The sequence below is a fragment of the Pseudomonas sp. p99-361 genome, assembly GCF_003935475.1.
GTDB classification, from domain to species: Bacteria; Pseudomonadota; Gammaproteobacteria; order Pseudomonadales; family Pseudomonadaceae; genus Aquipseudomonas; species Aquipseudomonas juntendi.
Genome location: NZ_RHQO01000038.1, coordinates 1 through 50,580, shown reverse-complemented (window position 1 = coordinate 50,580; position 50,580 = coordinate 1). Strand labels below are relative to the sequence as shown.

Annotated in this window: 49 protein-coding genes, 1 tRNA gene and 1 pseudogene; 23 read left to right on the top strand and 28 right to left on the bottom strand. The window is 63.7% G+C overall.

The features are described from left to right. Positions 1 to 159: 159 nt before the first annotated feature. Positions 160 to 1,080, bottom strand: a complete 921-nt coding sequence (locus EGJ22_RS17115) for an AraC family transcriptional regulator (RefSeq protein WP_029884879.1) — start codon at positions 1,078 to 1,080, stop codon at positions 160 to 162. A 201-nt stretch (positions 1,081 to 1,281) separates the two neighbouring features. Between EGJ22_RS17115 and EGJ22_RS17110 the strand changes: the two genes are divergently transcribed. Both EGJ22_RS17110 and EGJ22_RS17105 read left to right on the top strand, forming a co-directional pair. Next, positions 1,282 to 1,575: a putative quinol monooxygenase gene (locus EGJ22_RS17110; RefSeq protein WP_009683091.1), complete on the top strand. Its 294-nt coding sequence runs from the start codon at positions 1,282 to 1,284 to the stop codon at positions 1,573 to 1,575. 59 nt (positions 1,576 to 1,634) lie between these two features. Continuing rightward, a complete protein-coding gene (locus EGJ22_RS17105; protein WP_009683090.1) occupies positions 1,635 to 1,892 on the top strand; it encodes a hypothetical protein in 258 nt (85 codons plus the stop codon). Here EGJ22_RS17105 and EGJ22_RS17100 read toward each other — a convergent pair whose 3' ends face one another. Together EGJ22_RS17100 and EGJ22_RS17095 are read right to left on the bottom strand one after the other, a co-directional pair. Further along, on the bottom strand, positions 1,893 to 2,498 hold the full coding sequence (locus tag EGJ22_RS17100) for a flavin reductase family protein (RefSeq protein ID WP_029884878.1): 606 nt from the start codon (positions 2,496 to 2,498) through the stop codon (positions 1,893 to 1,895). It lies immediately after the preceding gene. A gap of 117 nt (positions 2,499 to 2,615) precedes the next feature. Further along, a complete protein-coding gene (locus EGJ22_RS17095) occupies positions 2,616 to 2,981 on the bottom strand; it encodes a hypothetical protein (protein WP_054912190.1) in 366 nt (121 codons plus the stop codon). Positions 2,982 to 3,254: 273 nt separating this feature from the next. Here EGJ22_RS17095 and EGJ22_RS17090 point away from each other — a divergent pair. Continuing rightward, positions 3,255 to 3,545 (top strand): annotated as a pseudogene (locus EGJ22_RS17090) (hypothetical protein); the annotation flags it as partial. A gap of 165 nt (positions 3,546 to 3,710) precedes the next feature. On the opposite strand, the gene EGJ22_RS17085 reads toward EGJ22_RS17090, so the two are convergent. From EGJ22_RS17085 to bglX, 4 genes are all read right to left on the bottom strand, one after another. Then, the gene (locus EGJ22_RS17085; protein ID WP_009683086.1) at positions 3,711 to 5,030 is read right to left on the bottom strand and encodes an MFS transporter; all 1,320 of its coding nucleotides are present in this window, start codon (positions 5,028 to 5,030) and stop codon (positions 3,711 to 3,713) included. Between the two features lie 221 nt (positions 5,031 to 5,251). Then, on the bottom strand, positions 5,252 to 6,583 hold the full coding sequence (locus EGJ22_RS17080; protein WP_029884875.1) for a sigma-54 dependent transcriptional regulator: 1,332 nt from the start codon (positions 6,581 to 6,583) through the stop codon (positions 5,252 to 5,254). Beyond that, positions 6,577 to 8,334 carry an ATP-binding protein gene (locus EGJ22_RS17075; RefSeq protein WP_029884874.1) on the bottom strand — a complete coding sequence of 586 codons (1,758 nt, stop codon included), beginning with the start codon at positions 8,332 to 8,334 and terminating at the stop codon, positions 6,577 to 6,579. The genes EGJ22_RS17080 and EGJ22_RS17075 overlap by 7 nt, the downstream gene beginning before the upstream one ends. 122 nt (positions 8,335 to 8,456) lie before the next feature. Further along, a complete protein-coding gene (bglX, locus tag EGJ22_RS17070) occupies positions 8,457 to 10,748 on the bottom strand; it encodes a beta-glucosidase BglX (protein WP_029884873.1) in 2,292 nt (763 codons plus the stop codon). Positions 10,749 to 10,933: 185 nt separating this feature from the next. Between bglX and EGJ22_RS17065 the strand changes: the two genes are divergently transcribed. Both EGJ22_RS17065 and EGJ22_RS17055 read left to right on the top strand, forming a co-directional pair. Next, positions 10,934 to 11,551, top strand: a complete 618-nt coding sequence (locus EGJ22_RS17065; protein WP_029884872.1) for a TPM domain-containing protein — start codon at positions 10,934 to 10,936, stop codon at positions 11,549 to 11,551. Positions 11,552 to 11,892: 341 nt separating this feature from the next. Further along, the gene (locus EGJ22_RS17055) at positions 11,893 to 13,107 is read left to right on the top strand and encodes an SAM-dependent methyltransferase (RefSeq protein ID WP_029886123.1); all 1,215 of its coding nucleotides are present in this window, start codon (positions 11,893 to 11,895) and stop codon (positions 13,105 to 13,107) included. A 39-nt stretch (positions 13,108 to 13,146) separates the two neighbouring features. Here the strand turns inward: EGJ22_RS17055 and EGJ22_RS17050 are convergent, their stop codons facing one another. Next, the gene (locus EGJ22_RS17050) at positions 13,147 to 14,157 is read right to left on the bottom strand and encodes a DUF4917 family protein (RefSeq protein ID WP_029886124.1); all 1,011 of its coding nucleotides are present in this window, start codon (positions 14,155 to 14,157) and stop codon (positions 13,147 to 13,149) included. 63 nt (positions 14,158 to 14,220) lie between these two features. Beyond that, on the bottom strand, positions 14,221 to 15,927 hold the full coding sequence (locus EGJ22_RS17045) for a SulP family inorganic anion transporter (RefSeq protein ID WP_029886125.1): 1,707 nt from the start codon (positions 15,925 to 15,927) through the stop codon (positions 14,221 to 14,223). On the opposite strand from EGJ22_RS17045, the gene EGJ22_RS17040 reads away from it, so the two are divergent. Next, positions 15,926 to 16,108: a hypothetical protein gene (locus EGJ22_RS17040; RefSeq protein WP_009683073.1), complete on the top strand. Its 183-nt coding sequence runs from the start codon at positions 15,926 to 15,928 to the stop codon at positions 16,106 to 16,108. The two genes, EGJ22_RS17045 and EGJ22_RS17040, sit on opposite strands and share 2 nt — an antisense overlap. Positions 16,109 to 16,110: 2 nt before the next feature. Here EGJ22_RS17040 and EGJ22_RS17035 read toward each other — a convergent pair. The 5 genes from EGJ22_RS17035 to EGJ22_RS17015 all read right to left on the bottom strand — a co-directional run bounded on the left by EGJ22_RS17035 (position 16,111) and on the right by EGJ22_RS17015 (position 20,024). Beyond that, positions 16,111 to 16,184 (bottom strand) — tRNA-Gly (locus tag EGJ22_RS17035). 110 nt (positions 16,185 to 16,294) lie between these two features. Next, positions 16,295 to 17,182 (bottom strand): alpha/beta fold hydrolase, encoded by an 888-nt coding sequence (locus EGJ22_RS17030; protein WP_125920318.1) that lies wholly within the window; start codon positions 17,180 to 17,182, stop codon positions 16,295 to 16,297. A gap of 455 nt (positions 17,183 to 17,637) precedes the next feature. Next, the gene (locus EGJ22_RS17025) at positions 17,638 to 18,330 is read right to left on the bottom strand and encodes a pseudouridine synthase (protein ID WP_009683071.1); all 693 of its coding nucleotides are present in this window, start codon (positions 18,328 to 18,330) and stop codon (positions 17,638 to 17,640) included. Positions 18,331 to 18,339: 9 nt separating this feature from the next. After that, complete coding sequence (locus EGJ22_RS17020) at positions 18,340 to 18,552, bottom strand: cysteine-rich CWC family protein (protein ID WP_009683070.1); 213 nt, start codon at positions 18,550 to 18,552, stop codon at positions 18,340 to 18,342. Next, positions 18,549 to 20,024 (bottom strand): sensor domain-containing diguanylate cyclase, encoded by a 1,476-nt coding sequence (locus tag EGJ22_RS17015; RefSeq protein ID WP_029886126.1) that lies wholly within the window; start codon positions 20,022 to 20,024, stop codon positions 18,549 to 18,551. The genes EGJ22_RS17020 and EGJ22_RS17015 overlap by 4 nt, the downstream gene beginning before the upstream one ends. Positions 20,025 to 20,236: 212 nt before the next feature. Here EGJ22_RS17015 and EGJ22_RS17010 point away from each other — a divergent pair, with 212 nt between their 5' ends. Then, the gene (locus EGJ22_RS17010; protein ID WP_029886127.1) at positions 20,237 to 20,695 is read left to right on the top strand and encodes a hypothetical protein; all 459 of its coding nucleotides are present in this window, start codon (positions 20,237 to 20,239) and stop codon (positions 20,693 to 20,695) included. 12 nt (positions 20,696 to 20,707) lie between these two features. Here the strand turns inward: EGJ22_RS17010 and EGJ22_RS17005 are convergent, their stop codons facing one another. Beyond that, positions 20,708 to 21,814 (bottom strand): enoyl-CoA hydratase/isomerase family protein, encoded by a 1,107-nt coding sequence (locus EGJ22_RS17005; RefSeq protein WP_029886128.1) that lies wholly within the window; start codon positions 21,812 to 21,814, stop codon positions 20,708 to 20,710. 126 nt (positions 21,815 to 21,940) lie between these two features. Between EGJ22_RS17005 and ung the strand changes: the two genes are divergently transcribed. Continuing rightward, a complete protein-coding gene (gene ung, locus EGJ22_RS17000) occupies positions 21,941 to 22,633 on the top strand; it encodes a uracil-DNA glycosylase (RefSeq protein ID WP_009683066.1) in 693 nt (230 codons plus the stop codon). Positions 22,634 to 22,690: 57 nt separating this feature from the next. Here the strand turns inward: ung and EGJ22_RS16995 are convergent, their stop codons facing one another. From EGJ22_RS16995 to EGJ22_RS16975, 5 genes are all read right to left on the bottom strand, one after another. Further along, positions 22,691 to 23,722 (bottom strand): AbrB family transcriptional regulator, encoded by a 1,032-nt coding sequence (locus EGJ22_RS16995; protein WP_064314585.1) that lies wholly within the window; start codon positions 23,720 to 23,722, stop codon positions 22,691 to 22,693. Continuing rightward, the gene (locus tag EGJ22_RS16990; RefSeq protein ID WP_009683064.1) at positions 23,715 to 25,229 is read right to left on the bottom strand and encodes a tripartite tricarboxylate transporter permease; all 1,515 of its coding nucleotides are present in this window, start codon (positions 25,227 to 25,229) and stop codon (positions 23,715 to 23,717) included. The genes EGJ22_RS16995 and EGJ22_RS16990 overlap by 8 nt, the downstream gene beginning before the upstream one ends. A 3-nt stretch (positions 25,230 to 25,232) precedes the next feature. After that, positions 25,233 to 25,691 (bottom strand): tripartite tricarboxylate transporter TctB family protein, encoded by a 459-nt coding sequence (locus tag EGJ22_RS16985; protein ID WP_029886130.1) that lies wholly within the window; start codon positions 25,689 to 25,691, stop codon positions 25,233 to 25,235. 182 nt (positions 25,692 to 25,873) lie between these two features. Beyond that, complete coding sequence (locus EGJ22_RS16980; RefSeq protein ID WP_029886131.1) at positions 25,874 to 26,854, bottom strand: tripartite tricarboxylate transporter substrate binding protein; 981 nt, start codon at positions 26,852 to 26,854, stop codon at positions 25,874 to 25,876. A 45-nt stretch (positions 26,855 to 26,899) separates the two neighbouring features. After that, positions 26,900 to 28,189, bottom strand: coding sequence for an OprD family porin (locus EGJ22_RS16975; RefSeq protein WP_009684775.1), 1,290 nt, complete (start codon positions 28,187 to 28,189; stop codon positions 26,900 to 26,902). Positions 28,190 to 28,387: 198 nt separating this feature from the next. On the opposite strand from EGJ22_RS16975, the gene EGJ22_RS16970 reads away from it, so the two are divergent. Continuing rightward, on the top strand, positions 28,388 to 29,059 hold the full coding sequence (locus tag EGJ22_RS16970; RefSeq protein ID WP_009684774.1) for a response regulator: 672 nt from the start codon (positions 28,388 to 28,390) through the stop codon (positions 29,057 to 29,059). Continuing rightward, positions 29,052 to 30,431 carry a sensor histidine kinase gene (locus EGJ22_RS16965; RefSeq protein WP_009684773.1) on the top strand — a complete coding sequence of 460 codons (1,380 nt, stop codon included), beginning with the start codon at positions 29,052 to 29,054 and terminating at the stop codon, positions 30,429 to 30,431. The genes EGJ22_RS16970 and EGJ22_RS16965 overlap by 8 nt, the downstream gene beginning before the upstream one ends. Positions 30,432 to 30,479: 48 nt before the next feature. Here EGJ22_RS16965 and EGJ22_RS16960 read toward each other — a convergent pair whose 3' ends face one another. Both EGJ22_RS16960 and EGJ22_RS16955 read right to left on the bottom strand, forming a co-directional pair. After that, positions 30,480 to 31,286 (bottom strand): HDOD domain-containing protein, encoded by an 807-nt coding sequence (locus tag EGJ22_RS16960; RefSeq protein ID WP_029886132.1) that lies wholly within the window; start codon positions 31,284 to 31,286, stop codon positions 30,480 to 30,482. A gap of 55 nt (positions 31,287 to 31,341) precedes the next feature. Continuing rightward, positions 31,342 to 32,283: a folate-binding protein YgfZ gene (locus EGJ22_RS16955; protein WP_029886133.1), complete on the bottom strand. Its 942-nt coding sequence runs from the start codon at positions 32,281 to 32,283 to the stop codon at positions 31,342 to 31,344. A 133-nt stretch (positions 32,284 to 32,416) separates the two neighbouring features. Between EGJ22_RS16955 and EGJ22_RS16950 the strand changes: the two genes are divergently transcribed. Beyond that, a complete protein-coding gene (locus tag EGJ22_RS16950; protein WP_009684770.1) occupies positions 32,417 to 32,671 on the top strand; it encodes a succinate dehydrogenase assembly factor 2 in 255 nt (84 codons plus the stop codon). Continuing rightward, positions 32,655 to 33,119 carry a protein YgfX gene (locus EGJ22_RS16945; protein ID WP_064314584.1) on the top strand — a complete coding sequence of 155 codons (465 nt, stop codon included), beginning with the start codon at positions 32,655 to 32,657 and terminating at the stop codon, positions 33,117 to 33,119. The genes EGJ22_RS16950 and EGJ22_RS16945 overlap by 17 nt, the downstream gene beginning before the upstream one ends. A gap of 275 nt (positions 33,120 to 33,394) precedes the next feature. Here the strand turns inward: EGJ22_RS16945 and nadB are convergent, their stop codons facing one another. Continuing rightward, positions 33,395 to 34,999, bottom strand: a complete 1,605-nt coding sequence (nadB, locus tag EGJ22_RS16940; protein ID WP_029886112.1) for an L-aspartate oxidase — start codon at positions 34,997 to 34,999, stop codon at positions 33,395 to 33,397. Between the two features lie 432 nt (positions 35,000 to 35,431). On the opposite strand from nadB, the gene rpoE reads away from it, so the two are divergent. From rpoE to pdxJ, 10 genes are all read left to right on the top strand, one after another. After that, on the top strand, positions 35,432 to 36,013 hold the full coding sequence (gene rpoE, locus EGJ22_RS16935) for an RNA polymerase sigma factor RpoE (RefSeq protein WP_003252049.1): 582 nt from the start codon (positions 35,432 to 35,434) through the stop codon (positions 36,011 to 36,013). 31 nt (positions 36,014 to 36,044) lie between these two features. Beyond that, positions 36,045 to 36,635, top strand: a complete 591-nt coding sequence (locus EGJ22_RS16930) for a sigma-E factor negative regulatory protein (protein ID WP_029886111.1) — start codon at positions 36,045 to 36,047, stop codon at positions 36,633 to 36,635. Positions 36,636 to 36,647: 12 nt separating this feature from the next. After that, positions 36,648 to 37,613, top strand: a complete 966-nt coding sequence (locus EGJ22_RS16925) for a MucB/RseB C-terminal domain-containing protein (RefSeq protein WP_029886110.1) — start codon at positions 36,648 to 36,650, stop codon at positions 37,611 to 37,613. Between the two features lie 176 nt (positions 37,614 to 37,789). Then, positions 37,790 to 39,223 carry a DegQ family serine endoprotease gene (locus EGJ22_RS16920; RefSeq protein ID WP_029886109.1) on the top strand — a complete coding sequence of 478 codons (1,434 nt, stop codon included), beginning with the start codon at positions 37,790 to 37,792 and terminating at the stop codon, positions 39,221 to 39,223. A gap of 181 nt (positions 39,224 to 39,404) precedes the next feature. Next, a complete protein-coding gene (lepA, locus tag EGJ22_RS16915) occupies positions 39,405 to 41,204 on the top strand; it encodes a translation elongation factor 4 (protein ID WP_029886108.1) in 1,800 nt (599 codons plus the stop codon). A gap of 5 nt (positions 41,205 to 41,209) precedes the next feature. Then, the gene (lepB, locus tag EGJ22_RS16910) at positions 41,210 to 42,064 is read left to right on the top strand and encodes a signal peptidase I (RefSeq protein ID WP_009684762.1); all 855 of its coding nucleotides are present in this window, start codon (positions 41,210 to 41,212) and stop codon (positions 42,062 to 42,064) included. A 163-nt stretch (positions 42,065 to 42,227) separates the two neighbouring features. Continuing rightward, positions 42,228 to 42,917 (top strand): ribonuclease III, encoded by a 690-nt coding sequence (gene rnc / locus EGJ22_RS16905; protein ID WP_009684761.1) that lies wholly within the window; start codon positions 42,228 to 42,230, stop codon positions 42,915 to 42,917. Then, positions 42,910 to 43,812 (top strand): GTPase Era, encoded by a 903-nt coding sequence (gene era / locus EGJ22_RS16900; RefSeq protein ID WP_029886107.1) that lies wholly within the window; start codon positions 42,910 to 42,912, stop codon positions 43,810 to 43,812. Before rnc ends, era begins: the two co-directional genes overlap by 8 nt. Positions 43,813 to 43,981: 169 nt before the next feature. After that, the gene (gene recO, locus EGJ22_RS16895) at positions 43,982 to 44,665 is read left to right on the top strand and encodes a DNA repair protein RecO (protein ID WP_029886106.1); all 684 of its coding nucleotides are present in this window, start codon (positions 43,982 to 43,984) and stop codon (positions 44,663 to 44,665) included. A 61-nt stretch (positions 44,666 to 44,726) separates the two neighbouring features. Continuing rightward, entirely contained in the window at positions 44,727 to 45,449 is a 723-nt protein-coding gene (pdxJ, locus tag EGJ22_RS16890) for a pyridoxine 5'-phosphate synthase (RefSeq protein ID WP_220464566.1), read from the top strand. 46 nt (positions 45,450 to 45,495) lie between these two features. Here the strand turns inward: pdxJ and EGJ22_RS16885 are convergent, their stop codons facing one another. Beyond that, positions 45,496 to 46,878 (bottom strand): heavy metal sensor histidine kinase, encoded by a 1,383-nt coding sequence (locus EGJ22_RS16885; RefSeq protein WP_029886104.1) that lies wholly within the window; start codon positions 46,876 to 46,878, stop codon positions 45,496 to 45,498. Beyond that, positions 46,875 to 47,549, bottom strand: a complete 675-nt coding sequence (locus tag EGJ22_RS16880; protein WP_009684757.1) for a heavy metal response regulator transcription factor — start codon at positions 47,547 to 47,549, stop codon at positions 46,875 to 46,877. Before EGJ22_RS16880 ends, EGJ22_RS16885 begins: the two co-directional genes overlap by 4 nt. Positions 47,550 to 47,793: 244 nt before the next feature. On the opposite strand from EGJ22_RS16880, the gene EGJ22_RS16875 reads away from it, so the two are divergent. Beyond that, a complete protein-coding gene (locus tag EGJ22_RS16875) occupies positions 47,794 to 47,997 on the top strand; it encodes a hypothetical protein (RefSeq protein WP_009684756.1) in 204 nt (67 codons plus the stop codon). Between the two features lie 183 nt (positions 47,998 to 48,180). On the opposite strand, the gene cmoB is transcribed toward EGJ22_RS16875, so the two are convergent. The 3 genes from cmoB to EGJ22_RS16860 form a co-directional block, all read right to left on the bottom strand. Continuing rightward, complete coding sequence (gene cmoB / locus EGJ22_RS16870; protein ID WP_029886103.1) at positions 48,181 to 49,137, bottom strand: tRNA 5-methoxyuridine(34)/uridine 5-oxyacetic acid(34) synthase CmoB; 957 nt, start codon at positions 49,135 to 49,137, stop codon at positions 48,181 to 48,183. Next, the gene (cmoA, locus tag EGJ22_RS16865; RefSeq protein WP_009684753.1) at positions 49,134 to 49,877 is read right to left on the bottom strand and encodes a carboxy-S-adenosyl-L-methionine synthase CmoA; all 744 of its coding nucleotides are present in this window, start codon (positions 49,875 to 49,877) and stop codon (positions 49,134 to 49,136) included. The genes cmoB and cmoA overlap by 4 nt, the downstream gene beginning before the upstream one ends. An 88-nt stretch (positions 49,878 to 49,965) precedes the next feature. Beyond that, on the bottom strand, positions 49,966 to 50,358 hold the full coding sequence (locus EGJ22_RS16860; RefSeq protein ID WP_029886102.1) for a protease inhibitor I42 family protein: 393 nt from the start codon (positions 50,356 to 50,358) through the stop codon (positions 49,966 to 49,968). Between the last annotated feature and the right edge of the window lie 222 nt (positions 50,359 to 50,580).

Sequence of the window (50,580 nt, the reverse complement as noted above, 5' to 3'; positions counted from 1 at the left end):
AAACAAACGTAGGAGCGAGCGCAGCTCGCGATTGCGCCGCGCGGGCGGCGCTCGCTCTAACAGGCGCTGCATATCTTCTGACAAACACCTGTCAGCCCTAAGGCGATCACTGTGGGAGCTGGCTTGCCAGCGATGGGGCCGGCACAGCCACCCTGAACTTCAGCCAGCATTGGCCCGCAACCGAGCCACATCCCGAATGGGCGGCGCCCCGTACAGCCGGCTGTACTCGCGGCTGAACTGCGAGGGGCTTTCATAGCCCACCCGGTAGGCCGCCACCGCCGCCTCGAGCCCGTCGTTGAGCATCAACCGCCGTGCCTCCTGCAGGCGCAGTTGTTTCTGGTACTGCAACGGGCTCATCGAGGTCACCGCCTTGAAGCGGTGGTGCAAGGTCGAGGTGCTGAGGTTGACCTCACGGGCCAGGTCCTCGATACGCAGTGGCTGTTGGTAGTGGTTGTTGAGCCAGGCGATGGCCTGGCAAACCCGGTGGGTCTGGCTGTTCGCCAAGGCGATTTCGTACAGCCGATAACCCTGCGGCCCACGCAACAGGCGGTAGAGGATCTCACGGCGGACCAGTGGCGCCAGCATGGAGATGTCGCGTGGGCTATCCAGCAGGCGCAGCAACCGCAACAGGGCGTCGAGCAACGCTGCATCGGTTTTATCCACGTACAGGCCACGGCCCGATGGCTTGTTGGGCACCAGCATCGGGCCGCTTTCGGCGATCAACTGGCTGATCTCGGCCGGGTCCAGGTCCATGCGCAAACCCAGGCTGGGGTGCTCGGGGCTGGCATCGAGCCGCACGCCGCTCAACGGCAGGGTGACCGAAACCACCATGTAGTGCAGTGGATCGTAGGCATACTGCTCGTCACCCAGAAACAGGCTTTTGCTGCCTTGTGCAAGGATGCACAAGGCCGGTTGCGCCAGGGTAGGGACCGAGCGCACATTCTCGGTGTAGCGCACCAGGTACAGATCCGCGATGGCCGACGCCGGGCCGTGGGGCTCGCCGGCATGGCGGGTAATCAGCTCGGCCAGCTCCAGGCGCTGCAGTTCCAGGGTCGGGTCGGTGGGCGTGGCGATGGTCATGATGCTTTCCTCTGCTGACGGTCGCAGCATAGGTTTGGGCAACGGCCGACGCTAGTCGAAAGCTGCACGTCGCTTGCCTGATCCTGCCGCGCCGCAGGATCAGGCAAGCGGCGAGCAGTAATGGCCTAACGGGTTGCGCGGGCGAACCCCTAACCTTGGCAGCCTGGCTTTTTCGTCCGCTTGCTTCAAGGAGATAGTGCAATGGCCCTAAAACAACCGGTCACCCATCTTGCGTTCATTCGTGCCAGCAGCGGGCGTTCTGCGGAGCTTGGCGCGCGCCTGCGTGACCTGCTTGAGCCGTCGCTGCGTGCGCCGGGTTGCCTGAGTTTCAGCGTACAGCGTTCGCAGGCCGACGCTGACCTGTGGCTGCTCAGCGGCAGTTGGCAGGACCAACAGGCCATGAGTGGCTATTTTGCGTCGCCCACGCTGGAGATGTTCGGTGAGCTGGTGCAGGCGCAGGTGGTCAGCAGCCTCGACTTGCATACATTCGACTGACGGCATGGCCCCTCCCACAGCGCGCGCGCTGGCTGGGGTTTGGGTTAACATGCCGGGCCATGATCAAGCAGGCAGAGAGCAACATGGCACGTAGGGAATTCCCGCAGTTCGAAGCGGTGTCGGCGATGGTGCCGGCCGAAGGTGGTGGCTATCACGCGGCCATCGCAGTCAAAGCCCTGGGTATGGGCGGCGCGCCGCGTTTTCACAAGGTGCTCGACGGCCAGGTGTTCAAGGGCGCCGTGGCCGCCGACGAAGCGGCCACGGCCGAACTGCAGCGCCTGCAAGGCGTTAGCGCTGAGGGTGAGCTGGTCTGGTGATCAGGCCGGCGGGCGGGCCATCTTGAACAGGTTGCCCAGCTCGAAATAGTCCGCCGGGCCACCACCGCGCAAGATAGGTTCGGCTGCCGCGGTATCGTAAATACCGTTCTTCAGCAGGTGGTCGGCAATGTGCACGGCCACCACTTCCCCAAGAATCAGCCAGCTGGGTACCAGCGCCTGGTCGGCCCGCTTGAGCTGGACGATCTGGCTGACCTTGCACTCGAACGCGACCGGGGTTTCGCCCACGCGCGGCACCTTGACCAGGCTTGACGGTGCGGCGGTGAGGCCGCTCAACTCGAATTCACTGACCTCGGCAGCCACCGGCGCACAGCTCTGGTTCATCTGCTCGGCCAGCGATCGCGTGGCCAGGTTCCAGACGAATTCACCGGTCTGCTCGATATTGTTCAGGCTGTCTTTGCGCCCGACACTGCAGAAACCGATGATTGGCGGGATGTAGTTGAAGGCATTGAAGAAGCTGTAGGGCGCCAGGTTCAAGCGTCCCTCGCGGTCTTGCGAAGAGATCCAGCCGATAGGACGTGGACCGACGATGGCGTTGAAGGGGTCGTGGGGCAGGCCGTGGCCTTTGGCGGGTTCGTAGTAATACATTGTGCTGGGCTTACTGGCCCTACCTCCTGGTAGACAAGAAGCCTAGTGTGCCAAGCCTTTGCTTGCCTGCAAATGATCAAGCCCGGCAAAAGCCGGGCTGGGCGCTCGCAGCAGGGATCAGCTGATGCGGTTGGCGTTGGTGCGGTCGAAGCCGTCTTCAGCAAAGCGTTGGCCGCCGGTGCGGTCGAAGCCGTCTTCAGCGAAGCGTTGGCCGCCGGTGCGGTCGAAGCCGTCTTCAGCGAAGCGTTGGCCGCCGGTGCGGTCGAAGCCGTCTTCGGCAAAGCGTTGGCCGCCGGTGCGGTCGAAGCCGTCTTCAGCGAAGCGTTGGCCGCCAGTACGATCGAAGCCGTCTTCAGCGTAGCTGGCCGACTGGGTCTGGGCTGCGGCAAAGGTGTGGGCATTGGTCCGGTCGAAACCATCTTCGGCAAAGGCGCCAGTGGCGAAAACCGACAGGGCCAGGGTGAGGATCAGTTTGTTTTTCATGGTCATTGCTCCAGGGATTTGTGGGTTGTTTGTTTCCGTGACTTAAATATTACGCCCAATATGCTGATTAAAAAGCGCAAATATAAGCACTAAATAATCGACTTATTCGATATTTTAAGGTGCTGTAATCGTCGTATAGGCGTTTGCCTGGCCGGGCACGGGTTGGTGCATGCACCCTTCATCAGTCAGCCCGTGAAGGCTGAAGGGTGGCAATTAATAGGGGATTAAGAAGAACACCTGATGCAGATCACCGATGAACGTTTTTTCATCGCTTACCTACCTATTTTTCAGCCCACCAGCACCGTCGGTACCACGATGTCCGACTTCATGGACCCTACCCTGGGCATGGTCTATGCCACCGGTACGGCCCTGCTGATCGGGATCCTGCCGCTGACCTTGGGTACCGCTCTGGGCGACTTCCTGACCAAACCTCATGCGAAGAGCGGGCTGGACTTCGGCACGGTCGGTTCATCGGCCGTGCTGGGTGGCGTGCTGCTGGTACTGGTACTGATGGCCCGCTGGTACCAGCGTCGTGAACCGCGTCAGGCGCTGGACATGTCCTGAATGTTGATGCGGTAACGGGTCAATGCTTTCACGCTTGCCCAGCAAACGGCCTTTCATACCCATCCCATGAGCCGAATAGCTCAGCTAATCGGCTCATGGGGCATTAGGGGGCATAAAAAAAGGCGCCCTGCACGTTGGGCGCCCTTGCAGAACGGCCTTACCGGGTCACTCGGTGGTGATACGTGAGTGCTGTTTGGTGTCCTTCATCGTCGCGTACACCAGCAGCGAGCAGGCGATACAGGCAGTGACGTACCAATAGAAGCCGCTTTCCATGCCCGCGCTCTTGAACCACAGCGCCACGTACTCGGCGGTGCCGCCGAAGATCGAAACGGTCAGTGCGTAGGGCAGGCCCACGCCAAGGGCGCGGATTTCGGTCGGGAACAGTTCAGCTTTGACCACGGCGTTGATCGAGGTATAGCCACTGACGATGATCAGCGCTGCCATGATCAGGAAGAACGCCCCCCACCAGGTCTGGATGGTATGCAGGGTGCTGAGGATCGGCACGGTGAACAGGGTGCCCAGTACACCGAAGGCGATCAGGATCGGGCGCCGGCCGATCTTGTCGGACAGACCGCCGATCACAGGCTGCAGGCACATGAACAGGAACAACGTGGCGGCCGAGATCGTGGTCGAGTCGCTGATGCTCATGCCCACGGTATTGACCAGGTACTTCTGCATGTAGGTGGTGTAGGTGTAGAAGGCCAGGGTACCGCCCATGGTCAGGCCAACCACGGTCATCAGTTCCTTGGGGTGGCGCAGCAGGGTGCGCATCAGGCTTTCCTTGGCTTTTTCCTTCTTGGTGAACGAGGCGGTTTCTTCCATGCCACGGCGCAGGTACAGCGCGACCACGGCGCACAGCGCACCGATCACGAAGGGTACGCGCCAGCCCCAGGCATACAGCTGCTCGGTAGTCAGGGTCTGTTGCAGGACGATCAGCACTGCCAGGGCGATGAGCTGGCCGGAGATGAGGGTCACGTACTGGAAGCTGGAGAAGAAGCCGCGGCGGTCCTTGCTGGCCATTTCGCTGAGGTAGGTCGCCGAGGTGCCGTATTCGCCACCCACCGACAGGCCCTGCATCAGGCGGGCGATGACCAGCAGGACCGGTGCGGCGAAGCCGATGGTTTCATAGCCAGGCGTCAGGGCAATGACCAGCGAGCCGGCGCACATCAGCAGTACCGAGGCCATCAGCGCGGCCTTGCGGCCTTTGCGGTCGGCGTAAAGGCCCATCAGCCAGCCGCCGATCGGGCGCATCAAAAAGCCAACGGCGAAAATCGCGGCGGTGTTGAGCAGTTGTGCAGTGGAGTCGCCGGCCGGGAAGAAGGCCTTGGCGAAATACAGCGAGAATGCGGCGTAGACGTACCAGTCGTACCATTCGACCATGTTGCCGATGGACCCGCTGAAGATCGACTTCAGGCGGCTGGCGGTAGTTTTTTCTGCGGCAGGCGCAGCGGCCGCCCCAGCGGGCAGGGAGGTGGCGTTATCCATCAGGGATACCTTCTCGTTGTTGTTGTGAAGCGCGCCTAGGCGCAGCTGACACGAGCATTTGCAGAAGGTGTGCCAAACCGGGGCGGGCCGACCCAAACCGGGGCAATAGGCCGCTTTGCGGGCACTTCGCCGGCCACGCGCCTGCGAGCCAGGCCCTGAAAGTGCTATGCATGGGCGGAATTCTGCCTATCGCCGGCCAGTGATAGGCGGAATTCCGCTTATCACTGGCCGGTAAAATCGTCCCGCGACAACCCGTGCCGCTGCATCTTTTCGTTCAGCGTTCGCCGCGGCAGTTGCAACGCCTCCATCACCGCACTGATCGCGCCCCCATGCTGGCGCAAAGCCGCACGCAGGCACTGGGCCTCGAACGCCTCCATCTGCTCGCTCAGCGATTGCCCGGCAGGGGCCACCTCGGTACTCGGTGAACCCAGACCCAATGCATGTCGCTCTGCCGCGTTGGCCAGCTCGCGCACGTTACCTGGCCAGTCATGCGCCAGCAGTTGTGCCAGTTGCGCGCCCGACAGCGGCGGCGCAGCGCGGCCAAGCCGGTCGGCAGCAGCGCGGGCGAAGTGGTCGAACAGCAGCGGAATGTCTTCGCGCCGTTCGCGCAAAGGCGCCAGGCGCAACTCGGCAACGTTCAGGCGGTAGGCAAGGTCTTCACGGAAGCGCCCGGCACGGGCCTCCTCCAGCAAGTCGGGCTTGGTTGCGGCGATGATGCGCAGGTCAACGTTGATACTCTGGTTCGCCCCCAGGCGCTCGAGCTTCTGCTCCTGGATCACCCGCAGCAGTTTGGCCTGCTGGGCCAGCGGCATGCTTTCGATTTCATCGAGAAACACCGTGCCGCCGTCGGCATATTCCAGCTTGCCGACGCGCTTGCCTTGGGCACCGGTGAAGGCGCCGCTCTCATGGCCGAACAGCTCGGCCTCGAACAACGCCTCAGGAATGGCCGCGCAATTGAGCGCCACGAATGGCTTTGCCGCGCGTGGCCCGAAATCGTGGAGGCAGCGGGCTACACGTTCTTTGCCGCTGCCTGTCTCACCGCGGATCAGCACATTGACCGGCAGGCTGGCCAGGTCCAGCACCTGCCGCCGCAGCAGTTGCAGGCCCTGGGACATGCCCAGCAGCGTGCCTTCCAGGCGTGACTTGAGGTCGGCCTGCTCGTGCAGGCGGCGGTTCTCAAGCACCAACTGGCGTTTTTCCAGAGCCCGCCGCAGGCTGCCCAGCAGATGTTGCGGGGTGAAGGGTTTTTCCAGGAAGTCGTAGGCCCCGTTGCGCATGGCCTCCACGGCCATGGGGACATCGCCGTGGCCGGTCAGCAGGATCACAGGCAGGTCGGGGTCGTCCGCCTGCAGGCGTTCGAGCAGCTGCAGGCCACCCATGCCGGGCATGCGCACATCGCTGATGATCACACCCGGGAAATGCTTCGGCAGCTGGCTCAGGCAGTCTTCGGCGCGGGCAAACAGCTGCACGTTGAAACCCGACAGGCTCAGCCATTGCTCGACCGCTGTGCGGATACTGGCTTCGTCATCGATAACGATTACTGAATTCAACATGCAGGCTCCAGGTCTTGGGGCAGGGTAAGGCTCAGGCGCGCACCGCCAGACAGGTTCTCGGCCTGCAGCTGGCCGCCGACCTCATGGACGATACCGTAGGAGATCGCCAGGCCAAGGCCCAGCCCTTCGCCCACGGGCTTGGTGGTGAAGAAGGGGTCGAAGACCTTGGCCAGGTCGGCCTCGGCTATGCCGCCACCGGAGTCGAGCACACTCAGGCGCCACCGTGCACCATCGGCTTCGATGCGGATCTCCAGGCGCTTGTAGCGTTTGTCGGCCATGGCATCGAGGGCGTTGCGCAACAGGTTGATCAGCACCTGTTCCAGGCGGATAGCATCGCCCCGTACCCAGGCCGGGCGTGCGAGGTACAGCGCGACCTCGACCTCTTCGCTGCGGATACGCGTTTCCAGCAGGTGCAGTGCCTGATCGACCACGGTGGCCAGGTCCAGGCGCTCGCGCAAGCCCATCGGGCTGTTACGGGCGAAGGTCTTGAGGTGACTGGTGAGCGCGGCCATGCGCGTGAGCATCTGCTCCAGCGGCTCGAGTGCCTGCCGTGCTTCGGCAGGCCGGCCATTGTCGAGCAGCAGGCGCACGGTTTCCAGTTGCATGCGCTGGGTCGTCAGCGGTTGGTTGATTTCGTGGGCCATGGCCGCCGACATCTGGCCCAGCGCGGCCAGCTTGGCGGATTGCACCAGGCCCTCCTGGGCGGTACGCAGCTCGCGGGTACGTTCCTCGACCTGGCGCTTGAGCTCTTCCCGGCTGCGCTGGCGCAGCCGTGCCAGGCGCAGGCGCTGGCTGATGAACAACGCCGCGAACACCAGGCTCAGCCATACGGCAGCAGCGCCGAGTGCGGCATTGCGGCCGTCTGCCGCCACCTGCGGCTTGCGCAGCAGGTGCAAGGTCCAGCCTTCGCCTGCCAGCGGCAGGCTTTCCCACAGGTACTCGGCGCTGCCGTCGGGGCCTTGCACGCGGCTGAGGGTGCTGTTGGCAGCGAAGCGCGTGAGCACCTGATGGTGCAGCGGCACCAGCGGCTGCTTGTCGTACTGGCGTGTTTCGGCGAGTTCGGCACGGTCGGCGCCGCTCAGTGGCTGCAGCTCGCGGTAGCGCCAGCCGTCCTGGTTGGCAATGAAGGTGATGCCGCGGGCATCGCTGACCAGCAGGATATCGCTGCCCTGGCGCCATTCGCGTTCCAGCTCCGGGAACTCCAGCTTGACCACCATGGCGCCGAGAAAACGGCCATGTTCGTCGTTGACTGCGCTGGCCAGAAAGTACCCCGGTACCCCGCTGGTCACGCCAACGGCATAGAAGCGGCCCGTACCCTGGCTGCGGGTTTGCTTGAAGTAGGGGCGAAAGCCGTAGTTGGAGCCGACGTAGGTACTGGGTAGCCGCCAGTTGCTGGCTGCCACGGCCAGGCCGGTGCGGTCGAGCAGTTCGAGGGTCGAAGAGTTGGCCGCACCGTTGATACGTTCGAGCTTGCGGTTCAAGGCGCCTTGCACCGTCTCGCTGACCGGGCCGCGCAGGGCGTCGATCAGTTCTGGGTCGAGCGCCAGCACGGCCGGCAGGGCCCGGTAGCGGTCGATCAGCGTATGCAGGGTATTGGCGTACAAGCCCAGTTGCTGGTGGGAACGTTGTGCGTCGTTTTCCATGGCCTGGCGCTTGGCCTGGTGCATCGCCCAACCGGCACTGAGGGCAGTGCCTAGCAGGATCAGCAGGGTAATCAGCCCCAGCCGCAGGGCGCGAAAGGAAAAGGGCATGGCGCGGATCCGGGTCATTGGGACATCGGGGCTGGCCCTTACCAGGGCTTGCCCGCCCCCACGTGTGAGTACCTGTGGGAGCGGGCAAGCCCGCGAAAGGGCCGGTACAGGCGACCGTTCAGTTACAGCAATTCAAAGCTCTGCTGCTGCACCGCCTGGGAGTCGAGCCCGACCTGGACATTGAATTCCCCGGGCTCGGCAACCCGCTGCAACTGGCCATTGTAGAACTTCAGGTCTTCCTCGCTGATGCGGAAGCTCAAGGTGCGCGTCTCACCGGGCTTGAGCATCAGTTTCTGGAAGTTCTTCAGCTCTTTGACCGGGCGGCTCATCGATGCCGAGACATCCTGCAGGTACAACTGCACCACGGTCTCGCCTGCCAGCTTGCCGGTGTTCTTCACCGTGACCTTGGCTTGCAGCGTATCGCCGCGCTTGAGGTTGTTGGCCGACAGCGTCAGGCCCGACAGCTCGAAGCTGCTGTAGCTCAGGCCGTAGCCGAACGGGTACAGCGGGCCGTTGGGCTCTTCGAAGTACTGCGAGGTGTAGTTGCCGGGTTTGCCTGGCGTGAACGGCCGGCCGATACGGGTGTGGTTGTAGTACATCGGGATCTGCCCGACCGACCTCGGGAAGGTGATGGCCAGCTTGCCGGACGGGTTGTAGTCACCGAACAGCACGTCGGCAATGGCATTGCCGCCTTCGGTACCGGCGAACCAGGTTTCGAGAATGGCATCGGCCTGTTCACGTTCCCAGCTGATCGACAGCGGGCGGCCGTTCATCAGCACCAGTACCAGTGGCTTGCCGGTCGCCTTCAAGGCCTTGATCAGTTCACGCTGGCTGGCAGGAATCTCCAGGGTGGTGCGGCTTGACGACTCGTGGGACATGCCGCGGGACTCGCCAACCACGGCCACTACCACATCGGCTTGTTGCGCTGCCTTGACCGCTTCATCGATGAGCACCGCAGGGGGGCGCGGGTCGTCGACGATTTCCGGGGCATCGAAGTTGAGGAAGTTCAGGTAGTCGAGGATGGCCTTGTCGCCGGTGATGTTGGAGCCTTTGGCGTAGACCAGTTTGGCCTTGCCTTCCACGGCGCGGCGCAGGCCTTCGCGCACGGTGACCGAATGCGCCGGTTTGCCGTCGGCGGCCCAGCTGCCCATCATGTCGATCGGGGCATCGGCCAGGGGCCCGACCAGCGCGAGGGTGCCGGTTTTTTTCAGTGGTAGGGTCTGGTTGTGGTTTTCCAGCAGCACCAGGCTACGACGCGCCACGTCACGGGCGGCTTCGCGGTGCAGACGGTCGCTGCCGTAGTAGTCTTTCAGGTCGGTTTCGGCCTTGCCGATGCGCACGTACGGGTCCTTGAACAGGCCCATGTCGTATTTGGCCCCCAGCACTTCGCGCACGGCCTGGTCCAGTTCGTGCTGGCTCACCTCGCCAGACTTCAGCAGGCCTGGCAGTTCCTGGCCGTACAGGGTGTCGTTCATGCTCATGTCGATGCCGGCCTTGATAGCCAGCTTGGCGGCTTCGCGGCCGTCGCGGGCGACGCCATGGCGGATCAGCTCCTGGATGGCGCCATGGTCGCTGATGGTCACCCCCTTGAAGCCCCACTCCTTGCGCAGCAGGTCGTTCATCAGCCAGGTGTTGGAGGTGGCCGGCACACCGTTGATCGAGTTCAGCGCCACCATGACGCCCCCGGCACCGGCATCGAGTGCGGCGCGGTAGGGCGGCAAGTAATCGTTGTACATTTTCGGCAGGCTCATATCGACCGTGTTGTAGTCGCGCCCGCCCTCTACTGAACCGTACAACGCAAAGTGCTTGACGATGGCCATGATGCTGTCGGGGTTGGCCGGGCTGCTGCCCTGGAACGAGCGCACCATGACCTGGCCGATCTTCGAGGTCAGGTAGGTATCCTCGCCGAAACCTTCACTGGTGCGGCCCCAGCGGGGGTCGCGGGCAATATCGACCATCGGGGCGAAGGTCATGTCCAGGGCGTCGGCCGAGGCTTCGATGGCGGCGGTGCGGCCCACTTTGGCCACCGCGTCCATGTCCCAGGTGGCGGCCATGCCCAGGCCGATCGGGAAGATCGTGCGCTCGCCGTGGACGGTATCGTAGGCGAAGAACATCGGGATCTTCAGGCGGCTGCGCATGGCCGCATCCTGCATCGGCCGGTTTTCCGGCGCGGTGCGGGAATTGAAGGTACCGCCAATGCGGCCAGCGGCGATTTCCTCGCGAATCTTGTCGCGCGGCATTTCCGGGCCGATGCTGATCAGGCGCAGTTGGCCGATTTTCTCGGCTTCGGTCATCTGGCTGACCAGATGGTCGATGAAGGCCTGCTTGTCTTGCAGGGGCGGGGCGGAGGTGGCGGCGAGGGCCGCCTGACTGGCAAGGCCCATGGCCAGGCCCAGCAAAGACAGTTTCATCATCAGTTCCGTTGTGGGGCCTCTGCCGTATCCAGGGTGGTACGCGCGCGGCCGAAGTTTTCAGGCGGCTATTGTTGTACGATTTGCAGGCAATGCTTCCAGCGGCCGATTATGCCTGAATATGTCACCCGCGGACGAAGCCCCGTATGCCGGGACAACAACTATAAGAAAGCTCAGAGACCGACGGCATGACCCCTTTTGACGAGTATGATCAGCGGCAGATTGCCGAAGCCATAGCCCGTGCCGAGCGGCACACCGACGCCGAACTGGTGACGGTACTGGCGCGGCGTGCCGACGACTATGCGTATTGGCCGCTGCTTTGGGCTGCCGTGCTGGCACTGGCCGTGCCGGGCCTGCTGCAGTGGCTGCTGGGCTGGCCGGGCGTGCGTAGCTTGTTGGTGGCCAACATGCTGCTGTTTGTCGGCTTGTGCCTGCTGCTGCGCAGCCCGCGCCTGGCCGGCTGGCTGATCCCCCGGGTGCTGCGCCGCTGGCGTGCTTCGCGCCTGGCGCACCAGCAATTTCGCGAGCTGAACCTGCAGCGCACGGCGGCTGGCACGGGGGTGCTGATTTTCGTCAGCGAGGCGGAGCGGCATGTGGAAATACTGGTTGACCGCGGCATTGAGCACTGCCTGGATGCCAGCGCTCGGGCGGCACTCGTCAGCCGGCTTGCCGAACAGGTGCGCCAGGGGCGGACCCTGCAGGGTTTTGTCGAATGCATCGAGGCCTGCGGCGAGTTACTGAGCGAGCAGGTGCCACCGACCCATGCGCGTAACGAGCTGCCAAACCGCCTGGTGATTCTCGACTGAGGCAGCATGCAGGCGCGCACTTGGATAAGGGCAGGCAGTTAGGGGCTGTTGTGCAGCCCATCGCCAGCTCCTATTGAACAATCCATAACTTGTTGATTTAGCCGGGCCCATGTGGGAGCAGGCGCGCCCGCGAACACCGGCGTAGCCGGTGCCAGCCACTGCGTTGGGCTCTGCGCGGGCTCGCCCGCTCCCACACAGGCCGCGTCGCGCTTGCGGCAGGTGTTTGCCACAAGCTATGCAGCGCCTGGCCTGGGCGTGACGCGGCCGTGGGTGGCCAAGGTATGCCTGGCCGCGCGGCACACGGTAGAATGAGCGTTCCGCTACCCAAGGCCCCTTTGTCCATGCCCGCCAGTCATTCCGCTTCCGCCGCGCCGGACGCACTCGCCCAGTTCCTCGACCTGCTGAACGCTGCCCTGCAGGGCGGCACGTTAAGCAAGCTGGTGCTGGCGCGCCATGTCGGTGCCGACCAGACCCTGCAACGAATCATCGCCAAGCCGCTGCAGGTCAAGGGCCAGCCCTGCCTGTCGCTGGTCTATCGTCACCAGACCCGAGACATCACCCGCAACCTGGCCTTGGACGATGCCTTGACGCTGGTGGCCGAGTTGCTGCCGGGCAGCTTCCGTAACGCCCACCTCTTCGATGCCGACGGCGAAGTACAGCTGACCTTCAGCAAGAAGGGCAAGCCGATGCTTCAGCGCCATGGCGCACAAGCCCCGCGCGAGGCCGCGCCCGCCAGTGGCCATGACCGTGAGAAAAAACGCTACCTGGAGCTGTCGCGCCCATTTCTGCGCGATCTTGGCGTGACCGACTCGCAGGGGGCACTGATCCCGTCCATGTCGCGCAAGTGGAAGCAGATCAACAAGTTCATCGAGGTCTTCGACCACGCCCTGGCCAGCGCCCCGGTGCCGACACAGCAGGTACTGCGGGTGGCCGACTTTGGCTCGGGCAAGGGCTACCTGACCTTCGCCATGCATGATTACCTGCGCAATACGTTGGGCCGCGAAGCGCAGGTGACCGGGGTTGAACTGCGCCAGGACATGGTCGACCTGTGCAACGCCGCCGCGGTGCGGCTGCAGCATGCGGGCCTGGAGTTCCAGTGTGGTGACGTGCGCAGCGTGGTGCCCGACGCCATCGAGGTGATGATCGCCCTGCATGCCTGTGACATCGCCACCGACTATGCCATCCATACCGGTATCCGCAGCAATGCCGCGATCATCATGTGTTCGCCGTGCTGCCACAAGCAGATCCGCCCGCAACTGCACAGCCCGGGCCTGCTGCAGCCAATGCTGCAATACGGCCTGCACCTGGGCCAGCAGGCCGAAATGCTCACGGACAGCTTGCGGGCGCTGTACCTGGAGGCCTGTGGTTATGAGACCAAGGTGTTCGAGTTCATCTCCCTGGAGCACACCAACAAGAACAAGATGATTCTTGCGGTGAAGCGGCGCCAGGCGGGCGACAACCGTGCGCTGCTGGAGAAAATCGCTCAGCTCAAGGCGTTCTATGGGGTGCAGGAGCATTGCCTGGAGACGCTGTTGCGAGTTGACGGGCTGCTTTGAGGCGGCACTGGCCCCTTCAACAGGCGTTTGAAGCTGGCCTCAACCTCGGGTGAACACGGCTTCGATAGACAGCGATACCTGGCCCAGCGGATGCGTCGTGGCATCGAAGAAGTGCAGTGACGTGCCCGGCATGGCGCCCAGGCGATCGACGAAATGCTGCTTCTGGTTGATCACCGACGCTTCACTCAACGGCCGAATGGCGATCGCCAGGTGCTTGGGCCCGGCCATTCGAATGGCGTCGAGCAGGTGCTGGTCAGTGCTGTCCAGGTGCTGCCCGAACAGGCACAGGCCACGGTGTTCCTGGGCCAGCTGCCCCAGGCACCAGCTGAGGTAGTCCGAGTGGCGGATGGCGCGCAGTTTCTCGTCGCTGCGGTCTTCATTGACGAACAGCGGCACCTCACCGGGAATGTTCACGGCAAAACCTTCCAGCAGCTCGGCGCTCTCGGCGCTGCGTTGACGGGTGGTGCCGTCGGGTTGCTTGAGCAGGTGCAAGCCACCGTGCAGGTGCATCACCCGGGTACCCTCGCTGCTGCGCCGGCGCACATCAAAGTAACCCTGCTCGTCGAACAGGTCGGCGAAGCCCTGAGGGGCATGTTGCAGGGCCCAAGGCAGCAGCAGGTCGTAGTTGCTGGTGTAGACGCTGCGATAGCCACGCAAGGCCTGATTGAGCACGGCCAGGGTTGCCGGGGGCATCAGCCGCCAGGGCAGATGCACGGTGCGCACGGCGTGGATCAGCGCTTCCTTGATCGAGTAATAGCGGTTGAGCGGCGCAGTGGAGTTGATGGCGAGCGCAGCATTGGCGCGCACGGTGGTGTTGAGCGCGCTGAGCACCGGTTCGAACAGCTCCGTGCCCAAGGACTTGAACAGGGCCTGGTCGCTGATCGCCAGGCCTTTCTTGCGACCGGCGCGTTGCGCCTCCTCGAACAGCGAGAAATAGCCGAACGGCTTCCACACTGCGCGGCTGGCGCCGTTTCCCAGCAGCAGGGCATCGCAGGGGTGGCGGGCGGCAAGTTCCGGCCAGGGCAGGAGTGGGGCGTCGAGTGCAGGCATGCTGGGTCCATTGGTGGTGCGGGCGCGGGGCGACTTTAGCATGTCAGGCGGGGGCAAGGGGCATCAACCCTGCCTGGCGGCCGGCACGCTGCGCTTGCGGTTACGCCATACCCGGTAGGCCCGGATGCCGGCGCGCACCGAACCGAACAGCAATTTGTCCTCCATCTCGCGCGCCATGCCCGAGCGCACCAGCATGCGCAGAAAGCTGCCGCGGGCACGGGCGATGGCGAAGAAAATGCCCTGCGCGGCCAGGGTGTCGCGCACTTCACGCAATGCGGCCATGCCGCTGACATCGATACTGGTCACGGCCTCGGCATCGAACAACACGGCCTTGGGCTGGGCCTCGCCTTGCACCGCCTCGAGAAGGCGCATCTTGAAGTAGTCGGCATTGAAGAACAGGATTGCGTCGTCAAAACGGTAGACCACCAGGCCGGGCACCGTCCGCGCATCCTTGAACTTGCGAATGTCGACCTGGCCTTCGGTGCCCGGCAGCCAGCCGAGCACGGCGTCGGTAGGCTGGTAGATGCTGTACAGCAGGCGCAGTATCGCCAAGGTCACGGCAAACACGATGCCGGGCAGCACGCCCAGCCCCAGCACCCCCACGGTGGTCAGCAGGCACAGCCAGAATTCGAAACGGCTCAGGCGCCGAATGTGGCCCAGTGACTTGATATCGATCAGCCCCCAGCCAGCCATCAGCAGCACCGCGCCCAGCGCCGCCTGAGGGATCCACGCCATGGGCGCGGTGAAAAACAAAAGGATCAAGGCGATCACCAGGGCGGCGACGATGCCGACCAGCTGGCTTTTGCCCCCGACCATGTCGTTGACGGCGGTGCGCGAATCGGCACCGCTGATGGCAAAACCCTGGGAAACCCCGGCGGCCAGATTGCTCACGCCCAACGCCACGAACTCGTGGTTGGCGTTGATGGCGTAGCCATGCCGGGCAGCGAAACTGCGCGCGGTGAGCATGGCGCTGCAGAAACTGACCGTGGCGATACCCAGGGCGTCGCGCAGCAGGCTTTTCATTTCTGCCAGGTTGCTGTGTGGCCAGGCCAGTTGCGGGATGCCGGCCGGCACCGGGCCGAGTATGGCTACGCCGAAGCGGTCGAGGCCGAACAGACCCGCCAGCAGCATGAACAGCGCCACCACCGTTAGCGCGGCCGGCAGGCGCGGGTAGCGGCGTGGCAGCCAGATCAGCAGGCCTAGGGCGGCCAGGCCGATGCACAACGTCAACCCGTGAATTTCGCCCAGGCGTTGGAGGAAGTTGATCAGGCTGAGGATGAAACCGTCGCCCTCGATGCTGAACCCCACCACCTTGGACAACTGCCCGGCGATCAGGCTCAGGCCGATACCGTTGAGGTAGCCGATCAAAATCGGGCGCGAGAAGAAGCTGGCGATGAACCCGGCCCGCGCCAGGCCAGCGGCAATCAGCATGACCCCGACCAGTACGGTGACGATGACCGACAGCTCGGCAGTGCGTTGCGGGTCGCCCAAGGCCAGCGGCGCCACGGCCCCGGCAATCATGGCGCAGGTAGCCGCGTCGGGGCCGACCATCAACTGGCGCGAGCTCCCGATCAGCGCGTAGACCATCATCGGCAGCACACAGGCGTACAGGCCGTACTGCGGCGGCAAGCCCACGATCTGGGCGTAGGCGATGGCAATCGGGATCTGGATGGCTGCCACCGACAGCCCTGCCTGCAGGTCGGCGTGCAGCCATTCGCGGCGGTAGTGCAGCAGGTTGGCAAGGCCCGGTAGCCAGCGGGAGAGCAACATGCGTCGTCCTTTCGAAATGTTTCACGAAACCCTGGGCGCATTGAAACGGATCGACAGGCAATTGGCCATGCTGCTGATCATCGAAAGCAGCAGATCGAAGCGATTGGCAGAAACGAAAAAAGGAGCGAACGCTCCTTTTGACAGCGATGACGTTGCCGGAACGCCATGCGGGGGAATGTAATGTGGAGCGGGTAGAGGGAATCGAACCCTCAACTAAAGCTTGGGAAGCTTTCGTTTTACCACTAAACTATACCCGCCTTACGCCGCACTTTTTACCAGAACCCTGCGCGAAATAGAAGCCCACGTTATAAAAAAAGCGTGTCGGCGCCTCATGCCGGCGGGTATCCGCACCAAGGCGCCGAGTTGCTCAGATAGCCAGTGCATGCTGCCCCTGTTGCAGCGGCTGGTAACGTTGCCGGGCTTCACGCAGGGTTGGCTTGAGGAAGCCCAGCATGGCATTGCGGGTGTCCTCGCAGGCGGCCTTGGTCTCCATGTCCAGAAAGTGTCCTGCACCGCGGATAACCCCAAACTGGCTGCGCCCCACGTGTTTGCCGAACTGCCGTGCATCTGCGGCCGTGGTGTACTCGTCGCGTTCACCATTGATGAACAACACCGGAATATCGATAGCGCGCGCGCCATCCAGTGCCCGTGCCAGGTCATGTTGCAGCACCTGGTTGATGTGGAAGTGCATCTGCGCGTATTCGTGGCTGTCCAGGCTGCTGACGTGCCGGTAGTTGAACCGCTTGAACAGCGACGGCAGGTACTTGCCGATGGTGTCGTTGATCAGGTTGCCGACTTGATAGCGGTCGCAGGCGGCCAGGTACTGGCAACCGCGCGCCAGGTAGTCGCGCATTGGTTCATTGATCACCGGCGAGAACGAACTCACCACGGCCTTCTTCACATACCGCGGCTGGTGCGCCAGTGCCAGTAGCGTGCTGGCACCGCCCCACGAGAACGACATCACGTGGTCGGCCTGGAAGTGATCGATCAGTTCAAGGAGGATATGCGCCTCGGTCTCCTTGCTGATCAGCCGTTCGTGGCGGTTGTGCGGTTTGGATTTGCCCGCGTAGGGCTGGTCGAACAGGACGACATTGAACTGCGGGTGCAGGTTACGCACCGTCTGGGCGAACGAGGCTGTGGTGGCCAGCGAGCCGTTGATCAGGATGATCGTATTCTCAGCCGCATCCGCGCGATAGAACTCCGTGTAAATCCGATACTGACCTTGAATATCAAGTACAGCGATTTCTGGCCTCATGTCATCGACTCCTGGCGCAAAAAGGGTATTCGCGTCACCTGGTGGCTTGTCGCGGCAACGGGTCGTTCACTTTTGGCGGCGGCTTGGCCGAACACTCAAGCCACTGGCCCAAAGAGAGCGCATTCCCGAAACAGGACATCAGGGTGCACGTTCTTTATGACAGGTAGGCATTCGCCTGAAGAGTAACCGGGGCCCTGTGTCGATCCTTGGCACTTGCGTCGACGGTGTTGTTGTATGGCGGGCAATCTGCCGTGCCCCAAGGCATCTAGGCCCTGGGTGGCCGACAAAAAGTGTCTGGGTCTACGATCGTGACTTAGCGGTCACATGCAGACTGACGATTGGGATTCAAGCAGGGGGGCGGGGATCCTGCAAGTGCCGTTCGGGCTTAATTGTGACGTTTGGCGCTGAGCGGTCGTATGGCGCGCGCTCAGCGGTAGGTTGCGCGAGTTCGCGGGCTAGACGGTGCCTATTTCTTCCGGCGTGAGTTGCCGAAAGGCCCCGGGCGCCAACCCCGGGTCGAGCCGGATCGCCCCCATGCTCTCCCGGTGCAGCCCCACGACCTTGTTGTCGAAAAAACCGAACATGCGTTTGACCTGGTGATAGCGCCCTTCGACAATCGCCAGCCGCGCCTGCCGCGGCCCTAGAATGTCCAGCTGGGCGGGCTGGGTGGTGAGGTTCTCAAAGGCGAAGTAGAAGCCTTCACGGAACTTGGCCACATAGTGCTCGGCAATCTCGTCCTCGGTTTCCACCAGGTACTGCTTGGGCAGCTTGGTCGCTGGCTGGGTCAGGCGTCGTGACCATTGGCCATCGTTGGTCAGGATCATCAGGCCGGTGGTGTTGAAGTCCAGGCGCCCGGCGATGTGCAGGTCTGCACGCAGCGCCGCCGGCAACAGCTCGAGCACAGTGGGGTGCTGTGGGTCGTGGGTCGCGCTCACGCAGCCGGCCGGCTTGTGCAGCATCAGGTAGCGCGCCGGGCGGCCAGCCTGCAGCAACTGCTCGTCCAGTTGCACCCGGCTGAACTCCCGCACCTCGGCCAGCGGGTCGCTGATGACCTGGCCATCCAGGCGCACACGGCGCTGGGCCAGCATCAGCCGGGCTTGCTGACGGTTGCAGTGGGGCAGGTTGGCAAGGAAACGATCGAGGCGCATGGCTTGGCGTCAGCTGGAAGGGCGTGATTGGAGTTGGTCTTCAACGGCGGCGCAGCGCGGGCACAGGCAGGCTTTGTCCCGCAGCGCGGCGGGCAGTGCCTGGAGCACGCTCGGGTCGATGGTGACACCGTAGCACCAGCAGGCCTGGGTGGCGCGGCGTGGGTCGGCCAGGCTGCAGTGGTTGAGCGCGCCGCAAGCGGGGCAGTGTTGCTGATCAGTCATGGGGTTTCGCTACAGACACGGTTGCGGCCAGCCTGTTTGGCACGATAAAGGGAACGGTCGGCGCGGGTCAGCAGGGTGTGCAGGGTATCCCCCGGTCGCAGGCTGCTCAGGCCGATGCTGGTGGTCAGGCGCAGTGGCTGGTCGTCGTAGCTGAAGGTCAGCTGTTCGGTGCGCTGGCGGATCTTTTCGGCCACCTCGATGGCGTGCCGACCCTCGGCTTCACGCAGCAGCACGATGAATTCCTCGCCACCCCAGCGGCACAGTATATCCGACTGGCGCAGGCTGCTTTGCAGCACATTGGCGAACTGGCGCAGCACTTCGTCGCCTGCCAGGTGGCCATGGGTATCGTTCAGCGCCTTGAAGTGGTCCAGGTCGAACAGCAACGCCACCAGTGGGCCACTGTCGCGCTGGGCTTCGCGCAGGGCCTGGGCAGCCAGCAGGTCGAAGCTGCGCCGGTTGAGCAGGCCGGTGAGGCTGTCGAGGGTCGCCAGGGCCTCTGTGCTGGCCTGATGGCGGCGGACCATGGCGTGTACCAGTGCCAGTACCACCAGGGTGATCATGGTGCAGATTGCCAGGTTCAGGTACAGCGAGTGACGAATGCGATCGAGCGCGCCGGTTTCCCGTTTGTCCACCAGCAGGTACCAGTCCAGCTCAGGCAACTGGCGCACGTTGAGGAAGTGGCTGTGCTGGTCGCTGTCACGGTACTCGTGGCTGCCTTCACTGGGTACAGGCCGTTCGGCTAGCAGGTCCTGCAGTTCGGGGTTGGCACTGAGCTGCTGGCCCACCTGTAGGCCATGCGGGCCGCCTGCCGAGCCGGTCAGCAGCACCTTGCCCTTGGCGTCGGTGAATAGCACCGCGCGCTGGTAGCGTTGTTGGTAGCGGTCGATCAGCTTGACCACCGACGATACGCTCAGGCCGACACCGGCGGCGCCGATGAAGCGTTGCTGATAGTCATGCACCTGATAGTTGATGAATACGGTCAGGCTGTCATGGTTGGCCATGTCGAAGTCGACGTTGATCTCATAAGGTGCCTTGAGGTCACGCAGGCGGAAGTACCAGGCGTCGCGCCAGGCACCAGGGTCGACATGCTTGAGCACCCCCTTGGCCTGGTAGTAGGTCAGGGTGCGGTCGGATACGAAAAATGAGGTGAAGGTGTCCTGCTTGCCCATGATCTCGCCCAGGTAGCGGGTCATGCGTGCAGTGTCCTGCTCGCCGGACAGCACCCAGTCGCGCAGGAAGGTGTCCTGGGCCATCATCGAGGCGATCAGTACCGGGCGAATCAGGTCTTTCTGGATTTCCGAGTAGACCGTGTCGGAGGTCAGCGGCAACTCGGTATTGATGATGCCGTCACGGATAGCGCTGCGCGAAGCGAAGTAACTGAGCAGCGAGGTGGCGAGAAAGCCGCAGGCCAGCAGCAACAGTAGGGTGAAGATCAGCGAACGCTGCGAAAACAGGGTGTAACGTAAAGGCATGATCTTCCCATGATGTGTGCCGAGCCGCCCATTCTAGTGAGGTGGCCCTGAAATGACTGCAAGTTTTTCGGTGCCCGGGCAGCTGTATCAAATTATTGCAGGAAGGGCACTGCACCTTGTTCCCGATGTCTTATTCAATGTCGATGAACACATTTCGCATCGACGCCCGACAGCGCCGCTGTGCGGGCACTCCAGCGGTCCAGGAGGCCGCCATGTCCTATCGAATCCTGTTGATCGCCCTGCTGGGGTCGATGACTTCCGCCTGCGCGCCTTACTACGAGAGTGGCAGCTACTACCGCTCCGACTATTACACCAGCGACCGCTATGCAGCGCCCGGGTACTATCGTTATGACCGTTACTACGTGGCGCCGCAGCCACGCTACTACTACCAGCCGGCACCACGCTACTACTACCAGCCCGCCCCGCGTTACCGCTATCAGCCCGCACCCAACTACCGGCCGCAGCCACGCCCGCCGGTGACCCAGTGGCACGGAAACCCGCGCCATGACTATGGCAACCGCCAGCGTGATGACTACCGGGGTGACCGGGACCGGCACGACTACCGCGATGGCAGCCAGCGCTACCCGCGGGGCGGCTGGCAATCCAATGGGCCAGGCAATGGCGGTGGGCCAGGTGATGGGCCGCGCGGGCAGGGGCAATGGCAGCGCTAGGCAGCCACTGCACTAACCCAGGTCCGCCAGCGGGTGACTGCCCTCCCACACCTTGGCGAAGTGCGCCTCAACCACCGCTGCCGGCACCTGCGCCACATCCGGCCAGTGCCAGCGCGGCTGGTTGTCCTTGTCCAGCAGTCGGGCGCGTACCCCTTCACTGAACTCCGGGTGGCGGCAGCAGTTCAGGCTCATGCAGTACTCCATCTGCAACACTTGCGCCAGTGACAGGTGTCGCGCCCGGCGAATCTGCTCCCAAACCAGATGGGCGGTCAGCGGGCAGCCTTGCTGCAGCCGTTGGCCGGCGTCGGCCAGCAATGGGTCGTCATGGTGCTTCAGGTTTTCCAGCGCGCGCCATGCGGCAGCCGCATCGGCAACATCGAGCAACGCGTCGATCACTGCCCGGCGCGGCAACCATTGAGCGGCCGGTAATTCGGCACACACGCGGTGCTGTTCGGCCTTGAGCAGGCTGTTGAGCTGCAACGCGGTGTGTTCCTGCCAGTTCAGTTGCAGCAGCTCATCGACCAGGGTTTCTTGCTGGTGCTCACCCAGGAAGCGGTCGGCCAAACCCAGGTCCAGGGCATCGCGGGCGTTGAGCGGGGCGCCGGTCAGGCCAAGGAACAGCCCCAGTTTGCCTGGCAGCCGGGCCAGGAACCAGCTGGCGCCCACGTCCGGGTACAAGCCGATGCTGACCTCCGGCATGGCCAAACGGCTGCTGGGTGTGACAATGCGCACGTTGGCGCCTTGCAGTAACCCCATGCCGCCGCCCAGAACATGGCCATGCCCCCAGCACAGCAAAGGTTTGGGGTAGGTGTGCAGGCTGTAGTCCAGGCGGTATTCGGCGGCGAAGAAGGTGGCGGCCAGCGGTGGCACGCTGCCAGGTTGATCGCGGCAAGCCTGGGCCAGCGCGCGCACATCACCCCCCGCGCAGAATGCCTTGGCGCCGCTGCCACGCAACAGCACGCAGACCACCCCGGGGTCGCGCGCCCACGCCTGCAGCTGGTCGCCCAGCGCCTCGATCATCGGCAGGGTCAGGGCATTGAGCGCCATGGGCGCATCGAGGGTGGCGATGCCCATGCGGGCGCCATCGGCGCCGGTAAGCACCTCGCAATGAATGGTCATGGACTACCTCGCGCAAGTCATCGCCCAAGTATGGCTTGGATGGCCAATCATGCCGGTCGTCGGTCGGATCGTTTGACAAGCGGGTAGGGCTTACCTAGTGTCGCGCCATTGTTTATGGAAGGCCCCATGACTGACGACGACCGTATCAAACTCGAACCCAGCTGGAAGGCCGCGTTGCGCGGTGAGTTCGACCAGCCCTACATGCATCAGCTGCGCGAGTTCCTGCGTAGCGAGTACGCTGCCGGCAAGCAGATCTACCCGCCAGGGCCGCTGATCTTCAACGCGCTCAACTCGACACCGCTGCAACAGGTGAAAGTGGTGATCCTCGGCCAGGACCCTTACCACGGGCCGGGCCAGGCGCACGGCTTGTGCTTCTCGGTGCAACCCGGGGTGGCCACGCCGCCGTCGCTGGTCAATATCTACAAAGAGTTGCAGCGGGACCTGAACATCCCGATCGCCAGCCACGGCTACCTGCAAAGCTGGGCCGAGCAAGGCGTGCTGCTGCTCAACACCACCATGACGGTCGAGCGCGCGAATGCGGCCTCGCATGCCAAGAAAGGCTGGGAGCACTTTACCGACCGGATCATCCAGGTCGTCAGCGAGCAGTGCCCGCACGTGGTCTTCCTGCTGTGGGGCGCCCATGCGCAGAGCAAGCAGAAGCTGATCGATGGCACCAAGCACCTGGTGCTGAAGTCGGTGCACCCGTCACCGTTGTCGGCTTACCGCGGCTTTCTCGGCTGCGGGCACTTCAGCCGCACCAACAGCTTCCTCGAGCAGCGCGGGCTGGCGCCGATCAACTGGGCGTTGCCGCCGTTGTAGTCATGTGGACTGGCGCAGCGCCTGGCCAGCGGGTTCGCCGCTCGCCGGGCGCCGCGTTCATCGAGGCCTGGCGTTCCACGCGCGGAACAACGGCTCGGCCAGAAACAGCACCAGCAGCAGCCGCATCACCTGCAGTGCCGTCACCAGCGGCACCGACAGCTGCAGTGTCTCTGCGGTCAAGCTCATTTCGGCAATCCCGCCTGGCATCATGCCCAGTGTCAGCGAGCGCAAGTCCAGTGCCGTCAGGACGCTCAGTGCCCAGGCGGCCAGGGCGGCAACGGCCATGCACAATGCCGTGGCCAGCAGGGTGCGGGCGAGAAACGATGGGGCGCGGCGGAAGAATTCGCGGTTGAAGTGGCAGGCCAGGGCGCTGCCAATCAACCATTGGCCGATCTGGCTGGCGCCGTTGGGCAGGGCGATCTGCAGGTTGGTGGCCAGGCTCACCGAGGCCGCCACCAGCAGTGGCCCGAACAGCCATGGGTTGGGCTGGCGCAAGCGCTGCCACAGCAGGGCCACGGCAATGCCCAGCGGGGCAATCAGGGCCAACCAGCTCCAACTTACGCTGCCTGCGTGGTTGAGCGCGACGCCGTCGCCCAGCAGGTACTTGAATACTGCCGGTACGCACAACACCACAGCCAGCACCCGCAGGCTCTGCGCGGCCGCCACCTGGCTGAGCACCGCGCCGTTGCGCGCGCCAAGGTTGACCATCTCTCCCGAACCGCCGGGCATGCTGGCGAAGAACGCAGTGGCGCGGTCCTCGCCGCTGCGCCTGAGCAGCCACACGCTGATCACGCTGGTCACGGTAGTGAACACCGCGCTGAAGAAAATCAGGACGAAGTGGCTGGCGACCTGCTCGATCACCGCCGGGGTGAAGTGCAGGCCAATGCCGATGCCGATGACCCACTGCCCGCATTTGCGGCCATTGGGTATTTCCGGCAATTGCCAGGGCGTCAGGCAGCGCACCAGGATGATCGCCAGCAGCGAGCCGATCATCCACGGCAAAGGCCAGCCGACCTTGCTGGCGGCAAAACCCCCAGCAAGGCCGACCAGCCCGGTTGCAACGTACAGCGGCAGTGGCCGGTCAGGCATCGGCCATGGCCCGACGCTGCTGCGCACGTTTGCGCCAGATGCGCAGCAGCGGCAGGGTCAGCATGCACAGGGTCAGCACCCATACCGACAGGCTGATGGGGCTTGACCAGAGGATGCCCAGTTCACCGTTGGAAATCGACAGCGCGCGGCGCAGGTTCTGTTCCATCAGGCCGCCGAGGATGAAGCCCAGCAGGATCGGCGACAGCGGGAAGTCCAGCTTGCGCAGGATGTAGCCCATGATACCGATGCCGACCATCAGGAACAGGTCGAAGGTGGTGGCGTGCACGGCGTACACGCCGATTGCGGTGATGATGGCGATCACCGGCACCAGCGCCCAGTTTGGTACGGCCAGGATGCGGGTGAAGATGCGGATCATCGGGATGTTGAGGATCACCAGCATGATGTTGGCGATGAACAGCGAGGCGATCAGGCCCCAGACGATGTCTGGCTGCTGCTCGAACAGCAGGGGGCCTGGGGTGATGTTGTACAGGGTCAGTGCACCGATCATCACCGCGGTGGTACCGGAGCCCGGTACGCCCAGCGTCAGCATGGGCACCAGGGCGCCACAGCAGGAAGCACCAATGGCGGTTTCGGGTGCCGCCAGGCCACGGGCGTCGCCCTTGCCGAACTTGCCGCTGGTGCCGGCGAGACGTTTTTCGGTCATGTAGGCCACGGCGCTGGCCAGCGTGGCGCCAGCGCCCGGCAGCACGCCCATGATGAAACCGAGCAGGCCACAGCGGATATTCACCACGAACACCGAAGCCGCTTCCTTGAAGTTGAACAGCATGCGCCCGGTGGCCTTGACCGCCTGGTGGCCATGGTGGGTCTTTTCCAGCAGCAGGAGGATTTCGCTGATCGAGAACAGGCCCAGTACCAACACCACGAACTGGATGCCATCGGCCAGGTGCACGCTGTCGCCGGTGAAGCGGTAGACGCCGCTGTTGGCGTCGATACCGACCGCCGACAGGAACAGCCCGATCAATGCGGCAATGAAGGTTTTCAGCGGTTTGTCACCGGCCATGCCGCCCAGGCAGACGATGGCGAACACCATCAGCACGAAGTACTCGGCGGGGCCGAAGGCAATCGCCCATTTGGCCAGCAGGGGGGCGAACAGCACCATGCCGCAGGTGGCGATGAGCGCACCGATGAACGAACTCCAGGCCGACAGCGACAGGGCAACGCCAGCCAGGCCCTGGCGGGCCATCGGGTAACCGTCGAGGGTGGTCATCACGGTCGAAGCCTCGCCCGGGATGTTCAGCAGAATCGAGCTGATACGCCCGCCGTACTCGCAGCCCAGGTACACCGCTGCCAGCAGGATCAGCGCCGATTCTGGCGGCAGGCCGAGGGCGAAGGCAATCGGGATCAGCAGGGCCACGCCGTTGATCGGGCCCAGGCCCGGCAGCAGGCCGACCACGGTGCCGATCAAGGTGCCGGACAGGGCGGTGACCAGGTTATAGGGGGACAGGGCAACGCCGAAGCCCTGGCCCAGGTAGCTCAAGGTATCCATGTGTCAGTTCTCCAGTACGCTCAGCAGGCCAAGGGGCAGTGGCACGTCCATCACGCGGTCGAACAGCCAGTAGAGGAAGATGCTCATGCCCACCACCACCATGGCGCTGTGCAGCCAGCGGCCGCCATACAGGCGCGCCATGGGCAGGCCCACCAGGATGGCACTGAGAATGAAGCCCAAGGGTTCGAAGGTGGCGGCGAAAACCAGCAGCAGGCCGACACACGCGGCGATCTTGAACAGGGTCGCGCGGTCCAGTTCTGGTTCGTCGTCCTTGCGCACGATCGGGGTCGGGCGGATAGCCAGGTACAGCAGGCCCAGGCCCATCAAGCCGAGCATCAGCAGTGGGTAGGCACGCGGGCCCACCGGCTCATAGGAAAACGCCGCCTGGTAGGGCCAGGCCATTACGGCAAGCACGGCGCACACCGCCAGCAAGACCAGGGCGAAGAGGCGTTGCAGGATCATGAAGGAATCCTCGTTGGGATCGCTGTAGGAGCGGCCTTGTGTCGCGATCGGCCGCGAAGCGGCCGCAAAGCCAGCCTCTGCGATCTGTCTGAAGCATCGCACGGCTGTTCCAGGGGCCGCTTCGCGACCCGATCGCGACGCAAGGCCGCTCCTACACAGGGAGGGTGGTGGATCCGGCAGGCTTACTGGATCAGGCCAAATTCCTTGGCCAGCGTCTTGTAGTCAGCCACTTGCTTCTTCACATAGCCGTCCAGTTCTTCGCCGGTCATGGCGAACGGGAACAGCTCGCGCTGGTCACGCAGTTTGGCGAAGTCTTCCGAAGCCAGCATCGTGTCGAACGACTGCTTCCACCAGGCGTAATCCTCGTCGCTGACCTTTGGCCCCAGGTAGAAACCGCGCACCACCGGCCAGACGATGTCATAGCCCTGCTCCTTGGCAGTCGGGATGTCTTTCATCTCCGGCTCGTCCAGGCGGTTTTCCGAGAACACCGCGAGGATGCGCATGTTGCCGCTCTGAATGTGCGGCATGGAGTCTGAAATATCGGTCGAGCCCACCTGGATGTGGCCGCCCAGCAGGGCCGTGGCAATTTCGCCGCCGCCTTCCAGGGCCACGTAACGCAGGTCGCGCGGGTTGATCCCGGCGGCCTTGGCGATCAGGGCGGTCTGCATCCAGTCCTGGCTGCCGACGGTGCCGCCAGAGCCGATCACCACTTTGCTCGGGTCTTTTTTCAGTGCTGCGACCAGGTCGTCGAGGGTCTTGTAGGGCGAGTCGCTCTTCACCGCGATGGCGCCGTAGCTGGTGCCGACCGCGGCCAGCCATTTCACGGCGTTTTCGTCGAAGCGGCCGAACTTGCCCTGGGCCAGGTTCAGCAACGAACCGCTGGACCAGGCCACCAGTGTGCCGGCGTCAGCCGGGCGCTGGGCGACCACGGCGTTGTACGCCACCGCGCCGACACCGCCGGGCATGTAGGTGACGCGCATGGGCTTGCTGAGGATCTTTTCCTGCACCAGGGCGCTTTGCACCAGCTTGCAGGTCAGGTCGAAACCGCCGCCCGGCGAGGCGGGGGCGATACATTCGGGGCGTTTCGGTTCGGCAGCGAGGGCGTTGCCGGCCAACAGCAGGCAGCCAGTAGCGAGGACGAGGCGGCGCAGTGAAAAGGTCATCGTCGATCTCCGTGAATGTTGTTGTTATCGGGTTAGGCTAGCGGCTTACCACAGCGCCACGCTGTAGCTCACCAGCAGCCGCACTTCGTCGGCATCGCGGGCGAGGTTGGAGCGGAATGTGGCGTTGCGCAAACGCACGGCCACGTTCTTCAACGGGCCGCTTTGTACGACGTACTTCATTTCGGTGTCGCGTTCCCACTCTTTGCCTTCGCCACCGGCGGCGCGGCTGACATTGTCGCCGCTGATGTAGCGGGTCATGAAGGTCAGGCCGGGCACGCCCAGGGCGGCGAAGTTGTAGTCGTAGCGCGCCTGCCAGGACCGCTCGTCCTTGCCTGCGAAGTCGTTGATCTGCACGAAGTTGACCAGGTAGGGGTCGGCGCCATCCACATAAGGGAACGCGCTGTCGCCCGACAATTGCTGCCACGCGCCACTGACCTTGTGCCCACCCAGGGCGTAGCTGAGCATGCCGTTGAACGTGGTGTTGTCGATGTTGCCGGCCTTGGCGGCACCGGCGTCGTCGCTGATGGCCAGGCGCAGGTCGGCACCGAGGGTGCCTGGGCCCCACGGCTGGGTGGCGACCATGCCGATGAAGTGCTGGCGGTAGATATCGTCGAGCTGGGCGAAGTGATAGCTGCCGGTGATACGGTCGGTGAACTGGTAGTCGAGCCCACCCAGGGCCAGGTGATCGGCGCTGAACGAACCACCGAAGCGGCCATTCTTGTTGTTCAGGGCCAGGTCTTCCCAATTGGTGTCGTTACGGTCCTTGGCTTTGTCCAGGCGCCCGCCAGTGAACGTCAGGCCCTTTATTTCCTTCGAGGTGAGCAGGCCGCCTTCGAAGGTTTGCGGCAGGATCCGGCCGTCGTTCGGTTGCAGGGTCGGCAGCTCGGGGATCAGCGTGCCGATCTTCAGTTCGGTCTGGGAGACCTTGACCTTGCCGGTCAGGCCCAGCTTGGAGTATTCGTCGGCAGCCTTGCCGTCATCGTGGGTCGGCAGCAGGCCGGTGTCGGTGCGGTCCGGGCTGGAGTCGAGCTTGATACCGAGCATGCCCAGCGCGTCCACGCCGAAGCCTACGGTGCCATCGGTGTAGCCGGACTCGAAGTTGAGCATGAAGCCCTGGGCCCATTCATCGCGCTTGGATTGTTGCGCGCTGGTGCCGTCGCGGAAATCGCGGTTGAAGTACATGTTGCGGGTTTCGAAGGTGGCCGTGCTGTCTTCGAAGAAGGCGGCCTGGCTCAGCGGGGCGACACCGGCGAGCGCCAGGGCGCTGGCGAGGGTGCTGGGGCGTGAGGCAAAGGAACGGGTAGGCGCAAACGCCTGCGGCTGTGCTGACAGCATCGTCGGTGACTCCGTTTATTGTTCTTATTCGTTGCACCTTGCTGGTGCTTTTTTCGGTGCGAGGCGCGACCGTAGGGCGATGCTAGGCAACGAACCTTTCGCTAACCTTTCAACCTGAAAGGTTGCCACAAGGGGCTTCACAGGCCCGGCGACAGCGGTACACTCCGCGCCATTGCCCCAGCCGAGAGGGAGAAACCGATGCGTGTGCTGCTGGTCGAAGACCACCTGCAACTGGCCGAAAGCGTGGCCTTGGCCTTGAAAAGCCTGGGCCTGACCGTGGATGTGCTGCATGACGGCGTGGCCGCCGACCTGGCCCTGGCCAGCGAAGAATACGCAGTGGCCGTGCTGGATGTCGGCTTGCCGCGCATGGATGGCTTTGAAGTGCTGGCGCGTTTGCGTGGGCGTGGCAAGACCCTGCCGGTGTTGATGCTGACCGCCCGCAGCGACGTCAAGGACCGGGTCCACGGCCTGAACCTGGGGGCCGATGACTACCTGGCCAAGCCGTTCGAGCTGACCGAGCTGGAAGCCCGGGTCAAAGCCCTGCTGCGGCGCAGCGTGCTCGGTGGGGAGCGCCAGCAGCGCTGCGGGCCGTTGGTGTACGACCTCGATACCCGGCGTTTTGCCCTTGGCGACGACAACCTGACCCTGACCTCCCGTGAGCAGAGTGTGCTGGAGGCGCTGATCGCCCGCCCGGGCCGGGTGATGAGCAAGGAACAGCTGGCCGCCCAGGTCTTCGGCCTGGACGAGGAGGCCAGCCCCGATGCCATCGAAATCTACATCCACCGCTTGCGCAAGAAGCTCGACGGCCAGCCGGTAGCCATCGTCACCTTCCGCGGCCTGGGCTACCTGCTAGAGCACCGCGATGCGTGACAATGGCAGCCTGCGCGGGCGCTTGATGGGCAACCTCGCGTTGCTGCTGGTGGTGCTGATGCTGGCCAGCGGCCTGAGCGCCTACTGGAATGGTCGCGAGGCTGCCGATACCGCCTACGACCGTACCCTGCTGGCTTCGGCACGGACCATCGCCGCGGGGCTGTCGCAGCGCGATGGCTCGCTGAGCGCCGACGTGCCTTACGTGGCGCTGGACACCTTCGCCTACGACAGCGCCGGGCGCATTTACTACACCGTGCTCGATATCCAGCAGCGGCTGATTTCCGGTTACGAGAACCTGCCGCCACCGCCGCCAGGCACGCCCCGCACCGACGATTACCCGGCGCTGGCGCGGTTCTACAACGCCACCTACCTGGGCCAGGACGTGCGCGTGGTCAGTTTGCTCAAGGCAGTGAGCGAGCCGAACATGAATGGCATGGCGGAAATCCGGGTGGCCGAGACCGAGGAGGCGCGGGTGAGCATGGCCCGCGGATTGATGGCCGATACCTTGCTGCGCCTGGGCATGCTGGCGCTGGCGGCGCTGGTGATGGTGTGGTTCGCCGTCAGTGCGGCGCTGCGGCCGCTGGAGCGCCTGCGCACAGCGGTGGAGGAGCGCCAGCCCGACGACCTGCGGGCGCTGCCGGTGGTGCAGGTGCAGCGTGAGTTGGGCCCATTGGTGCGTGCCTTGAACCATTTCACTGAACGCCTGCGTGGCCAGTTCGAGCGCCAGGCGCAGTTCATTGCCGATGCCGCGCACGAACTGCGCACGCCGCTGGCGGCCTTGAAGGCGCGCGTCGAGTTGGGCCTGCGCTCGCCAGAGCCGCAGGCGTGGCGGGAAACGTTGGAGTCTGCCGCCCAGGGCACCGACAGGTTGACCCACCTGGCCAACCAGTTGCTGTCATTGGCACGGGTGGAGAACGGCGCGCGGGCGATTGCCGAGGGCGGTGCGCAGCGCCTGGACTTGAGCCAACTGGCCCGGGAGCTGGGCATGGCCATGGCGCCCCTGGCGCACAAGCGCGGCGTTGCGCTGGCGCTGGAGGCCGAGGCGCCGGTCTGGTTGAAGGGCGAGCCGACGTTGCTCAACGAGCTGTTGAGCAACCTGGTGGACAATGCCCTGGCGCATACACCGCAGGGCGGCAATGTGATCATTCGCGTGCTGGCCCCGGCCGTGCTGGAGGTGGAAGACGACGGGCCGGGCATTCCCGAGGCTGAGCGCGAGCGGGTCTTCGAGCGGTTCTACCGGCGCAGTGCGCAGGGCAGCGGGTTGGGGCTGGCCATCGTGGGCGAGATCTGCCGTGCGCACCTGGCGCAGGTGAGCCTGCATGATGGCGCGAAGGGCGGGTTGCGGGTACGGGTGAGTTTTATCGCGGACTGACGCGGTGCCTGTGCTGGCCCACCGCCGGCCAGCGCAGGTTTGAGCGGGTCAGCGCAACATGCTCCGCGCCTCAAGCAGCTCTTCCACCTCAAGTTCGGTACCGAACGGCAAGCCCAGGTGGCGGTACGCCGGCAGCGCCGCCAACGGCCGCTGGCGCCCACGTTGGCTGATGCAACGCGCTATCTGCACGATGTCGATGTAGTCGACCGTGTCAGTCTGGCGGTCCAGGTCCTGAACCTGCGAGGGCAGGTTGACCAATTGCTCCGGAAACTCCCACGCCTTGAGAATCTTGTCACCCAACGCCGGCTGGATCTGCTCGATCACATAATGCAGGCACACCGGATCGGACAGCAGTTCGTTGTGCTCTTCGGCGTAGATCAGCACGGGTAGCGCGCCAATCTGGTTGACCAGCCCACCCAGGGTCGCCTGCTCAGGTTTGAGCTGGGTGTAGCGGCGCGTGATTTCGTAACTGATGCCTGCCACTTCCAGGCTGTTGGCCCAGATTTCCCGCAATTTTTGTTCTACGGCCGACGAGCGGGCGTGGAAAATCTGCTCGATGACCAGGCCGATGGCGAGGTTGCAGCTGTAGTTGATGCCCAGGCGCGTGATGGCGGTGTGCAGGTCGGTCACTTCTACCGCCGCGCGCAGCAGTGGGCTGTTGACGACCTTGATCAGGCGCGCCGAAAGCGCCGCATCACGGCCGATCACCTTGCTCAGGGCCGCTACGCTGATCTCGCTGTCTTCTGCCGCCTCACGGATGCTCAAGGCAACTTCGGGCAGGGTCGGCAGGACCAGGTCATCCTTTTCGATGGCATCGAGCAACTGTGCTTGAACCATCTCGGCCAGCTTGTTCATGGGCGTGTCTACCGCAGTGGTGGTGCGGCCCCGCCACGCGGGCGGGGCAGGCTGGTCAGCGCTGGATTTCCCGGTCGCGGTCCAGTTCGTAAGGCAGGGTCAGCACCTGCAGGCGTGGGCCTTCCAGGCTGCCCAGGTGCAGGTTGTCGTCCTCTACCGCCTCGGCACTCAGCACGGCGAGCAATTCGCAGCCGGCACCGTTGCTGGCGGCCAGCACCACTTCACCGACCGACGAGCCGTGGGTGGGCGAGAAGATTTCCGCCCCCGGCGCCGGAACGGCGGCCTGGTCCAGCGCCAGGCGGTACTGACGGCGCTTGAGCTTGCCCAGGTACTGCATGCGCGCGACGATTTCCTGGCCGGTGTAGCAGCCCTTCTTGAAGCTGACGCCATCGACGGCTTGCAGGTTGATCATCTGGGGAATGAACAGCTCGCGGGTCGGCCCCATGACCTGACCGATGCCGGCGCGGACCTGGCCGAGCAGCCAGTCGTTGAGGCTGCCTTCGGGCAGGGCGGCGGCGAGGGCCTGGCGCACGGGCTCGGCGTTGTCCGCCGCTACCCACAGCTCTACGCGGCCGGCGGACACGGTGATCGCGATCAGCCCGGCCTGGCGCACGGTGCTGCCCGCGGCGCTGGGCAGGTCGATCCCCAGTGCTTGCAGTGCCGCTTCGCCCCCTTGCAGGCCGAAGCGTGCCCAGGCGCTGCTCTCATCGGTGAGCGTGGCCTTTGAAAACACGGCGTACTTCTTCAGGTCGGCCAATTGCGCCTCGAGCAGCTCGCTGGCCATGGCCAGCAGGTAGCCGTTGCCTTCGGGCAGGATACGGAAGCTCGACTGCATGCGCCCCTTGACCATGCAGCGGGCGCCGAGGCCGGCATGGTCCTGGCTGAGATAGTTGATGTTGCAGGTCAGCTGGCCTTGCAGGAACTTGCCTGCATCGGAGCCGCGGACGGCGAGGATGCCCTCGTGGGACAGGGGGCAGAAGAAAGCGGAATCGGCCATGGGTCATCGCGGTGGCTAAAGACTGGCGGCCATCATAGAACGCCGGTAACAAAATAGGTAGGTGAGTAGACCAACGCCCGGTGCCGCTGCGCTCGCCTGGCTGTATACTGGCGGGCCATTCGAGGAGGGCCCCATGGTCGAACAAACTGAACTCAACCGGCTGTTCTGGCACAGCCGCCGCGGCATGCTGGAACTGGACGTGCTGCTGGTGCCTTTCACCCAGGAAGTCTACCCCACCCTCAACGAGGCCGACCGCGAACTGTATGTGCGCCTGTTGAGCTGCGAGGATCAGGACATGTTCGGCTGGTTCATGGAGCGCACCGAGTCTGAAGACCCGGAGCTGCAGCGCATGGTTCGCATCATTCTGGACCGTGTCCAGCCCAAGTGAGTGTTATGAGTGCCGCTGGCAGGGCTCGCGCCGGCTGCTGGCTGTCTACCTGGCATGCCAGGGGGTAGCCTGGCTTGCCGCGTGGGCAAGCGCGCTGCCAGCCTGGCTGGCGTTTACCCTCATCATTGCCTGCCTTGCCCACGCTGCCTGGGCGCTTCCCCGCCGTATTCTGTTGACCCATGAACAGGCCGTTACCGGCTTGCGCCGTGATGTGCGCGGCTGGCAGGTGTACACCCGTGGTGGTGGCTGGCAGCCGGTGCGGCTGTGCCGGGACAGCATGGCCCTGCCTGGGTTGGTGGTGGTGCGCTTTGAGCGCGCCGGGCGCTGGTTGGGGCAAAGCCAGTGTATACCGCCGGATGCCCTGGGCGCGGATGAGCATCGGCGGTTGCGGGTGCGGTTGAAATTCAGCCGGCGGCGCTGGGGCGGGGTGGGTGCAAGTCAGGGCTGACGGGTGTTCGCCGTGGCAGTTATGGCGCCTGTGGCATCGAGCGCCGCCCGTGCGGCGCATCGCGAGCTGCGCTCGCTCCTACGTTTGTTTCGGGCCAATGATGCCTGTGCCGGGCGCGCGCGATCGCCTTGTTCGTACGACGCGATATCGAGCCATGCACCAAGGCGCTCGCGCGCAAATCCAACAGGCATCATTGGCCCGAAACAAACGTAGGAGCGAGCGCAGCTCGCGATGCGCCGCGCGGGCGGCGCTCGATACCCCAGGCGCTGCAGCGCTCAGGCCGGGCTGAGCACCGTGTCCTTTGCTTCGTCCAGCATGCCCGGGTAGTCCAGGGTGTAATGCAAGCCGCGGCTCTCCTTGCGCTGCATCGCCGACAGGATCATCAGCTCGGCCACCTGTGCCAGGTTGCGCAGTTCGATCAGGTCGCGGCTGACCTTGTAGTTACTGTAGAACTCGTCGATTTCATCCAGCAGCAACCGAATGCGGTGCTGCGCCCGCTGCAGGCGCTTGCTGGTGCGCACGATACCCACGTAGTCCCACATGAACCGCCGCAACTCGTCCCAGTTGTGCGCGATGATCACGTCCTCGTCCGAATCGGTCACCTGGCTGGCATCCCAACCCGGCAGAGCCCTTGGCATGCTCACCTGCTGCAGGTTGGCCTCGATGTCGGCAGCCGCGGCGCGGCCATACACAAAACACTCCAGCAGTGAGTTGCTGGCCATGCGGTTGGCGCCATGCAGGCCCGTGAAACTGGTTTCGCCAATCGCGTACAAACCCGGCACATCGGTGTGGCCGCGGTCGTCGACCATTACCCCGCCGCAGGTGTAGTGCGCGGCAGGCACCACCGGAATCGGCTGGCGGGTGATGTCGATGCCAAACGCCAGGCACCGCTCGTACACGGTGGGGAAGTGGCCCTTGATGAACTCGGCTGGCTTGTGGGTGATGTCCAGGTACACGCAGTCCACACCCAGGCGCTTCATTTCGTGGTCGATGGCGCGGGCGACGATATCGCGGGGCGCCAGTTCCTCGCGCGGGTCGAAACGTGGCATGAAACGCTCGCCATTGGGCAGGCGCAGCAGGGCGCCCTCGCCACGCAGGGCCTCGGTGATCAGGAAGCTCTTGGCCTGCGGGTGATACAGGCAGGTCGGGTGGAACTGGTTGAACTCCAGGTTCGCCACCCGGCAACCGGCCCGCCAGGCCATGGCAATGCCGTCGCCACACGCGCCGTCGGGGTTGCTGGTGTAGAGGTAGACCTTGGCCGCGCCGCCAGTGGCCAGCACGGTGAAGCGTGCCCCGAAGGTGTCGACCTCACCACTGTTGCGGTTGAGCACATAGGCGCCCAGGCAGCGCTCGCCGGGCAGGCCCAGGCGCCGCTCGGTGATCAGGTCGACTGCCACGCGCTGTTCCAGCAGCTCGATATTCGGGCGCGAGCGGGCCTGCTTGAGCAGCGTGGTGAAAATGGCGGCACCGGTCGCATCGGCGGCGTGGATGATCCGCCGGTGGCTATGGCCGCCCTCGCGGGTAAGGTGGAACTCGAAGCCGCCATCGTCGACGCTGTAGTGCTCGTCGCGGGTAAACGGTACGCCTTGTTCGATCAGCCACTGTATGGCCTCGCGGCTGTGTTCGACAGTAAAGCGTACGGCGTCTTCATGGCACAGGCCGCCGCCGGCATTGAGGGTATCCTCCACATGCGACTGCACTGTGTCGGTATTGTCCAGCACCGCAGCGACACCGCCCTGGGCCCAGAAGGTCGAGCCATTGGCCAGGTCGCCCTTGCTCAGCACGGCGATGCGCAGGTGGCTGGGGAGGTTGAGTGCCAGGCTGAGACCGGCGGCACCGCTGCCGATCACCAGGACATCATGTTGGAATTGTTGGCTCATGTCGGGACACTAGTAATCTTTGGAGGGGGCGCGGCACAATAGCCACGCGCAGGTGGCATAGTGAAACTATTGTTCGCTCGACCGGGCTGCCTTTATAGCAGCCCCCGGTGGCCAATTTCCATGCCAGCTGCCAGCGTGGCCAACCTTTGTGGGAACTTTCCGACATGGCCGGAAATCCTATGAAGGTTGCCCGCACGCCACAAATTGCCGCGGCGACGCAGGGCGGCAGGCCTGTCCCGGCTGTCCCTGCGTACACGTAACCTGATTATCGACGAAGCCGGCGATGACCGTGCCTCGTCTTCCGTGCAAGCCGACCAAGGGCTGCAGGAAACTTGCTTGGAGGGGAGAACTTTTGCGAAAAGCCCGAGTCTATGGTTGCAAGCCTGAGCGATGGCTGTTGCAACGCTCCTTCGAGTTCACTGAGGAGTGTTCATGCTAACCCAGGAAGAGGATCAGCAACTTGTCGAGCGCGTGCAGCGCGGCGACAGGCGAGCGTTCGATCTGTTGGTGCTGAAGTATCAGCACAAGATTCTCGGGTTGATCGTGCGGTTCGTTCACGATACCCACGAGGCCCAGGATGTTGCGCAGGAAGCCTTTATCAAGGCCTACCGTGCACTTGGCAATTTCCGCGGCGACAGTGCGTTTTACACGTGGCTGTACCGCATCGCCATCAACACGGCGAAGAACTACCTGGTGTCCCGTGGAAGACGGCCGCCAGACAGCGATGTCAGCTCCGAGGATGCGGAGTTTTACGACGGCGATCATGGCCTCAAGGATCTTGAGTCTCCAGAGCGCTCGTTGTTGCGGGATGAGATCGAAGGCACCGTCCATCGCACCATCCAGCAACTGCCCGAAGACCTGCGCACGGCGCTTACCCTGCGTGAGTTCGATGGCCTGAGTTACGAAGACATTGCCAGTGTCATGCAATGTCCGGTGGGTACCGTGCGCTCTCGAATCTTCCGCGCTCGGGAGGCCATAGACAAAGCCCTGCAACCGTTGTTGCAGGAAACCTGAGACAGCGGCGACAGCCAAGAGAGGAACCGCCATGAGTCGTGAAGCTTTGCAGGAATCGCTGTCCGCGGTAATGGATAACGAAGCGGACGAACTGGAATTGCGTCGGGTGTTGAACGCCGTCGACGAAGCCGAAACCCGTGCCACCTGGTCCCGTTACCAGGTAGCCCGCGCAGCCATGCACAAGGAGTTGCTGCTGCCCAACCTGGATATCGCCTCGGCGGTGTCTGCGGCGCTGGCCGATGAAGCCGTGCCGGCCAAGGTCAACAAGGGCCCGTGGCGCAGCATCGGCCGCCTGGCTGTGGCTGCTTCGGTCACCGTGGCCGTGCTGGCGGGTGTGCGCATGTACAACCAGGACGAGATCACTGGGGCCGAGCTGGCTGCCCAGCAGCCGGTCCAGCAGGGCGTGAGCGTGCCACAAGCACAGGGCCCTGCAGTATTGGCAGGTTACACCGAGAGCAGCGAGCAACCGACCGGGCCAATGGCCAACGGTGTGCTGCAGAACCAGGCCGGCTGGGATCAGCGTCTGCCAGGTTACCTGCGCCAGCATGCTCAGGAGTCTGCGCTCAAGGGTACTGAAACTGCACTGCCGTATGCCCGCGCTGCCAGCCTGGAAAACCGTTAAGTAAGGAGGCTCATGCGCGCGCTACCTCTCCTGACGCTGCTGTTTGGCAGCTGCATGACGGTGCCAGCGTTGGCAGCCAATTCTTCGCCCGAGGCGAGTGAATGGCTGAACAAGCTGGCACAGGCCGAGCAAAAACAGAGCTACCAAGGCGCTTTCGTCTACGAACGCAACGGTAGTTTTTCTTCCCACGATATCTGGCACAGGGTAGAGGGCGGCAAGGTCAGCGAGCGGCTATTGCAGCTCGACGGCGCTGCCGAGGAAATCGTGCGCGTGGATGGCAAGGTGGCGTGTGTCAGCGGCGCCTTGGCCAGCGGGGTTACCAGCCCTCCAGATACTGCACCGCGTGTGCTTGATCCCCTTAAGCTCATGGGTTGGTACGACCTGAGCGTGGCGGGCAAGTCACGCGTGGCCGGGCGTGACGCGGTGATTGTGACGCTCACGCCGCGCGACCAGCACCGCTATGCCTTCGAATTGCACCTGGACCGCAAGACCGGCCTGCCGCTGCGCTCCTTGATGCTCAACGACAAGGGGCAGTTGCTGGAACGCTTCCAGATGACCCGTCTCGATACAGATGACCTGCCCAGCGACAGCGACCTGCAGCCAAGCGTCGCCTGCAAGCCTGTGCAGCATGTGGCCTCGGTCAGCAATGACAACATCGCCGCCTGGCGTTCGGACTGGTTGCCGCCGGGCTTCGAACTGGTCAACAGCACCGTGCACCGCGACCCCAAGCTTGGCAGCTCGGTCAGTAGCCTGATGTACGACGATGGCCTGGCGCGCTTCTCGGTGTTCCTCGAGCCGGTCAAGGATGACGGTGGTAACGATGTGCGCACCCAGCTTGGGCCGACGTCGGCGGTTTCGCGTCGCCTGAATACGCCCAAGGGCAAGGTCATGGTGACGGTCGTCGGTGAAATCCCCCTGGGTACGGCAGAGCGTGTTGCCCTGTCCATGCGACCTCAGGATGCCCAGGCACGCCAGTAAAGGTGCCCGTTTGCGGGCCGTGCCAAAGGCAGCCGGGCATGCGCCTGAAATGAAATTAAAGCATTGTCATTTGCAATCCTGCGGCAAATTTTCTATAGGTCAGGCTTTCAGGAGCCTGGCCTTTCCTGTTTTGTGCAGGGGCCTTTCTAACTACCGCTCGTTGTGACGGGAGCCGTATGTCAATACCACGCTTGAAATCCTACCTAATGATGGTCGCCACCGTGCTGATGCTCGGCCAGGCGCTCACCGCCCAGGCCGACGAAGCCCTGCCGGACTTCACCACGCTGGTCGAGCAGGCCTCGCCCGCGGTGGTCAACATCAGCACCAAGCAGAAGCTGCCGGACCGCCGCGTCGCACAGGGCCAGATGCCGGACCTGGAAGGCCTGCCGCCGATGTTCCGCGAATTCTTCGAGCGCAACATGCCGCAACAGCCGCGCTCGCCCCGTGGCGATCGCCAGCGTGAGGCCATGTCGCTGGGCTCTGGCTTCATCATTTCCAGCGATGGCTATGTGTTGACCAACAACCATGTGGTCGCCGATGCCGACGAGATCATCGTCCGCCTGTCGGACCGCAGTGAGCTGCAGGCCAAGCTGATCGGCACCGATCCCCGTACCGACGTGGCCTTGCTCAAGGTCGATGGCAAGAACCTGCCCACCGTGAAACTGGGCGACTCCGAGAAGCTCAAGGTGGGCGAGTGGGTATTGGCCATCGGTTCGCCGTTCGGCTTCGACCATTCGGTGACCAAGGGCATCGTCAGCGCCAAGGGCCGCACCCTGCCCAACGATACCTATGTGCCGTTCATCCAGACCGACGTGGCCATCAACCCGGGTAACTCCGGTGGTCCGCTGTTCAACATGAAGGGCGAAGTGGTGGGTATCAACTCGCAGATCTTCACCCGTTCGGGCGGCTTCATGGGCCTGTCGTTCGCCATCCCGATCGATGTGGCGCTCGACGTTTCCAACCAGTTGAAGAAAGACGGCAAAGTCAGCCGCGGCTGGCTGGGCGTGGTGATTCAGGAGGTCAACAAGGACCTGGCCGAATCCTTCGGCCTCGACAAGCCGGCCGGCGCCCTGGTAGCCCAGGTGCTGGAAAACGGCCCGGCCGCCAAGGGTGGCTTGCAGGTGGGTGACGTGATCCTGAGCATGAACGGCCAGCCGATCGTCATGTCGGCCGACCTGCCGCACCTGGTCGGCAGCCTCAAGGATGGCGAGAAAGCCAAGCTGGAAATCATCCGCAACGGCAAGCGCCAGACCCTGGACGTGGCCGTGGGCGCCATGCCGGACGACGACGCCGACATCACCGCCGGTGCCGACGGCAGCACCGAGCGCAGCAGCAACCGCCTGGGTGTCGCGGTCGCCGACCTGACCGCCGAGCAGAAAAAATCCCTCGAGCTCAAGGGCGGCGTGGTGATCAAGGAAGTCCAGGATGGTCCGGCAGCGCTCATCGGCCTGCGCCCGGGTGACGTCATCAGCCACCTGAACAACCAGGCCATCGGCTCGGCCAAGGAATTCACCGAAATCGCCAAGGAACTGCCGAAGAACCGCTCGGTGTCGATGCGCGTGCTGCGTCAGGGCCGTGCCAGCTTCATCACCTTCAAGCTCGCTGAATAAGCGGCCAGGTGGGGCGAAAAGGGCAGCTTCGGCTGCCCTTTTTCATGAATATTCACAATTGACTGGCGGTTAGTTGTGTACAGTCGGGCAGAGGAATCTCCCATCTGCGAACAGCTTAAGGTACAATGCCCGGCTATTTTTCGGCGGGCGTCCGGCTCGCAGCCTTTTCGAGTGTTGACCCGTGAGTGATTTGAGTCATATCCGCAATTTCTCCATCATCGCCCACATCGACCATGGCAAGTCGACGCTGGCCGACCGTTTCATCCAGATGTGCGGTGGCCTGACGGCTCGCGAAATGGAAGCCCAGGTACTGGACTCCATGGACCTGGAGCGCGAACGCGGTATTACCATCAAGGCCCACAGCGTCACGCTGCACTACAAGGCGCAGGACGGCAAGATCTACCAGCTGAACTTCATCGACACCCCCGGCCACGTCGACTTCACCTACGAAGTCTCGCGCTCGCTGGCAGCCTGTGAAGGCGCACTGCTGGTGGTCGACGCCGGCCAGGGTGTGGAGGCCCAGTCGGTTGCCAACTGCTACACCGCCATCGAGCAGGGCCTGGAGGTCATGCCGGTCCTCAACAAGATGGACCTGCCCCAGGCCGACCCGGACCGCGTCAAGGACGAAATCGAGAAAATCATCGGTATCGACGCCACTGACGCCGTGGCCTGCAGTGCCAAGAGCGGCATGGGCGTGGACGAGGTGCTCGAGCGCCTGGTGCACTCGATCCCGGCACCCGTGGGCGAAATCGATGCGCCGCTGCAAGCGCTGATCATCGACTCCTGGTTCGACAACTACCTGGGCGTGGTCTCGCTGGTGCGCGTGCGCCAGGGGCGCGTCAAGAAGGGCGACAAGATCCTGGTCAAGTCCACCGGCAAGGTGCACCTGGTCGACAGCGTGGGGGTGTTCACCCCGAAACACACCCAGACCGCCGACCTGAAAGCCGGTGAAGTGGGCTTCATCATCGCCAGCATCAAGGACATTCACGGTGCCCCGGTAGGCGACACCCTGACCTTGTCCTCGACCCCCGAGGTCGAAGTGCTGCCAGGCTTCAAGAAAATCCAGCCGCAGGTCTACGCAGGCCTGTTCCCGGTCAGCTCCGACGACTTCGAAGACTTCCGCGATGCCCTGCAGAAGCTCACCCTGAACGATTCGTCGCTGCAGTACATGCCGGAAAGCTCCGATGCACTGGGCTTCGGTTTCCGTTGCGGCTTCCTCGGCATGCTGCACATGGAGATCATCCAGGAGCGCCTGGAGCGCGAGTACGACCTGGACCTGATCACCACCGCACCCAGCGTGATCTACGAGCTGGAGTTGAAAACCGGCGAAACTATTGTCGTCGACAACCCGTCCAAGCTCCCGGATGTTTCAGCCGTGGCCGACTTCCGCGAGCCTATCGTGACCGCGACCATTCTGGTGCCGCAGGAGCACCTGGGTAACGTGATCACCTTGTGCATCGAGAAGCGTGGTGTGCAGCGCGACATGCAGTTCCTCGGCAGCCAGGTGCAGGTGCGCTATGACATGCCGATGAACGAAGTGGTGCTGGACTTCTTCGACCGCCTCAAATCCACCAGCCGCGGCTATGCTTCGCTGGATTACCATTTTGATCGCTACCAGTCGGCCAACCTGGTCAAGCTGGACGTGCTGATCAACGGCGACAAGGTCGATGCCCTGGCATTGATCGTGCACCGCGACAACGCGGCCTACAAAGGCCGTGCGTTGACCGAGAAGATGAAGGAACTGATCCCTCGGCAGATGTTCGACGTGGCGATCCAGGCAGCCATTGGCGGCCAGATCATTGCCCGGACAACCGTCAAGGCGCTCAGAAAGAACGTACTGGCCAAGTGCTACGGTGGTGACGTCAGCCGTAAGAAGAAACTGCTGGAGAAGCAGAAGGCCGGTAAGAAACGCATGAAACAGGTGGGCAACGTGGAAATTCCACAGGAAGCCTTCCTCGCCGTGCTCAGGTTGGATAGCTAGGTCCTATGTCGCTAAATTTCCCGCTGTTGCTGGTCATTGCCGTATTCGTCTGCGGTTTGCTGGGCTTGATCGACTTGCTGTTCCTGGCCCCGCGCCGGCGTGCGGCTATTGCCAACTATCAGGGCAGCGTAAGCCAGCCTGAAATGGCGGTGGTCGAGCGCCTGAACAAGGAACCGTTGCTGGTCGAGTACGGCAAGTCGTTCTTCCCGGTGCTGTTCATCGTACTGGTACTGCGCTCGTTCCTGGTCGAGCCGTTCCAGATCCCTTCGGGGTCGATGAAACCCACTCTGGAAGTGGGCGATTTCATCCTGGTGAACAAGTTCTCCTATGGCATTCGCCTGCCGGTGATCGACAAGAAGGTCATCGAAGTGGGTGACCCGCAGCGCGGCGACGTCATGGTGTTCCGTTACCCGAGCGACCCGAACGTCAACTACATCAAGCGTGTGGTCGGCCTGCCAGGCGACGTGGTGCGTTATACCAACGACAAGCGCCTGTTCGTCAACGGCCAGCCGGTTGCCGAACAGCTGGTAGGTAGCGAGCCGGGCACCTTGGGCAGCGCCACGCTGTACAAGGAAAAGCTGGGCGAGACCGAACACCTGATCCGCAAGGAAATGAGCCGCTATCGCATGCCGCCGGACCAGCAATGGACCGTGCCGGCAGGCCACTACTTCATGATGGGCGACAACCGCGACAACTCCAACGACAGCCGTTTCTGGGATGACCCGAACATTCCCAAGGAGCTGCACGGCATGGTTCCGGACCGGAACATCGTCGGCAAGGCCTTCGCGGTATGGATGAGCTGGCCGGAACCCAAGCTCAGTCACCTGCCCAACCTGTCGCGGGTCGGTTTGATCCATTGATACCCATCGGCGCTGTCCAGCAGACAGCGCCGAATGCATTTCTGACATAGGCTGTGTTCTCAGGGATCGGGAGATTCGCCGCACATCACGCGGCGGGCCACAGCCAAACAGTCTTTCAGGATGTTGATTTGAACAACGCGTTAAATAACCAACGGGTGGCCGCATGAGTGCTTCCCTTGCCCGTCTGGAGCGAAAGCTCGGCTACACCTTCAAGAACCAGGACCAGATGCTCCTGGCGCTGACCCATCGCAGTTACGCCGGGCGCAACAACGAGCGCCTGGAGTTCCTGGGTGACGCCATTCTCAACTTCGTCGCCGGTGAAGCGCTGTTCGAGCGTTTTCCGCAGGCCCGCGAAGGCCAGCTGTCGCGCCTACGGGCGCGGCTGGTCAAGGGCGAAACCCTGGCCCGCCTGGCCCGTGGCTTCGACCTTGGTGAGTACCTGCGCCTGGGGTCCGGCGAGCTCAAGAGCGGTGGTTTTCGCCGCGAGTCGATCCTTGCCGATGCGCTGGAAGCACTGATTGGCGCCATTTACCTGGACGCCGACATGGAAACCGCCCGCGAGCGCGTGCTGGCCTGGCTGGCCAATGAGTTCGAGGGCCTGACCCTGGTCGACACCAACAAGGACCCGAAAACCCGCCTGCAAGAGTTCCTGCAGTCGCGCAGCTGCGAGCTGCCGCGCTACGAAGTGGTGGATATCCAGGGCGAGCCGCACTGCCGCACCTTCTTCGTCGAATGCGAAGTGGTGCTGCTGAACAACAAGAGCCGTGGCCAAGGCGTTAGTCGGCGTATTGCCGAGCAAGTTGCCGCTGCGTCTGCACTGATCGCCCTGGGCGTGGAGAATGGCAATGACTGAGAGCAACCCGACCCGCTGCGGCTATGTAGCCATTGTCGGCCGCCCGAACGTGGGCAAGTCGACCCTGCTCAACCACATCCTCGGCCAGAAGCTGGCGATTACCTCGCGCAAGCCGCAGACCACCCGCCACAACATGCTCGGCATCAAGACCGAAGGTGATGTGCAGGCGATCTACGTCGATACCCCTGGCATGCACAAGGCCAACGACAAGGCCCTGAACCGCTACATGAACCGCAATGCTTCGGCGGCCTTGAAAGACGTCGATGTGGTGATCTTCGTGGTCGACCGTACCAAGTGGACCGACGAGGACCAACTGGTGCTGGAGCGCGTGCAGTACGTGACCGGGCCGCTGATCATCGCGGTCAACAAGACCGACCGCATGGAAGAGAAGGCCGAGCTGATCCCGCACCTGCAATGGCTGCAGGAGCAGTTGCCGAACGCCGAGGTGATGCCGATTTCTGCGCAGCAGGGCCATAACCTCGAGGCGCTGGAAGCGCAGATCGCCAAGCACCTGCCGGAAAATGACCACTTCTTCCCGGAAGACCAGATCACCGACCGCAGCAGCCGTTTCCTGGCGGCCGAACTGGTGCGCGAGAAGATCATGCGCCAGCTGGGGGCTGAGTTGCCTTACCAGATCACCGTGGAGATCGAGGAATTCAAGCAGCAGGGGCACGTGCTGCACATCCACGCGCTGATCCTGGTTGAGCGCGATGGCCAGAAAAAGATCATCATTGGCGACAAGGGCGAGCGCATCAAGCGCATCGGCTCCGAGGCACGCAAAGACATGGAAGTGCTGTTCGACTCCAAGGTCATGCTCAACCTGTGGGTCAAGGTGAAAGGTGGCTGGTCCGACGATGAGCGCGCGTTGCGTTCACTGGGTTACGGCGACCTCTAAGCAATACTGTTGGGGCCGCGGTGCGGCCCATCGCCGGCAAGCCAGCTGCCACAGGTACTGCACAAGCCCTGGGGCGATGCGGTCGGTGTGGGAGCTGGCTTGCCGGCGATGGGCTGCACAGCCGCCCCACTATGCGGTTTTCCTGGCGACAGGGAACGAGTGATCTCCCATGGAACAACCTGTCGGCCAGCCAGCCTATGTGCTGCACAGCCGCGCCTACAAGGAAACCAGTGCGCTGGTGGACTTTTTCACCCCGCAGGGCCGCATGCGTGCGGTACTGCGCCGTGCGCGCGGCAAGGGTGGCAGCCTGGTACGGCCGTTCGTGCCGCTGGAGCTCGAACTGCGCGGGCGTGGCGAGCTGAAGAATGTCGGGCGCATGGACAGCGCCGGCATCGCCGCCTGGTTGCATGGCGATGCACTGTTCAGCGGGCTGTACCTCAACGAGTTGCTGATGCGCCTGCTGCCTGCCGAGGCGCCATCCGTGGCCCTTTTCGAGCACTACACACTCACCCTGCAGGCCCTGGCCGAGGGGCGCCCGCTGGAACCGCTGCTGCGTTCGTTCGAATGGCGGCTGCTCGATGAGCTTGGTTACGCGTTTTCCCTGAGCCAGGACGTCAACGACCACCCCATTGCCGCCGATGGCCTGTACCGCTTGCGCGTGGACGCAGGCCTGGAACGGGTCGAGCTGGCGCAACCTGGCTTGTTCCGCGGCACCGAGCTGCTGGCCCTGGCGCAAGCCGATTGGAGCGCGGACGGTGCCTTGCTCGCCGCCAAGCGCCTGATGCGCCAGGCCCTGGCCGTTCACCTGGGCGGCAAGCCACTGGTCAGCCGGGAACTGTTTCGCAAGCGCTGATCACGACGTATGCTGTGGGCCTCAATCTTCAGGAGAGCCTTTCGTGACTCACAGCAACCGCATGCTTCTTGGCGTCAACATCGACCACGTGGCAACCCTGCGCCAGGCCCGCGGCACGCGTTACCCTGACCCGGTCAAGGCTGCCCTGGATGCCGAGGAAGCAGGCGCCGACGGCATTACCGTGCACCTGCGCGAAGATCGCCGGCACATTCAGGAGCGCGACGTGGTGCTGCTCAAGGACGTGCTGCAGACGCGCATGAACTTCGAAATGGGCGTCACCGAAGAGATGATGGCCTTTGCCGAGAAAATTCGCCCGGCGCACATCTGCCTGGTACCTGAAACCCGTCAGGAGCTGACCACCGAAGGTGGCCTGGACGTGGCCGGGCAGGAGGCACGGATCAAGGCGGCGGTCGAACGCCTGGCACGCACTGGCGCCGAAGTGTCGCTGTTCATCGATGCTGACGAGCGGCAGATCGAGGCCGCACGCCGGGTCGGCGCCCCCGCCATCGAGCTGCACACCGGGCGCTATGCCGACGCGCAAACCCCAGCCGAGGTGGCCGATGAGCTGCGGCGCATTGTCGACGGTGTGGCGTTTGGCGTGGGTCAGGGGCTGATCGTCAATGCCGGCCATGGCCTGCATTACCACAACGTCGAGGCTGTGGCGGCGATCAAGGGCATCAATGAGCTGAACATTGGCCACGCATTGGTGGCGCATGCCCTGTTCGTGGGCTTCAAGGCTGCTGTGGCCGAGATGAAGGCCCTGATCGTCGCGGCTTCGCGCTGATCTGTCAGTTGCCTGTACCTGCCTATCCGCGGGTACAGGCGGCCGATCACTCGGCAGGAAACACCAGGGTAAAGCGGGTCGGCCCCGAGGGGCTGCTGCTCACCTCAACCCGCCCCCCGTGCAGTTGCATGATCGATTTGACGATCGCCAGCCCCAAGCCGGTCCCGCCCTCCAACCGCGAGCGCCCCGAACCCACCCGGTAAAAGCGTTCGAACAGCTGTGGCTGCTCAGCCGCAGCGATGCCTGGGCCACGGTTCTGCACAGATAGCCGTATTTCGTTGCCTGTACGCTGGATATGCAAGTCGACCGGTTCACCCTCAGGGCTGTGCCGTATGGCATTGCTCAACAGGTTCGACAGCGCCCGTTGAACCATCAACCGGTCGCCCAACGCCGTGCCCCAACCCTGCACCCGCAGCGCTGCGCCTTTGAGCTCGGCACTGAAGGCGAACAGCTCGACTACCCGGGCAGTCTCGTCGGCCAACGCCAAGGGCTTGAGCGCCACCTGGGTTTGCGGTTGGCTGACCTGGGCGAGAAACAGCATGTCATTGATGATGCGGTTGAGCCGGGTCAGCTCCTCGATACTGTCTTCCAGCACCTCCCGGTAGTTGGCGTTCTCCCGTTCGCGTGTCAGGGTCACCTGGGCCTTGCCCATCAGGTTGCTCAAGGGGGTACGCAGTTCGTGCGCCAAGTCGTCGGAGAACTGCGCGAGCTGGCTGACACCCTGATCGAGGCGGTCGAGCATCACGTTGATGCTGCGCGCGAGTTCAGCCAGTTCCAGTGGCAGGCCGCTGGCGGGCAGGCGATGCTGCAGGTCCTGGGCCGAAACCTGGCCAGCGATGCGCCGGAAATGGCGCAGGGGCTTGAGGCCGCGCTGCATCAGCCACCAGGCCCCCGCGCCAATCAGCAGCAGCAGCAGTGGCAGCGCCAGCAGGGTTGAGTGCAGGTACGCCTGCAACAGGGCGTTATCGTCGGCGCGGTTGAGCGACATCAGCACCTTGACCGGGGTGTTGTCACGCAGGCGCATCAACCGGCTGACGGTCAGGATCTGGTTGCCGCTGCTGTCGCGCCAGGCGTGAAAGGCCAGGCGTTCGTCGGTGGGCAGCTCAGCGACGCGCGAGTCCAGTGCCGGCCCCAGGCTGAGCAGGTGCGGGTGGCGGCTTTCCTGCGCCAGTACGCTGAGGCTGAGGTTGTCGTGCCCCATCACCAGGTCGAGCAGGGGGTGGGCCCTGGTGCCCAGGTCCTCGCTGCGCAGATCGACGCGCAGGTTGTGCTCGACCTGCAGCATCTTGCGCGCCAGGTCCTTGCGTGCGCGGCTGTCCAGCTCGTGATCCAGGGCGAACACGGCCAGGCAGGCCAGCAACAACACCAGCGCAGCGCCCATCAGCGTGACGCTAAGGCCCAGGCGCAAAGAGAGGCTGGTAGTCTTCAAAAACGCGCCTCCAGCACGTAACCGACACCGCGCAGGGTGTGGATCAGTTTGGTGTCGAACGGGTCATCGATCTTGGCGCGCAGGCGCCGGATCGAGACCTCCACCACATTGGTGTCGCAATCGAAATTCATGTCCCACACCAGTGAGATGATCTGCGTGCGCGACAGTACTTCACCGGTCTGTCGCATCAGCAGGTGGAGCAGGGCGAACTCCTTGGCGGTCAGGTCGATGCGTTGCCCGGCGCGATAGGCGCGGTGGCGGCCCGGGTCCAGCTCAAGGTCGGCGACCCGCAGGGTACTGGGTTGCAGTTGCTGGTCGTTGCGGCGCAGCAGGCTGCGAATGCGCGCCAGCAGTTCAGGGAACTCAAAGGGTTTGAGCAGGTAGTCATCGGCGCCCAGGTCCAGGCCCTTTACCCGGTCGGCCAGGCGGCCATGGGCGGTCAGCATCATGATGCGCGTGGCCGATTCGGCACGCAGGCGCTGAAGCACGGTCCAGCCATCGAGCTCGGGCAGGTTGACGTCGAGGATGACCAGGTCGTACGGGTGCTGGCGTGCCAGGTGCAGGCCGTCGGTGCCGGTATGGGCGCAGTCGACCACATAGCCGTTTTCGCGCAGCCCTTGCTGCAGGTAATCGGCGGTACGCAGCTCGTCCTCGATGATCAGTAGGCGCATGGGTTGGCTCGGTGTGGTGAAAAGGGGGCGATTCTCGACCCTTTAGTGACATCAGGGTCAAGGCGCAGGATGTTACGGCATGCGTTAGCGGCCGAGGCGTAGATAACGGATTTGTAATGCGGGTGTTATCTGGCTGTCCGTTGCGGCGCCGGCACATTGCAGGACTGTAATCCGCGCCTCACCTTGCTGTTAGCCAGCCCCTGCGACCATGGCCTGACTGATCGGCTACCACGAGGCAACCCCGATGAACCTGACCAAATACCTACTGTTGGCCACCCTTGCCCTGGGCAGCGCCAGTGTCTACGCCGAGGGCGGTGCGGAGCGCTCCAGGCAGTTCTGGCAAGCGTTCCGCGAAGACCAGCAGCGCCTGCACGGCGACAAGCAGCAGGCCGTGGCCGAGCGCGAGCGCAAGGCGCAAGAGAAGGCCCGTGAGGTGGCCAAGGATTGAGTCGCAACAGCGGCGCCGGCACTGCTCCCCGGCGTTGCTGTCTTCAGGCGCCCGCATGGGTAATGCCTGTCAGTTAAGCGTTAATGGGGCTGCTTTGCAGCCCTTCGCGGGCACGCCCGCGAAGGGTCGCAAAGCGGCCCCAAATTACTTAACTGACAGGCATTACCCCTATGGGCGCTTTTTTTATTTGCGCGCCAGCAGGGTGGCCCGGCGTGGTGCGGGCAGGCCTTCGATGGTCTTGCTGTGGTCGTTCGGGTCGAGGAAGTCAGCCAAGGACTGGTAACGCATCCAGTCGGTGCTGCGCTGCTCTTCAATGCTGGTCACACTCACGTCGACGCAGCGTACGTCGCTGAAGCCGGCACGGCGCAACCAGCGCGCCAACGCCGGTACCGAAGGCAGGTACCAGACATTGCGCATCTGTGCGTAGCGGTCTTCGGGCACCAGCACCTGGTTTTCATCACCCTCGACCACCAGGGTTTCCAGTACCAGCTCCCCCCCTTTGACCAGGCAGTCTTTCAGCGCCAGCAGGTGCTCGATGGGCGAGCGGCGGTGGTAGAACACGCCCATGGAAAACACCGTATCGAACCCTTCCAGGTTGGCCGGCAGTTCTTCGAGCGCGAAAGGCAGGTGCCAGGCGGGCAGTTCCGGCAGGTATTGCTGCACCGCCTGGAACTGGCAGAAAAACAGCCAGTTGGGGTCGACGCCGATCACCATGTCGGCGCCCGCACCGAGCATGCGCCACTGGTAGTAGCCGTTGCCACAACCGACATCGAGCACACGTTTGCCCTTGAGATCCAGGTGGGGGGCCACGCGAGACCACTTCCAGTCGGAACGCCATTCGGTGTCGACGTGCACGCCGAACAGGTCGAACGGGCCTTTGCGCCAAGGTGACAGGCCCATCAAGGCCTGGCGCATCTGTGCACGGGTGGCCGCGTCGCAGTCGCAGTCCAGGCGCAGGCCGTTGACCAGGTCGACTTCACTCGGTTGCACGGCGGGCAAGGCTTCCAGCGCACCGCGCCAGCGGTCCAGGTCACCGTGGCCCTTTTCCAGCTTGGCTTGCAGTTGCGCTTGCAGGCCTTGCGACCAGGAAGCCAGGGGGGTAGCCGCCAGGCGGCGGACCAGGGAAGACAGATCGATCATGGCAGGGCTATCAACGAGGCGAAGTTAAGGCATTGGAACCACGGCACCACTTTCGAGAAGCCGGCGGCAAGCAGGCGCTCCTGGTGGGTTTCGAGGGTATCGGGGCGCATCACATTTTCAATGGCGCTGCGTTTCTGGGCGATTTCGAGTTCGCTGTAACCGTTGGCCCGCTTGAAGTCCAGGTGCAGCTCATTGAGCAGGTCCTGGGCTTGTTCATCGGCGAAGCGCAGTTTTTCCGACAGGATCAACGCACCGCCGGGCAGCAGTGCCTGGCGGATGCGGGCAAGCAGTGCCAGGCGTTGGTCGGGGGCGATGAATTGCAGGGTGAAGTTCATCGCCACCACCGAGGCGGGCTCGAAAGGGAGGGCGAGGATATCGGCTTCGAGCACCTGTACCGGCAACAGCTCCTGAAACATCGAGTCTTGGGCGGTGAGGTACTGGCGGCAGCGCTCGACCATGGCGGCGGAGTTGTCGACCGCGATCACCCGGCAGCCATCGCTGCGCACATGCCGGCGCAGCGACTGGGTGACCGCACCCAGCGATGCGCCCAGGTCGTAAAGGGCGGTATGCGGCTGGGCAAAGCGTGCGGCCAGCACACCGAGGTTTTCCACGATGGTTGGATACCCCGGCACCGAGCGCTTGATCATGTCTGGGAACACGCGCACCACGTCCTCGTTGAAGACGAAGTCGGGCACTTGCTCCAGGGGTTGGGCAAAAAGGCGGTCGGGTTGTTTGCTCACGGCGGATCCAGGCTGCGGGTGGTAGGCAAGGGCGGCATTCTAGCCAAACCGCGGCCTGGATGCATGATTGGCTGACCGGCGCTGCAGCTCAGTTGACCCGAAGGGCGCAATCGAAGGTTTGCACGGGCGCGACGTCGGTGGCCCAAGGCTGCTGGTAGACCAGCACCAGCTTGCCTTCACCCCGGGCGTGGGCCTGGTAGCGCCAGGTGGACAAACCCGAGCTGCCGACCATGCCTGTGTCGTCTGGCGCGCTGTAGACCTCGGGGCCAAGGCTGTGCAGTACACCGGCTGCCGGCTCCTGCACACGCCAACGGTAGCCGGTAGAGGGGTTGCTGGGCAGGCTCAGCGTGAGGTTCTGGCCAACCTGCAGGCGGATGGGGCACTCGCTTTCGGCGTCCAGTTCGACGGGTTGAGTGGGTTGCTGGGCGCAGGCGCCCAGCAGGGCGAAGCTCAGGGGAACGAGCAGACGAGGGGCGGTCATGTTGGCTCCGGAGGCTGGCGATGGCCTGAGGATAACCGATGATCAAGGAAATTTGTGGGGCTTGTGCCTGATGCCGGTCAGTCAAGCGGTTGGGGCCGCTGTGCGGCCCATCGCCGGCAAGCCGGGCTTCCACAGGGATCGCGTCAGGGCTGACAGGTGTTTGCCACAAGGTATGGCAGCGCCTGTTAGAGCGAGCGCCGCCCGCGCGGCGCAATCGCGAGC

What these genes read in the sequence shown, in the direction of transcription:
- EGJ22_RS17115 (WP_029884879.1), bottom strand. Translation starts at nt 1,080, where the DNA reads ATGACCATCGCCACGCCCACCGACCCGACCCTGGAACTGCAGCGCCTG.
- EGJ22_RS17110 (WP_009683091.1), top strand. Translation starts at nt 1,282, where the DNA reads ATGGCCCTAAAACAACCGGTCACCCATCTTGCGTTCATTCGTGCCAGC.
- EGJ22_RS17105 (WP_009683090.1), top strand. Translation starts at nt 1,635, where the DNA reads ATGATCAAGCAGGCAGAGAGCAACATGGCACGTAGGGAATTCCCGCAG.
- EGJ22_RS17100 (WP_029884878.1), bottom strand. Translation starts at nt 2,498, where the DNA reads ATGTATTACTACGAACCCGCCAAAGGCCACGGCCTGCCCCACGACCCC.
- EGJ22_RS17095 (WP_054912190.1), bottom strand. Translation starts at nt 2,981, where the DNA reads ATGAAAAACAAACTGATCCTCACCCTGGCCCTGTCGGTTTTCGCCACT.
- EGJ22_RS17085 (WP_009683086.1), bottom strand. Translation starts at nt 5,030, where the DNA reads ATGGATAACGCCACCTCCCTGCCCGCTGGGGCGGCCGCTGCGCCTGCC.
- EGJ22_RS17080 (WP_029884875.1), bottom strand. Translation starts at nt 6,583, where the DNA reads ATGTTGAATTCAGTAATCGTTATCGATGACGAAGCCAGTATCCGCACA.
- EGJ22_RS17075 (WP_029884874.1), bottom strand. Translation starts at nt 8,334, where the DNA reads ATGCCCTTTTCCTTTCGCGCCCTGCGGCTGGGGCTGATTACCCTGCTG.
- bglX (WP_029884873.1), bottom strand. Translation starts at nt 10,748, where the DNA reads ATGATGAAACTGTCTTTGCTGGGCCTGGCCATGGGCCTTGCCAGTCAG.
- EGJ22_RS17065 (WP_029884872.1), top strand. Translation starts at nt 10,934, where the DNA reads ATGACCCCTTTTGACGAGTATGATCAGCGGCAGATTGCCGAAGCCATA.
- EGJ22_RS17055 (WP_029886123.1), top strand. Translation starts at nt 11,893, where the DNA reads ATGCCCGCCAGTCATTCCGCTTCCGCCGCGCCGGACGCACTCGCCCAG.
- EGJ22_RS17050 (WP_029886124.1), bottom strand. Translation starts at nt 14,157, where the DNA reads ATGCCTGCACTCGACGCCCCACTCCTGCCCTGGCCGGAACTTGCCGCC.
- EGJ22_RS17040 (WP_009683073.1), top strand. Translation starts at nt 15,926, where the DNA reads ATGCGTCGTCCTTTCGAAATGTTTCACGAAACCCTGGGCGCATTGAAA.
- EGJ22_RS17045 (WP_029886125.1), bottom strand. Translation starts at nt 15,927, where the DNA reads ATGTTGCTCTCCCGCTGGCTACCGGGCCTTGCCAACCTGCTGCACTAC.
- EGJ22_RS17030 (WP_125920318.1), bottom strand. Translation starts at nt 17,182, where the DNA reads ATGAGGCCAGAAATCGCTGTACTTGATATTCAAGGTCAGTATCGGATT.
- EGJ22_RS17025 (WP_009683071.1), bottom strand. Translation starts at nt 18,330, where the DNA reads ATGCGCCTCGATCGTTTCCTTGCCAACCTGCCCCACTGCAACCGTCAG.
- EGJ22_RS17020 (WP_009683070.1), bottom strand. Translation starts at nt 18,552, where the DNA reads ATGACTGATCAGCAACACTGCCCCGCTTGCGGCGCGCTCAACCACTGC.
- EGJ22_RS17015 (WP_029886126.1), bottom strand. Translation starts at nt 20,024, where the DNA reads ATGCCTTTACGTTACACCCTGTTTTCGCAGCGTTCGCTGATCTTCACC.
- EGJ22_RS17010 (WP_029886127.1), top strand. Translation starts at nt 20,237, where the DNA reads ATGTCCTATCGAATCCTGTTGATCGCCCTGCTGGGGTCGATGACTTCC.
- EGJ22_RS17005 (WP_029886128.1), bottom strand. Translation starts at nt 21,814, where the DNA reads ATGACCATTCATTGCGAGGTGCTTACCGGCGCCGATGGCGCCCGCATG.
- ung (WP_009683066.1), top strand. Translation starts at nt 21,941, where the DNA reads ATGACTGACGACGACCGTATCAAACTCGAACCCAGCTGGAAGGCCGCG.
- EGJ22_RS16995 (WP_064314585.1), bottom strand. Translation starts at nt 23,722, where the DNA reads ATGCCTGACCGGCCACTGCCGCTGTACGTTGCAACCGGGCTGGTCGGC.
- EGJ22_RS16990 (WP_009683064.1), bottom strand. Translation starts at nt 25,229, where the DNA reads ATGGATACCTTGAGCTACCTGGGCCAGGGCTTCGGCGTTGCCCTGTCC.
- EGJ22_RS16985 (WP_029886130.1), bottom strand. Translation starts at nt 25,691, where the DNA reads ATGATCCTGCAACGCCTCTTCGCCCTGGTCTTGCTGGCGGTGTGCGCC.
- EGJ22_RS16980 (WP_029886131.1), bottom strand. Translation starts at nt 26,854, where the DNA reads ATGACCTTTTCACTGCGCCGCCTCGTCCTCGCTACTGGCTGCCTGCTG.
- EGJ22_RS16975 (WP_009684775.1), bottom strand. Translation starts at nt 28,189, where the DNA reads ATGCTGTCAGCACAGCCGCAGGCGTTTGCGCCTACCCGTTCCTTTGCC.
- EGJ22_RS16970 (WP_009684774.1), top strand. Translation starts at nt 28,388, where the DNA reads ATGCGTGTGCTGCTGGTCGAAGACCACCTGCAACTGGCCGAAAGCGTG.
- EGJ22_RS16965 (WP_009684773.1), top strand. Translation starts at nt 29,052, where the DNA reads ATGCGTGACAATGGCAGCCTGCGCGGGCGCTTGATGGGCAACCTCGCG.
- EGJ22_RS16960 (WP_029886132.1), bottom strand. Translation starts at nt 31,286, where the DNA reads ATGAACAAGCTGGCCGAGATGGTTCAAGCACAGTTGCTCGATGCCATC.
- EGJ22_RS16955 (WP_029886133.1), bottom strand. Translation starts at nt 32,283, where the DNA reads ATGGCCGATTCCGCTTTCTTCTGCCCCCTGTCCCACGAGGGCATCCTC.
- EGJ22_RS16950 (WP_009684770.1), top strand. Translation starts at nt 32,417, where the DNA reads ATGGTCGAACAAACTGAACTCAACCGGCTGTTCTGGCACAGCCGCCGC.
- nadB (WP_029886112.1), bottom strand. Translation starts at nt 34,999, where the DNA reads ATGAGCCAACAATTCCAACATGATGTCCTGGTGATCGGCAGCGGTGCC.
- rpoE (WP_003252049.1), top strand. Translation starts at nt 35,432, where the DNA reads ATGCTAACCCAGGAAGAGGATCAGCAACTTGTCGAGCGCGTGCAGCGC.
- EGJ22_RS16930 (WP_029886111.1), top strand. Translation starts at nt 36,045, where the DNA reads ATGAGTCGTGAAGCTTTGCAGGAATCGCTGTCCGCGGTAATGGATAAC.
- EGJ22_RS16925 (WP_029886110.1), top strand. Translation starts at nt 36,648, where the DNA reads ATGCGCGCGCTACCTCTCCTGACGCTGCTGTTTGGCAGCTGCATGACG.
- EGJ22_RS16920 (WP_029886109.1), top strand. Translation starts at nt 37,790, where the DNA reads ATGTCAATACCACGCTTGAAATCCTACCTAATGATGGTCGCCACCGTG.
- lepB (WP_009684762.1), top strand. Translation starts at nt 41,210, where the DNA reads ATGTCGCTAAATTTCCCGCTGTTGCTGGTCATTGCCGTATTCGTCTGC.
- rnc (WP_009684761.1), top strand. Translation starts at nt 42,228, where the DNA reads ATGAGTGCTTCCCTTGCCCGTCTGGAGCGAAAGCTCGGCTACACCTTC.
- era (WP_029886107.1), top strand. Translation starts at nt 42,910, where the DNA reads ATGACTGAGAGCAACCCGACCCGCTGCGGCTATGTAGCCATTGTCGGC.
- recO (WP_029886106.1), top strand. Translation starts at nt 43,982, where the DNA reads ATGGAACAACCTGTCGGCCAGCCAGCCTATGTGCTGCACAGCCGCGCC.
- pdxJ (WP_220464566.1), top strand. Translation starts at nt 44,727, where the DNA reads ATGCTTCTTGGCGTCAACATCGACCACGTGGCAACCCTGCGCCAGGCC.
- EGJ22_RS16880 (WP_009684757.1), bottom strand. Translation starts at nt 47,549, where the DNA reads ATGCGCCTACTGATCATCGAGGACGAGCTGCGTACCGCCGATTACCTG.
- EGJ22_RS16875 (WP_009684756.1), top strand. Translation starts at nt 47,794, where the DNA reads ATGAACCTGACCAAATACCTACTGTTGGCCACCCTTGCCCTGGGCAGC.
- cmoB (WP_029886103.1), bottom strand. Translation starts at nt 49,137, where the DNA reads ATGATCGATCTGTCTTCCCTGGTCCGCCGCCTGGCGGCTACCCCCCTG.
- EGJ22_RS16860 (WP_029886102.1), bottom strand. Translation starts at nt 50,358, where the DNA reads ATGACCGCCCCTCGTCTGCTCGTTCCCCTGAGCTTCGCCCTGCTGGGC.